This is a genomic window from Novipirellula aureliae (genome assembly GCF_007860185.1).
GTDB lineage: Bacteria > Planctomycetota > Planctomycetia > Pirellulales > Pirellulaceae > Novipirellula_A > Novipirellula_A aureliae.
The window spans coordinates 461,373-519,043 of record NZ_SJPY01000003.1; the positions used below are offsets into that span (position 1 = coordinate 461,373).

50 protein-coding genes and 2 tRNA genes (2 of these 52 cut by a window edge) are annotated in these 57,671 nt (G+C 52.4%); 30 read left to right on the forward strand and 22 right to left on the reverse strand.

The genetic code is table 11. The features are described 5' to 3' along the window. Together Q31b_RS11035 and Q31b_RS11040 are read right to left on the reverse strand one after the other, a co-directional pair. Positions 1-250, reverse strand: partial view of a TIGR00282 family metallophosphoesterase gene (locus Q31b_RS11035; protein ID WP_146599990.1) — the start only. Its footprint begins 536 nt before the window's first position; the window shows 250 of its 786 coding nt (coding positions 1-250); it begins with the start codon at positions 248-250; its stop codon lies off the left edge, out of view. 30 nt (positions 251-280) lie between these two features. Next, complete coding sequence (locus Q31b_RS11040; protein ID WP_146599734.1) at positions 281-772, reverse strand: low molecular weight protein-tyrosine-phosphatase; 492 nt, start codon at positions 770-772, stop codon at positions 281-283. A gap of 360 nt (positions 773-1,132) precedes the next feature. Between Q31b_RS11040 and Q31b_RS11045 the strand changes: the two genes are divergently transcribed. From Q31b_RS11045 to malQ, 3 genes are all read left to right on the forward strand, one after another. Next, positions 1,133-1,402 carry a response regulator gene (locus Q31b_RS11045; RefSeq protein ID WP_231617473.1) on the forward strand — a complete coding sequence of 90 codons (270 nt, stop codon included), beginning with the start codon at positions 1,133-1,135 and terminating at the stop codon, positions 1,400-1,402. A gap of 278 nt (positions 1,403-1,680) precedes the next feature. Further along, a complete protein-coding gene (locus Q31b_RS11050) occupies positions 1,681-4,167 on the forward strand; it encodes a glycogen/starch/alpha-glucan phosphorylase (RefSeq protein ID WP_146599735.1) in 2,487 nt (828 codons plus the stop codon). Further along, entirely contained in the window at positions 4,167-5,687 is a 1,521-nt protein-coding gene (malQ, locus tag Q31b_RS11055; protein WP_146599736.1) for a 4-alpha-glucanotransferase, read from the forward strand. The genes Q31b_RS11050 and malQ overlap by 1 nt, the downstream gene beginning before the upstream one ends. 108 nt (positions 5,688-5,795) lie before the next feature. Here the strand turns inward: malQ and Q31b_RS11060 are convergent, their stop codons facing one another. Beyond that, a complete protein-coding gene (locus tag Q31b_RS11060; protein WP_146599737.1) occupies positions 5,796-6,425 on the reverse strand; it encodes a DUF456 domain-containing protein in 630 nt (209 codons plus the stop codon). 254 nt (positions 6,426-6,679) lie between these two features. Between Q31b_RS11060 and Q31b_RS11065 the strand changes: the two genes are divergently transcribed. Continuing rightward, positions 6,680-7,234 carry an HNH endonuclease gene (locus Q31b_RS11065; RefSeq protein ID WP_146599992.1) on the forward strand — a complete coding sequence of 185 codons (555 nt, stop codon included), beginning with the start codon at positions 6,680-6,682 and terminating at the stop codon, positions 7,232-7,234. A gap of 142 nt (positions 7,235-7,376) precedes the next feature. Here the strand turns inward: Q31b_RS11065 and Q31b_RS11070 are convergent, their stop codons facing one another. Beyond that, the gene (locus Q31b_RS11070; RefSeq protein ID WP_146599738.1) at positions 7,377-8,309 is read right to left on the reverse strand and encodes a phosphoribosylaminoimidazolesuccinocarboxamide synthase; all 933 of its coding nucleotides are present in this window, start codon (positions 8,307-8,309) and stop codon (positions 7,377-7,379) included. 110 nt (positions 8,310-8,419) lie between these two features. On the opposite strand from Q31b_RS11070, the gene Q31b_RS11075 reads away from it, so the two are divergent. Next, entirely contained in the window at positions 8,420-9,955 is a 1,536-nt protein-coding gene (locus tag Q31b_RS11075; RefSeq protein ID WP_231617474.1) for a glycoside hydrolase family 10, read from the forward strand. A 340-nt stretch (positions 9,956-10,295) separates the two neighbouring features. Here Q31b_RS11075 and Q31b_RS11080 read toward each other — a convergent pair whose 3' ends face one another. Continuing rightward, on the reverse strand, positions 10,296-11,126 hold the full coding sequence (locus Q31b_RS11080; RefSeq protein ID WP_390622323.1) for a hypothetical protein: 831 nt from the start codon (positions 11,124-11,126) through the stop codon (positions 10,296-10,298). Between the two features lie 135 nt (positions 11,127-11,261). Here Q31b_RS11080 and Q31b_RS28140 point away from each other — a divergent pair, with 135 nt between their 5' ends. Beyond that, positions 11,262-13,541 (forward strand): hypothetical protein, encoded by a 2,280-nt coding sequence (locus Q31b_RS28140; RefSeq protein WP_197171342.1) that lies wholly within the window; start codon positions 11,262-11,264, stop codon positions 13,539-13,541. Between the two features lie 7 nt (positions 13,542-13,548). Here the strand turns inward: Q31b_RS28140 and Q31b_RS11090 are convergent, their stop codons facing one another. Beyond that, positions 13,549-14,238 (reverse strand): hypothetical protein, encoded by a 690-nt coding sequence (locus Q31b_RS11090; protein ID WP_197171344.1) that lies wholly within the window; start codon positions 14,236-14,238, stop codon positions 13,549-13,551. 194 nt (positions 14,239-14,432) lie between these two features. Between Q31b_RS11090 and flgK the strand changes: the two genes are divergently transcribed. After that, entirely contained in the window at positions 14,433-16,115 is a 1,683-nt protein-coding gene (gene flgK / locus Q31b_RS11095; protein ID WP_146599739.1) for a flagellar hook-associated protein FlgK, read from the forward strand. 71 nt (positions 16,116-16,186) lie between these two features. On the opposite strand, the gene Q31b_RS11100 is transcribed toward flgK, so the two are convergent. Together Q31b_RS11100 and Q31b_RS29625 are read right to left on the reverse strand one after the other, a co-directional pair. Beyond that, positions 16,187-17,230, reverse strand: coding sequence for a hypothetical protein (locus tag Q31b_RS11100; RefSeq protein WP_231617476.1), 1,044 nt, complete (start codon positions 17,228-17,230; stop codon positions 16,187-16,189). Between the two features lie 362 nt (positions 17,231-17,592). Beyond that, positions 17,593-18,282, reverse strand: coding sequence for a DUF1294 domain-containing protein (locus Q31b_RS29625; protein ID WP_390622324.1), 690 nt, complete (start codon positions 18,280-18,282; stop codon positions 17,593-17,595). Between Q31b_RS29625 and Q31b_RS11115 the strand changes: the two genes are divergently transcribed. Further along, complete coding sequence (locus Q31b_RS11115; RefSeq protein WP_146599742.1) at positions 18,281-18,574, forward strand: hypothetical protein; 294 nt, start codon at positions 18,281-18,283, stop codon at positions 18,572-18,574. The genes Q31b_RS29625 and Q31b_RS11115 overlap by 2 nt on opposite strands. A gap of 264 nt (positions 18,575-18,838) precedes the next feature. Here Q31b_RS11115 and Q31b_RS11120 read toward each other — a convergent pair whose 3' ends face one another. From Q31b_RS11120 to Q31b_RS28960, 8 genes are all read right to left on the reverse strand, one after another. Further along, complete coding sequence (locus tag Q31b_RS11120) at positions 18,839-19,024, reverse strand: hypothetical protein (protein ID WP_146599743.1); 186 nt, start codon at positions 19,022-19,024, stop codon at positions 18,839-18,841. Between the two features lie 147 nt (positions 19,025-19,171). After that, positions 19,172-19,354, reverse strand: a complete 183-nt coding sequence (locus Q31b_RS11125; protein ID WP_146599744.1) for a hypothetical protein — start codon at positions 19,352-19,354, stop codon at positions 19,172-19,174. A gap of 181 nt (positions 19,355-19,535) precedes the next feature. After that, the gene (locus Q31b_RS11130; RefSeq protein ID WP_146599745.1) at positions 19,536-21,920 is read right to left on the reverse strand and encodes an arylsulfatase; all 2,385 of its coding nucleotides are present in this window, start codon (positions 21,918-21,920) and stop codon (positions 19,536-19,538) included. Between the two features lie 172 nt (positions 21,921-22,092). After that, positions 22,093-23,112 carry an HAD family hydrolase gene (locus tag Q31b_RS11135; protein WP_231617477.1) on the reverse strand — a complete coding sequence of 340 codons (1,020 nt, stop codon included), beginning with the start codon at positions 23,110-23,112 and terminating at the stop codon, positions 22,093-22,095. A gap of 535 nt (positions 23,113-23,647) precedes the next feature. Continuing rightward, positions 23,648-26,410: a LuxR C-terminal-related transcriptional regulator gene (locus Q31b_RS11140; protein WP_231617478.1), complete on the reverse strand. Its 2,763-nt coding sequence runs from the start codon at positions 26,408-26,410 to the stop codon at positions 23,648-23,650. Positions 26,411-26,720: 310 nt separating this feature from the next. Beyond that, positions 26,721-26,891 (reverse strand): hypothetical protein, encoded by a 171-nt coding sequence (locus Q31b_RS28950; RefSeq protein ID WP_231617479.1) that lies wholly within the window; start codon positions 26,889-26,891, stop codon positions 26,721-26,723. 349 nt (positions 26,892-27,240) lie between these two features. Further along, positions 27,241-27,320, reverse strand: a tRNA-Arg gene (locus Q31b_RS28150). 261 nt (positions 27,321-27,581) lie between these two features. Beyond that, complete coding sequence (locus tag Q31b_RS28960; RefSeq protein ID WP_146599748.1) at positions 27,582-28,109, reverse strand: JAB domain-containing protein; 528 nt, start codon at positions 28,107-28,109, stop codon at positions 27,582-27,584. A gap of 369 nt (positions 28,110-28,478) precedes the next feature. Between Q31b_RS28960 and ssb the strand changes: the two genes are divergently transcribed. From ssb to Q31b_RS11175, 5 genes are all read left to right on the forward strand, one after another. Next, positions 28,479-28,865: a single-stranded DNA-binding protein gene (gene ssb / locus Q31b_RS11155; RefSeq protein ID WP_146599749.1), complete on the forward strand. Its 387-nt coding sequence runs from the start codon at positions 28,479-28,481 to the stop codon at positions 28,863-28,865. 337 nt (positions 28,866-29,202) lie between these two features. Beyond that, complete coding sequence (locus Q31b_RS11160) at positions 29,203-29,520, forward strand: hypothetical protein (protein ID WP_146599750.1); 318 nt, start codon at positions 29,203-29,205, stop codon at positions 29,518-29,520. Further along, complete coding sequence (locus tag Q31b_RS11165) at positions 29,517-29,810, forward strand: DUF7689 domain-containing protein (RefSeq protein ID WP_146599751.1); 294 nt, start codon at positions 29,517-29,519, stop codon at positions 29,808-29,810. The genes Q31b_RS11160 and Q31b_RS11165 overlap by 4 nt, the downstream gene beginning before the upstream one ends. An 86-nt stretch (positions 29,811-29,896) precedes the next feature. Further along, a complete protein-coding gene (locus tag Q31b_RS11170; RefSeq protein ID WP_197171348.1) occupies positions 29,897-30,916 on the forward strand; it encodes an AAA family ATPase in 1,020 nt (339 codons plus the stop codon). Next, complete coding sequence (locus tag Q31b_RS11175; RefSeq protein ID WP_146599752.1) at positions 30,909-33,329, forward strand: S8 family peptidase; 2,421 nt, start codon at positions 30,909-30,911, stop codon at positions 33,327-33,329. The genes Q31b_RS11170 and Q31b_RS11175 overlap by 8 nt, the downstream gene beginning before the upstream one ends. 232 nt (positions 33,330-33,561) lie before the next feature. Here the strand turns inward: Q31b_RS11175 and Q31b_RS11180 are convergent, their stop codons facing one another. After that, positions 33,562-34,731 (reverse strand): tetratricopeptide repeat protein, encoded by a 1,170-nt coding sequence (locus Q31b_RS11180; RefSeq protein WP_146599753.1) that lies wholly within the window; start codon positions 34,729-34,731, stop codon positions 33,562-33,564. 518 nt (positions 34,732-35,249) lie between these two features. On the opposite strand from Q31b_RS11180, the gene Q31b_RS11185 reads away from it, so the two are divergent. Further along, the gene (locus Q31b_RS11185; protein WP_146599754.1) at positions 35,250-36,014 is read left to right on the forward strand and encodes a PEP-CTERM sorting domain-containing protein; all 765 of its coding nucleotides are present in this window, start codon (positions 35,250-35,252) and stop codon (positions 36,012-36,014) included. 36 nt (positions 36,015-36,050) lie between these two features. Here Q31b_RS11185 and Q31b_RS11190 read toward each other — a convergent pair whose 3' ends face one another. Beyond that, entirely contained in the window at positions 36,051-37,388 is a 1,338-nt protein-coding gene (locus tag Q31b_RS11190) for a dockerin type I domain-containing protein (RefSeq protein ID WP_146599755.1), read from the reverse strand. Positions 37,389-37,654: 266 nt separating this feature from the next. Between Q31b_RS11190 and Q31b_RS11195 the strand changes: the two genes are divergently transcribed. The 8 genes from Q31b_RS11195 to Q31b_RS11230 all read left to right on the forward strand — a co-directional run bounded on the left by Q31b_RS11195 (position 37,655) and on the right by Q31b_RS11230 (position 47,853). Then, positions 37,655-42,358: a Calx-beta domain-containing protein gene (locus Q31b_RS11195; protein ID WP_146599756.1), complete on the forward strand. Its 4,704-nt coding sequence runs from the start codon at positions 37,655-37,657 to the stop codon at positions 42,356-42,358. 69 nt (positions 42,359-42,427) lie between these two features. After that, positions 42,428-42,913, forward strand: coding sequence for a hypothetical protein (locus tag Q31b_RS11200; RefSeq protein ID WP_146599757.1), 486 nt, complete (start codon positions 42,428-42,430; stop codon positions 42,911-42,913). 521 nt (positions 42,914-43,434) lie between these two features. Then, positions 43,435-44,334 carry a formylglycine-generating enzyme family protein gene (locus tag Q31b_RS11205; protein ID WP_231617480.1) on the forward strand — a complete coding sequence of 300 codons (900 nt, stop codon included), beginning with the start codon at positions 43,435-43,437 and terminating at the stop codon, positions 44,332-44,334. A 293-nt stretch (positions 44,335-44,627) separates the two neighbouring features. Further along, positions 44,628-44,870, forward strand: coding sequence for a hypothetical protein (locus tag Q31b_RS11210; RefSeq protein ID WP_146599759.1), 243 nt, complete (start codon positions 44,628-44,630; stop codon positions 44,868-44,870). 173 nt (positions 44,871-45,043) lie between these two features. Then, a complete protein-coding gene (locus tag Q31b_RS11215) occupies positions 45,044-45,229 on the forward strand; it encodes a hypothetical protein (protein WP_146599760.1) in 186 nt (61 codons plus the stop codon). A 234-nt stretch (positions 45,230-45,463) separates the two neighbouring features. Further along, a complete protein-coding gene (locus Q31b_RS11220; protein WP_197171361.1) occupies positions 45,464-45,697 on the forward strand; it encodes a hypothetical protein in 234 nt (77 codons plus the stop codon). Between the two features lie 882 nt (positions 45,698-46,579). Beyond that, positions 46,580-47,530 (forward strand): ParB/RepB/Spo0J family partition protein, encoded by a 951-nt coding sequence (locus Q31b_RS11225; RefSeq protein WP_197171364.1) that lies wholly within the window; start codon positions 46,580-46,582, stop codon positions 47,528-47,530. Further along, on the forward strand, positions 47,527-47,853 hold the full coding sequence (locus Q31b_RS11230; protein WP_146599763.1) for a hypothetical protein: 327 nt from the start codon (positions 47,527-47,529) through the stop codon (positions 47,851-47,853). Before Q31b_RS11225 ends, Q31b_RS11230 begins: the two co-directional genes overlap by 4 nt. Here the strand turns inward: Q31b_RS11230 and Q31b_RS11235 are convergent. Then, positions 47,850-48,557: a hypothetical protein gene (locus Q31b_RS11235; RefSeq protein ID WP_146599764.1), complete on the reverse strand. Its 708-nt coding sequence runs from the start codon at positions 48,555-48,557 to the stop codon at positions 47,850-47,852. The two genes, Q31b_RS11230 and Q31b_RS11235, sit on opposite strands and share 4 nt — an antisense overlap. A gap of 501 nt (positions 48,558-49,058) precedes the next feature. On the opposite strand from Q31b_RS11235, the gene Q31b_RS11240 reads away from it, so the two are divergent. After that, positions 49,059-49,316, forward strand: a complete 258-nt coding sequence (locus Q31b_RS11240) for a helix-turn-helix domain-containing protein (protein WP_146599765.1) — start codon at positions 49,059-49,061, stop codon at positions 49,314-49,316. Here Q31b_RS11240 and Q31b_RS11245 read toward each other — a convergent pair. The 3 genes from Q31b_RS11245 to Q31b_RS11255 all read right to left on the reverse strand — a co-directional run bounded on the left by Q31b_RS11245 (position 49,294) and on the right by Q31b_RS11255 (position 51,297). Then, complete coding sequence (locus Q31b_RS11245; RefSeq protein WP_146599766.1) at positions 49,294-50,475, reverse strand: tyrosine-type recombinase/integrase; 1,182 nt, start codon at positions 50,473-50,475, stop codon at positions 49,294-49,296. The genes Q31b_RS11240 and Q31b_RS11245 overlap by 23 nt on opposite strands. 176 nt (positions 50,476-50,651) lie before the next feature. Continuing rightward, positions 50,652-50,725, reverse strand: a tRNA-Arg gene (locus Q31b_RS11250). Positions 50,726-50,931: 206 nt separating this feature from the next. Next, the gene (locus Q31b_RS11255) at positions 50,932-51,297 is read right to left on the reverse strand and encodes a hypothetical protein (protein WP_146599767.1); all 366 of its coding nucleotides are present in this window, start codon (positions 51,295-51,297) and stop codon (positions 50,932-50,934) included. A 178-nt stretch (positions 51,298-51,475) separates the two neighbouring features. On the opposite strand from Q31b_RS11255, the gene Q31b_RS11260 reads away from it, so the two are divergent. From Q31b_RS11260 to Q31b_RS11290, 7 genes are all read left to right on the forward strand, one after another. Beyond that, positions 51,476-51,745 carry a flagellar FlbD family protein gene (locus Q31b_RS11260; protein WP_146599768.1) on the forward strand — a complete coding sequence of 90 codons (270 nt, stop codon included), beginning with the start codon at positions 51,476-51,478 and terminating at the stop codon, positions 51,743-51,745. Positions 51,746-51,770: 25 nt separating this feature from the next. Continuing rightward, positions 51,771-52,532, forward strand: a complete 762-nt coding sequence (locus Q31b_RS11265) for a motility protein A (RefSeq protein WP_146599769.1) — start codon at positions 51,771-51,773, stop codon at positions 52,530-52,532. Positions 52,533-52,535: 3 nt separating this feature from the next. Then, positions 52,536-53,312, forward strand: coding sequence for an OmpA/MotB family protein (locus Q31b_RS11270; RefSeq protein ID WP_146599770.1), 777 nt, complete (start codon positions 52,536-52,538; stop codon positions 53,310-53,312). After that, positions 53,309-53,878: a dihydrolipoamide acetyltransferase gene (locus Q31b_RS11275; protein WP_231617481.1), complete on the forward strand. Its 570-nt coding sequence runs from the start codon at positions 53,309-53,311 to the stop codon at positions 53,876-53,878. Before Q31b_RS11270 ends, Q31b_RS11275 begins: the two co-directional genes overlap by 4 nt. Positions 53,879-53,961: 83 nt before the next feature. Next, on the forward strand, positions 53,962-54,453 hold the full coding sequence (gene fliN / locus Q31b_RS11280) for a flagellar motor switch protein FliN (protein ID WP_146599771.1): 492 nt from the start codon (positions 53,962-53,964) through the stop codon (positions 54,451-54,453). After that, positions 54,446-55,180: a FliO/MopB family protein gene (locus Q31b_RS11285; protein WP_146599772.1), complete on the forward strand. Its 735-nt coding sequence runs from the start codon at positions 54,446-54,448 to the stop codon at positions 55,178-55,180. The genes fliN and Q31b_RS11285 overlap by 8 nt, the downstream gene beginning before the upstream one ends. A gap of 317 nt (positions 55,181-55,497) precedes the next feature. Further along, positions 55,498-57,671, forward strand: the 5' portion of a protein-coding gene (locus tag Q31b_RS11290) for an MGH1-like glycoside hydrolase domain-containing protein (RefSeq protein WP_146599773.1). 520 nt of this gene lie beyond the right edge of the window; 2,174 of the gene's 2,694 nt are visible here — the first part of the coding sequence; it begins with the start codon at positions 55,498-55,500; the stop codon falls past the right edge of the window.

Sequence of the window (57,671 nt, forward strand, 5' to 3'; positions counted from 1 at the left end):
GATCACTGGAACGAAGTGATTTCTCTATTTCCCAGTGCCGAAAGATATGGTCCCCCATTGTAATCGCATCGATTCCTGAATCGATCAAGCGACGAAATTGCCGGTTGGTCAAACCGGATCCGTCGGCCGCATTTTCGGCGTTGACGATTAACGCATCAAGACGCAATTCCTGGCGGAGTCGTGTGGCGTTTTGGTGGGCAGCCGTATAGCCGGGCTTGCCGACAAGATCCCCGAGGAAGAGCAATCGCATAAATTTATTTTGCAAGCGGATAATTCATCATTAATCGTCAAATTCGCCCTCGAAGATACCCTCGCCAACCAATGTTTGCAGGATGACGGGACAGCCTTCTTCGAGCATATCAAGAACTTCGGTAAACCCCTCTTCTTCACCATAATAGGGATCCGGCACATCCTTTGGCCAACGATCATCAAGGTAATCGCCGAACATTCGGATATGAGACTTTGTTCCCTTAGCCAGTGAGTGCAAATACGTATGGTTTTCGGTGTCCATTGCCAGCACCAGGTCGTACGCGCCTGGCTCCAAATCCTTCGGCTGAACTTGACGTGCATGGCTAAACATTTCGTAACCGCGAGCTTCTGCGGCCGCCCTCATCCGCGGATCGGGCCGCTTGCCGACATGGTAGCCATGCGTGCCCGCCGATTCGACGACCACGTCAGCCCCATACTCCTGAGCGAATCGTCTCATCACCGCCTCGCCGGCTGGTGAGCGGCAGATATTGCCCATGCACACAAACAGTACTCGTTTCGTCATTCTCCCATCCTCACTTGACCTCAATCTTTCCAAAACGGCTGATCCCTCTCGACGCCTCCGATGCTCTTGCGGCGAATGGACCGCCATGATCTTAATGGTTTGACATCAACTGCGAAACCGAGCCGCCCCCCGCTCGATTCCAAGCGAAATTTTCCTCCTTAAAAAAATACTTTTTTCAGTGCAATGCTGGCAAAGAAGGGGCACTGGTTTTCAGCGGAAAACCGACCGGTTTGGAGGCGATTAGGCAAAACCTGCCAAATCCCCCTCCCGCATTCACCAAGGAAAATACTTGCCTTGTTTGCCCGCAAGGGTTAGAATCTCAACTTCGACGACGGAAACGATCAGTTTACAAGGATTTTGATGATGACTTCTTCTCAACGCGTTCGCTTCACGCAATCGTGCCCAACCTGTGGTCGCCGAGTCGAAATTCGGGCTTCGCTTCTAGGGTGCACCGTCGCTTGTCAGCATTGCCACGCCGAGTTTACAGCATCGGCTCAGAACAATGACTGCGAGAAATTGCCGCAAACTGACGACCTGCTCGCCCGTGTCGAAATTGCCCTTCGCCGTGCGGAAGAGCAAGCTGCGCTTTCAAAATCCTTGGACGCAGCCCGTACGGAATCGATCGTCTAACCGGGATCAGTCCCCCCGCTGCAGAGTCAAAGCTTGGCTGATTTTGAAAAATTGCCAGAAAAAAAGTCATCCAACGTTGCCCTTAGATACGAATTCGGGTAATTGTCCTGCCCACTCGTCCGTGCAATTCGATTCGGCCTGACACTCGTTAGCCATCGTTGCGTAACAGCAATCGACAAATGCAACCTGTTTTGCAATACTGAATTTTACGCTCCCGTGCGACAATTCGCTGCGCGCGCAAATAGGCACCGACTCATCACTAAGGAACCTCGAAGAAGATGCTTGACCAAACCACATCGGGCCCGGAAGTCCCCACGTTTGATTCTTCTGCCAACCTGTTGTCGCCGCTGCCACTTGAGCTTCGACGGCATCTCTACTACACGCTAGGACTGCGTGATACCGAATCGGAACCAAGTTATCTGTATAGCGCGTTAGCCAATACGGTTCGCGATCACTTGGTTCCGAATTGGCGTGATACGCGTCAACGCTTTGGCCAAAGCACCGAACGTCGCGTTCATTATTTATCGCTCGAATTTCTTTTGGGGCGGTCGCTCAATAATGCGATCCAGAATTTGGATGTCGATGAACAAGCCCGCGAAGCACTTCATCAATACGGCGTGTCACTCGAGGAGATTGAAGAGGAAGAGCACGATGCAGGTCTCGGCAATGGTGGTCTTGGGCGTTTGGCGGCATGTTTTTTGGATAGCTGTGCCAATTTGCAATTACCCGTTGCTGGGTATGGGATTCGTTATGAATTTGGCATGTTCCACCAATTGATCGAACACGGGCGACAAGTCGAAGCACCCGATCACTGGCTCCGTGATGGTAACCTTTGGGAGATCGAACGTCCCGAAAGCACCAAGACGATTCGGTTATACGGACACACTCAACGAGTGATTGGCGATGACGGTAAAGCCTACAGTCGTTGGATTGGGACGAACGATTTGATGGCGGTGCCTTACGACATGCCGATTCCCGGCCACAAGAACGGCACCGTGAATACGCTTCGACTTTGGAAAGCGGAAGCTTCTGATATTTTCGACTTAGATGAGTTCAACTCGGGCAACTATCCCGAAGCGGTGGTCGAAAAAAACAATGCCGACCAGATTTCGATGGTTTTGTACCCTAACGATTCCAGCGAAAACGGCAAAGAGTTGCGACTCAAGCAGCAGTACTTCCTCGTATCGGCTAGCTTACAAGACGTTCTTGAGAAATGGGTCGATCAATACGGCGAAGATTTTAGCGATTTCGGTCGCTTGAATTGTTTCCAACTCAACGATACGCACCCGGCGTGTGCCGTCCCCGAGTTGATGCGATTGTTGATGGATGAGCACCACCTGGAATGGGACGCTGCTTGGCAAATCACAACTCGATGCATGGCCTACACCAATCATACACTCTTACCGGAAGCACTCGAGCGTTGGTCGGTCGCATTGTTCAGTCGGTTGCTGCCGCGATTGCTAGAAATCATCTACGAAATCAACGAGCGGTTCTTGACGCAAGTCGCCAAAAAACATCCGGGTGACATCGAACTACGGCGCCGGGTTTCCTTGATCGAAGAAGGCCACGAACCGCACATTCGTATGGCCTACCTTTCCATTGTCGGTAGCTTTTCGGTCAACGGTGTTGCCGCTCTGCATACCGAGCTACTCAAAGAAGGATTGTTCGCCGACTTTTACCATATCTGGCCTGAAAAGTTCAACAATAAGACCAATGGGGTCACCCAACGTCGATGGCTGGCATATTGCAATCCAAAGCTTCGCAAACTGCTCTGCGAGACGATCGGAAGCGGTTGGGAATCAGACATGGAGCAAATCAAACAGCTCGCTCCCTACGCCGACGATGCTTCGTTCCGCCAAAAATGGCGTGCAGTGAAACAGGCGAACAAGCAACGGCTGATGGACCATGTGAAAGAGCATACAGGCGTCGAATTTATGCCCAATGCCGTGTTCGATGTCCAAGTCAAGCGGATTCACGAATACAAACGACAACTGCTCAACGTCTTGCATGCGATCCATTTGTACGACCGCATTTTGCGCGGGGATACAAAGGGAATGGTTCCACGGTGTATTTTGATCGGTGGCAAAGCTGCCCCCGGTTACCACGTGGCAAAACTGATCGTTAAGTTGATCAACAACGTCGCTGCGGTGATCAACTCGGACCCGAGAACCGAAGGGTTACTTCGCATGGTGTTCTTTCCCAACTACCGTGTCTCCACGATGGAAATCATCTGCCCAGGAACCGAGTTGTCGGAGCAAATTTCGACGGCTGGGAAAGAAGCCTCGGGAACGGGGAACATGAAGTTCATGATGAATGGTGCTCTGACAATCGGAACGCTCGATGGAGCCAACATCGAAATCCGTGAACAAGCCGGTGCCGAGAACTTCTTTCTGTTTGGACTCGATGCCGCGGAGGTCGCTGAGACGAAAAGGGCGTACGATCCAAACGCCATTATCGCCGCTGATCCCGATATCTACCGAGCGATGGAATTATTGGAGAATGGAACCTTCAATGAAACCGAACCGGGGATCTTCGACCTGTTGACCAAGGGACTCCGGAACCCTCATGACCAATGGCTGACCATTGCCGATATGCGCAGCTTTATCGACGCCCAAGTCGAAGCCGGTAAAGCCTATTTGGATCCTGAAAAGTGGGACCGGATGAGCATTTTGAATACCGCCAGTAGCGGTTGGTTTTCGAGTGACCGAACGATCCAGCAATACGCCGATGAGATCTGGGGTGTGAAACCACTCCAGAATTCCTGATGCGTTTTCCTCGCTCCTCGGGAGTTCTTTGCCATATCACTTGTTTGCCGAATGAGTTCGGCATTGGTGATTTCGGCAGTGCGGCTTATCAATTCGTTGACTTTCTCGAAGCGGCTGGTCAAACGGCATGGCAAATCCTGCCGTTGAGTCCCCCTGCACGCGGTCATTCGCCTTACAGCTCCTACTCGGCTTTCGCTGGTAACACGCTGCTCATTAGCCCCGCCATGTTGGTCGAAGACGGGTTCTTGGCTCAAGCGGATTTGATTCAGGCCGATTCGAGACAAGGCGACGAACCGGCTGCGCCGGATTTGACGAGAGTGGATTTTGATTCCGTCGCTCGTTTTCGCCGCCCGTTACTGAGAAAAGCTTTCGATCACTTTCAAAAAGGCGGCAGCGAAGCCGATCGGTCTCGACTTGCCGAGTTCGTCACCCGTCATGCATGGTGGCTCGATGATTTTGCTCGCTATGAAGCGCTAATGGTCCATTTTGACGAGAGTGATTGGACGAGGTGGCCAAGCGACCTCGTCCACCGTGAAGCAGCAGCACTCGATGCTTGGGACGCTCAGCTTAGTCAAGAAATCGAGTTTTCAAAGTTCCAGCAATACATTTTCGATGATCAATGGGTGCGGCTCAAACGATACGCAAACGATCGTCATGTCCGCATGTATGGTGACATGCCCATTTTTGTCGCTCATGAAAGCGTCGATGTCTGGGCAAACCAAGAAATCTTCTGCCTCGATGCGTCCGGAAACCCAACGCTTGTCGCGGGCGTCCCTCCCGACTACTTCAGCAAGACCGGGCAATTGTGGGGGAACCCTCAATATCGCTGGGACGTGCTAGCCAAATGCGATTATGGATGGTGGACGAAACGGTTTGAGCACGCGTTTCATCAATTCGACTGGATGCGTATTGATCATTTCCGCGGCTTTGAATCGTACTGGGAAGTCCCCGCAGGCGAGAAGACGGCGATCAACGGTCGTTGGGTCAAAGGCCCAGGCGCTGAACCCTTTTTGGCCGCACAAAAACAGCTCGGCGACCTACCGCTGATTGCCGAAGACCTAGGGATGATAACCGAGGCAGTGCATGAACTTCGCGACGTTCTTGGACTCCCCGGTATGCGAGTCATGCAGTTCGGCTTTGAGCAGGAAGACGATGTTTATCATCGTCCTAGCCATTATCCACCGCAATGCGTTGCCTACACAGGCACCCATGATAACGACACGCTGATGGGATGGTACAAAAAACGGAAAGTCGATCCCGAACAAGTCGATTTGCTGGCGGAAATTGTTACGGAGAAGAAAGATATCCATCTTCAGCTCATTGCGTCGGTTATGAATTCAAAAGCCGATATCGCAATCATCCCCATTCAAGATTGGCTTGGCATGGGTAGCGAAGCACGCATGAACCAGCCCGGCAAAGCGACTGGCAGTTGGGTGTGGCGGCTAAAACCAAACCTCTTGACTGACGATTTAGCCGCAAAAATCCGGACATTGACGCAGCAGTCGAAGCGGTTGTCTTAGCGTAACGGAAGCCCAGGCAGGGCCACCCCCAGTCTGGAAGTCTAGCCCACGGCAAAGGTTCCTGGCGGCCGACACCTTTACGACTTCCGCTATGCTTTCAGGTCGAGCCTAGAGCAGCACAGCGACAATTGCTGTCAACACCACCAGAAAGCCAGCGGCAAATTTCCCGAGCGTTCCGAAGGTACGCCCCCAAAATGCAGCTTGACCAATGGACCAGGATTCTTTCCATGGTTTGCCATCGGTCCACTCGCCATAGATCGCCCCAGCGGTCGCCCCGATGCCCCCAAACAGGATCGCGGCCAGTATCGAGCCGACGACCGGTATCGGAATCCCCACAAACGCGCCGGTCAATGCACCCGCCATCGATCCGATCATGGCAAAGATCGTCGACCGACGACTCGCGCCCGCCCGTTTCGCACCGTAGGCGCCGGCGACAAATTCGACAATTTCTCCAAGTAGAGAGAAGAAAAACGCAATCAATAGCGTGGTCATTCCGATCGCCAACCGCCCTTCCGATGGCCCCAACCACGCGTACAAAGCCATCGCGGCAACCGAGATCCAATTTCCTGGCAACGTGATGAGATTGCTCGCCCAAGCCAACAAACAAACCAAGATTAACACCGTCGCAGCGAGGACGGAGCCCGTCGGGCCAAGCCAACCGAACCAGTAGTCGGTGTCGAAGCCTAGGTGGACAACACGGAGGCAATCGAACTTAAAATTTAATACTAACTGAAACATGTCTTCTTATTTTTGTCTAAAATGACAGTGAACCACCCGTCGGTTTCGACGTGTCGCAATTGGGTGGTTCCGCATGGATAATAATTCGGTTTGCCGGTAGTGGTCCCAGGCTGACAAACCACCATCGTTGCCGATTGCTTATACTTGTGTGACCGAAGAAGACTCCCGCAAAACGAGAGACGACGGAAGGAACAATCGTGGAAAGTTCGCAAAGTGTACTCGATACAAATGTTTTGGTATTAAATCGCTTCTACATGGCGATTCGAGTGATCAACGTTCGACGTACATTTACGCTTTTGTACCGGGAATGTGCGGAAGTGATAAGCCACGAAGACGACCAATATCTGAGCTACGATTTCGATTCATGGTGCGAACTGAGTCAATTGACTTCGCTGGAAAAGCAACCGGGCGAAGATTATATCCGTGCCGTTGGTTTTGAGCTTCGCGTACCACGAATCGTTCGCCTGACTCGGTTCGACCGGATGCCGGTGCAAACGGTTCGTTTTAACCGCAAAAACCTGTTTGCTCGCGACGAGCATACCTGCCAGTATTGCGGTCGCAGCGAACCGACAAACAAATTGAGCCTCGATCATGTGATTCCTCGTTCACATGGCGGCCCGACGACCTGGGAGAACATCGTCTGTTGCTGCCTCCGCTGCAACAGTCGCAAAGGGGGGCGGACGCCGCAGCAAGCGAGAATGCAATTGTTGACGCGGCCCACAAAGCCCCGCTTCAATCCACTACTTGCGCAGTCGATTGAAGACCCTCGCTACGAGTGCTGGAAGACATTTTTGCCCGCAGCAGGGTAGCCGAATCTGCCATTTGCCTCTCCCCAACTCCCAACTCCCAACTCCCAACTCCCAACTCCCAACTCCCAACTCCCAACTCCCAACTCCCAACTCCCAACTCCCAACTCCCAACTCCCAACTCCCAACTCCCAACTCCCAACTCCTACTCTCCGCTAATCCGGCGTAGGGCGATTTGGTACTTCGCGGCTGTTTGAGCGATCACGGCATCGGGTAGAGGTGGCGGGTCGCTCTGTTTATCCCAACCGCAACTCGAAAGGTATTCGCGAACGAATTGCTTATCGAACGATTGTTGTGCGATTCCCGGCGCATAGGTTGCCGCGTCCCAAAAACGTGAGCTATCAGGCGTCAACACCTCATCGACCAGGACAAGTTCATCACCAACGAGCCCAAATTCGAATTTGGTATCGGCAATTAGAATTCCTTTGCTCGCCGCATAGTCGGCGGCCTCGTTGTATATTCTCAGCGATTCGTCTCGTAGTTTAAACGCCAGCTCACTCCCAAGATCGGTGATCATTCGATCGAGCGACACATTTTCATCATGCTCTCCCTCTTCGGCTTTTGTGGCTGGCGTAAAAATGGGTTCCGGCAGCTTGTCACATTGACGTAGCCCTGTCGGTAGGTGATTCCCGCACACTTCGCCCGTCAACTCATACTCACGTAGCCCGCCGCCCTCGAGATAGCCACGGACGACGCATTCGAAAGGAATCACCTTTGCTTTTTCTACGATCATGATCCGACCTTCGAGCGGCGTGGTATCAAAATGATCCGATAAAGACTTGGGGATCTCAACCGATTTTAGATGATGGCGAACATTGAGTTTGGAAAACCAAAACTGACTCATTTTGGTCAACAAGCGGCCTTTTCCTGGTATTCCACTCGGTAGAATAAAGTCAAAGGCGCTAATCCGATCGCTGCTGACGATCATCACTTCGCTGCCGAGGTCGTAAACATCGCGGACTTTGCCGCTGCGACGTGGAAGTGGCAGGTTGGTTTTCAACAGTGCCGCTTGACCGGATGACTGCGGCGTGTCGAATTCGTACAAGGGTGCGTCGTCTTTGGGGGGTAAGTTGTTCATCTCCCTAATTTGGCAAACCGCGGATTAATCGGCAAGCGGTGGAACAGTCGTCTCGCGAACTGGCCAGGAACGAAGTACAATGTCGATCTTGGCTATTTGCCCTTTTCCTTTTGTCATCTTCCTTACTTCGCATTGGCTTGGTTTGCATTATGGGACAGTTCCGTTTCGATGTCCCGGAATCCGTTCATGGTTTAGTCGAACAATCATTGTGGAAAAAAGCCTATATCTGCGGCATCGAGGGCGTGCCGTGGCAATCGAGGAATGAATTGGTTGGGTCTCGATTGACGTTGACCCGCACGATTGATTCCTCTGGGAAATTATTTCTGACGCTGCCAGTCAAGCATGTCGGCTATTCGACCGTCAGTACATGCAGTTTACGTCCGAGTGACGAGCCACATTTATTGATGTTGGAACTTGCTCGTGGATGTTGCCACCGGGCGCGAATGCAATCGGATACCTGGGAACGATCCGGACTGATTTTGACAGACAAGTTCAAGGAGTTGTTGAAAACGGGGACGCAACGTTTTTTGGATGCGGCCCAACGGCGAGGGGATCCTGGATTGGCCTCGGAACTTTCGGTCGAAGCGATCTCCCTCTTGACGCAAGCGTTGGCGAACTTGGGGGATAGTTTCGCGCTTCAATCGATCGCATTTCGCAAACAACGCGAAATCACGATTGGCACCTTGTTGGCAGGATCCGTTTTGCCACCCAATCCCAGATCGACCACGCACAGTGAAGACTTCTGTACGGCCTTTAATTCGGCAGCGGTGCGAATCAGTTGGGCGGATATTGAGACGGATTCAGGACGATTCGACTATGACGCCGCCGAAGAATCGATTCGTTGGTGTGGAGAGCAAGGATTGCGAGTCATTGGTGGCCCCCTGCTCGATTTTCGCGAGCGGATGTTGCCGCATTGGCTGTATTTGCTCGAAGAGGATTTCGATTCACTGTTAGCAGCGGTTTGCCAATTTGTCGAACGAACCGTCTTGAAATTACGCGGTCAAGTTCAACTTTGGAATTGTGCATCGGGGCTCAATACACCCGGCCCACTTGAGCTAAATGATGAGCAGGTGATGCGGTTGGCGGTCGGCATTTTGCAAACCGTACGGCGCACCGATCCGAATACGCCCGCGATCATGAGTTTCGACCAACCATTCGGCGAGTATTTGGCTTGTCATCACGACGGCATCTCACCGATGCACTTTGCCGATGCACTTGCACGAAGCGGTTTGGGGATGGCGGGGATCGGATTGGATGTCCGAGTCAACTATGCTAACGGATCAACGTTACCAAGAACGGCAGTGGAATTCGGACAGATGATCGATCGCTGGGCTACGCTCGGAATGCCCTTAATGGTTCAACTTTGCGTTCCTGGCGACCGCGGCTTTGATGAACGTGCCGTGTATCCGATCGAGACATTAGCAGCGACTGCGGATGACTTTGAGCCACGGATCGAGCAGCTTCGTGTGGCCGGCCCCTTTATCCGTACGCTACTTGCCAAACACTGCGTCCACGCCATTGTATGGGAGGGTTGGTGTGACGCCGAGCCTCACATTATCAGCCACAGCGGCATGATTGATTCGAAAAACCAACCGCGACCGCTGCTAGAATACATCACCCGACTCCGCCGCGAGTTCTTAGCATAACCGTCTCGCCAACACGCAAACTTCCAGTAGAAGCGTCTCTCCGAGACGCTAACTCCCAGCACACCGTCTCGCCAACACGCTAACTCCCAGTAGAAGCGTCTCTCCGAGACGCTAACTCCCAGCACACCGTCTCGCCAACACGCTAACTTCCAGTAGAAGCGTCTCTCCGAGACGCTAACTCCCAGCACACCGTCTCGCCAACACGCTAACTTCCAGTAGAAGCGTCTCTCCGAGACGCTAACTCCCAGTACCACCGTCTCGCCAACACGCTAAGTTTCCCGAGTCTCGGAGAGACTCGGCTACGACCGTGCGATATCTTCCGCGTCTCGGAGAGACGCGGCTACGTTTGTTTTTTAGCGAGCCTTTCGAGGGGCACGTAATATCGGACATATCGCCCTCCATCACTGAACGGCTCGCCTTTGGGGTGTTCGACCAGCACGGTTGCGCGGCGGGTGATTCGGTTCACTCGGCCAACAAGAACGTGACCTTGGTGAGTGAATCGTACTTGATCGCCGACGCGGATATCAAACTTTCGGACCGCTCGTTCTCGCTGGGTAATCAGATCATGGCGGAAATCGCGATGGTCAAAATGCCGGCGAGCAATCGATTGAAATCTCGCTTCATTGCAATTCCCACTATTCCAAATCAGCATCTCGACCAGATGCGTGAACTCGTGTTCGGCAACTCGCTGCATCGCTTCGAGCCGATCACGACACAAACGGCCTGTCACTTCGACGGGACGATTGACGTCTTGTTCGAATGTCTGAAACAAGAGGGTGGACGAAAGCACCAGTTCGAACGTTCGTCTGCCCTGACTTTGGCCGTCGGAGTAGTGGGTGACAAGCTTTCCCGCGACTCGCGTCATTCGCGATGAGAACCCAAACGACAGTCCCTCTGCGGTCGCAGTCGGCAAAATCTTTCCGTCAAAGAAGTGCTGGTCAATCATCTGCACCATTCGAACCAGATCGTCGCGGCCAACTCGAGTGAAGTTGGGGCCGTCCATCGCCCGGCTTAGCATCAGCGTTTGTTGGTAGATCTCTTGTTGCCGCGAGGCGATTTGGGCAGCCGAGAACTGCCGCGATGCGACTTCCTTGGCGAGTCGATCAAGTGTTTCAGGGTCGCGAGGCTTGAGATGGTGGTTGGGTTTCACGGCAACGATGGATGAAACGATGAATGAGAGGTTGAGACGCTTTGGAGCCAATTCTACGGAAATCTGCGCCGCGGCGGCAGCGGTCGGTTGACTCACGGATTGCCGCCTTTCGTCCCCAAGAGGCCCCAAGAAGTCTCAAGAGGCCCCAACAGGATCATGAACGAGCCCGAGCGGATCGCGAACCAGAAGGACAGCGGTTTTTGCAGCGTGAAAGCGACTCTCGAAGAATGCCCTCTGGCAATTTTGGCCTGGAAACGGCATTTTCCGCCTATCTCCTCGATTTTGCTGAGATTATTGCGACCGCTCTCGGAGAAACATTTGACGATCGTGGTGTCCTTGGATGATAATAGATCCACCTATTGCTTCTCTTACGATCTAAGTGAAATAACCATGACGCAGTTTGCGGCAACCACAACGACAGCCAACACGACAGTCAACACGACCACGGGCCACACGAACCACCGTTTTGCGGAAACGAGTTCGCGACATCACCAATCGCTCTTTCTCTTGTTTCTGTTTTTGATTTTAGGATGTATGTGTGCCTTTTGCGTGAAATCCTCCGCACAGGCGGGTGGGGCAGGAAACGGCAAGATCGATGTCATTCCTCTGGTCGACGCTTTTAAGCAAGAAAACGTCATCAATCGGATGGATCGTGCCGCGAGGAGCTTTTCGCGTTTTCGTGAAGCCCCCGCTGGCTTTTCCGAAGGTCGCGTGGCCCAGGCATACTATAAAGACTATGTGCCAGCAATGATCACACAGCCGGATGCTTACGACAAAGCATCAAAGTTGACTCAGCAAGCTCTTGACTACTTATTCGCTGCCCAACGCAGCAATACCCCCAGCGCTCCCTACATTCTGCAGTGGATTTTTCAAGGCATGCAGCCTATCGCCGAAGGCAACTATTCGGAGATCGCTCGAATCAATGCCGTTGTTGCATTGGCGCGGCTTGACGAACGGCAAGCCGATCCATCGAACCAGCGGCCTCCGCTGCCACTGCGTCGCGCTCTGCCGATTTTGATTCGTCTCTATGAAAACGAGGCGAATAGTGAAGGGGTGCGAGCCGCAGCTTTGCAGGGCATTCGTCGCCATGTCGTTTACACGTTCCCGATCATCTCAGCGGATGACCGTACGAAATTAGCGACCCTGATGAACAACTTGCTTTCGGAACCGACGCCAGACGATCGGACTGAAAAGTCTCACGCTTTTCTGCAACGCTATGCCGTCGATATTTTGGAGTACCTTCGAACCGACAACGGGCCTGCGATTGCGAAGGAATTGGTCAGTATCAGCACCGATTTGGATCGCGACAATTTAATTGCCTTGCACTCGGCCGCCAGGTTTGGTGCGATGAAAAGCGAAGAGTTGGCTGGGCAAGTGCCCAACGCTGGCGAGGTCGTCGACAGCTGGACCGTGAGAGTTTGGCAAGCTTTCCGCGACGAAATCAACTACTTCGATTCGCTCGCACCACCAGCGCCGGCCGCCATGCAACCCTCCTCACCCGAGTCGGCAATCATCGAAGAGACGAAAACTCCCGTCCGTGGCACGGGCCGACCGACTGGTGGACGAATGGGCGGCGGGCGAATGGGTGGCGGAGAGATGTACGATTATGGGGATGAAATGGATATGGGCGGGGGTAGTATGCGAGGTGGCGGAGCAAGGCCAACTCGGGGTGGACGCTCCGACATGGGCATGGGAATGACAGAGGATTATGATTTTGACATGGAAGGAGCTGGAGGCATGAGAGGCCGAAGGGGCGCTATCACCACCCCTGAATACGATCCACAAACCCTCGAAATCGTCGCTTCAAGAAAACGTTTGAACCATTTGTTTCAACAACTCTATCTCGGAGCGAGCGGTCGCCCCAACGTGGGAGAAAACGTTGGCACAGGGGGACTGTTTAGTGCAGTGCCTGAGGATCAAAAAAGGGTCGTCCAACAGTGGTTGATTGAAAAGATGGAGCCGGTTCTGACACTCGTCAACGATCGATACATCCTCTCGAATTCCGAGTTTTACAACGTGCTTTTGGACCAGGAAGAGATTCTCCGCGAACTGGCCGGCGAGGAGGCCAAGCGGATCATTAAAGAAGATCTGGAAAAGCAAGGCGTGAAAATGGACCGCGAGGAACGCGAAGCCAGAGACAGCCTGGGAAGCCCTGTACCCGAGGATGCCCGACCCGAGGATGCCCGACCCGAGGATGCCCGACCCGAGGATGCCCGACCCGAGGATGCCCGACCCGAGGATGCCCGACCCGAGAATGCCCGACCCGAGAATGCAGAAGCGGAGAATGCTGCTCCCGGCAACGCAATCCCAGCGAATGCCGGAGCGATTCCACCGGTAGATGAAAACCAAGTTCCCAATGCTGGCCAACCGGCCGCAATGCCAGCCGGCGATGGAGCTCCTTCCATCGACGCGATCGAAGGATTCGAGCTACCGTAGGCCTGGCCTACTGACTGGCAATGGTTCCATCGATGGCGATCGTGTCACTAAAGTCGTAGGGATGGAACGAACGCCCGATCTGTTTCGCCAGCATTCCAAGATACAACTTTCGGAATCTTGTTTCATTCGTTTCGCTGGTGTATTGGCCCGTCGTTACCGGATAGGTGAACTGATCTAAATCGGTGCGATAAAGAACGTCTCCCGAAGCCACATCGATCACTGCCAAACTGACGTCGCTACGCCCTCGGTACAACGTCGGTCCGTCGCGAAGGGTTAGATTGCGGAGCTCGATACCGATCACTTTGTCCGCCTTGACGCCTTTGCCAATTTCAGCAAAGTCGACAGTGTCCCATCCATGACTGTCTCGCCAATCGGCTATCTCATCTTCGCGAACAAGCCTCACATCGTCGAGTTCTTTTATTAGAATATCGCCAACGTATCGACTCAATAAACGTGCTGAAATATTATCGGAATACTCACTGTTGTCGGCCAAGGTGACAATCGCCAAGCGACAATCCTCGAGCTCCTTGGAATCCTTGTAGTCGGCGGGAATTTTGTCAGCCCCACTGGCGTGGATCAGATTGGACACGATACCCAGGCAACCGGGTTGGGTTAGCATCAGTGTAGCGAGCAACATACCCGCAAGAATTGCCGTTAGGCCTCGGGAGCCCTTTTTCAAAAAAAACATTGTCTTCATCGCGAATCCTTTCGCACTGCGGTCATTCTCAAGTTCGTTGCATCTGCAGAACCTCACCAATAGCCATTTTTCGTCGGCAAAGGCAAGTCTAATTGACGAACAAAGTCCAACGGTGCCGATTAGGTAAACTTTTCGCCCTGATTTGCCGATCCATATAACGATGTAGACGATTCTTCAGTCGTTAAGGAAACGGTATGGGCCTTCTGGGAACAATTCAACAGGCGAAAAGCGGACTCGATGTCGCACAGCTTGGGCTACAAGTGGTCGGCAATAATGTCGCCAATACCAACACTCCTGGATATATCCGCCAACAGTTAGAGCAGGCGGCATCGGTGTCGACCCGTGAAGGCAACCTGATCAAGGGGCACGGAGTACTGCCGACCGGGATCGTTCAAATCGTCGACAAGGCCTTAGCCGAGCGGATGATGAACGCGAAAACGGCCGTCGTCGGTGCCGAAACGCTCGAAAAAGCTTTCAACCAACTCGAAAACCTGTCTTCTGATCTGGACAACACGGGGCTTAGCCAGCAATTTACTCAGTTCAACAACTCTGTTCACGAATTGTCGGCTCAACCGGGCGACGCTTCGCTGCGAGAATTTGTGGTTTTGCAAGGTGAAACGCTGGCAAGCAACATCCGCCAGACCCGCCAAAACGCGATCGATCAACAAGGGTCGTGGGACGGTGAAATGAAGCAAATGGCGAGTGAAATCAATAGCCTTACCGAACGCATTGCCAAACTGAACCTCGAAATCGCCACGATTGAGGGAGGCGGGGACAGTGATGCGACCGGACTACGCGACCAACGCTATCTCGATCTCGAATCGCTTTCCGAGTACGTGCAGATCAACTATCAAGAACAAGAAAGCGGTGCGATCAACGTCTTCGTCGGCGGTGACTACTTGGTAAGTAACAGCAACCATCGTGATGTCTACAGCGAATACAACCAGGAACTCGGTGGACAAGAGGTTCGTATCGTCGAAACCGACTCCCCGCTGCAAGTCACCGGTGGAAAACTGTCTGCGTCGATGCAAGCGCGCGACGGAGTTTTCGGCGACTATGTCGATCGACTCGACACGATGGCCGCAGCCCTAATCCGTAGCGTCAACGAAGTCCATTCGCAAGGACAAGGCCGCCAAGCATTCCAAGCGGTTACCTCTAGCTCCAAAGGAGAAGCGGGGGTGCCACTCAATGTCGCTGGATTACCCTTTATTCCCGACAATGGGACGTTCGATATGAACGTTGTCGACGATCAGGGGAATGTCGTTTCGACGCACCAGATCAAAGTCCGGCGTCTGGGCCAAGTCACCGACTCAACCATCAACTCAATCGTATCGGACATCGATGCCATCGAAGGGATCTCGGCAAGTGTCAGTCGCGATGGAAATATCGAAATCCTTTCGGACTCACCCACGGCCGGATTTACGTTTGGGGATGACACCAGCGGCTTCTTGGCCGCGGCAGGGATCAACACCTTCTTTTCAGGTAGGAACGCTGTCGACATCGATGTCAACCAAGCACTCAAAGAGGACAGCGACCTGCTAGCAATCAGCCAAGGTGGAATCGGCGAAGATACTGACGTTTTGACCAATCTACTCGATCTGGTCGACAAGCCTCTCGATGACCTTGAAGGACGTAGTGTCAGAGGCCTCTACGAAGGAACGCTTTCGATCCTCGGCCAACGTGTGGGATTGCAAGCGAGTGAAGCAGAGGGTTTAAGGAACTACTATTCATCGCTGCAGAGCCAACACTTGGCGATCACTGGCGTCAATATCGACGAGGAATCGATCAAGATGATCGCGTACCAACGAGCATTCCAAGCGTCATCGCGAGTGATCTCGACGGCGGCCGAAATGTTGGACATTCTGGTCAACCTGTAAGCCCGTCCGGTTGCAGCGTAGCCTACAGACGCAGTCATCGGTGTAGTGATTGTTGGCTAACGTTTTGACATCTAGCGAGCGATTACATCTACATCTTCCTCTTTCGAATCGGCACGGGGAAGCCATTTAGCGATCATCGCCGATTCGGTTACTTTTACATGCCCTTCACAACGCATTTCGTCCGCTTCACTTCTTAGTCGGATGTGAACGATCACCTCTTCGCCAAGCGGTTCTTCTTGCTGCCATTCGATTGGAATGTGAAGCCCGCTAACAGGTCTCGATTTTGTCAGCCCTTTCACCTCTTCAGGTGAAAATTCCCAACGGCCGATTTTCGCTTCCGATGCTTCTCGCTGTGGGTCCAAAACAACAACGGTTAATTCGGCATCAATCTCAAAATCTTGCAAATTGACAGCTGCCCCCAAGCGATCAACGGCACGGACCACCAAGTACAACCCGTCGGGTGTGTCCGAGTTGGTTGCTGTGTCAGGCAACTTCGCTCCTGACAAACCGAGATGCAATTCCAACCGTTCGGGGGTTGATCGTTTGGGTTCGGTTGCCTTCACGGCATCCGGTAGACGAATCTGTCCCGGTGGTGCCGGCAACTCTTCGCCGCCAGGGTTCGGTGGCGGCAGCAATTCCCCCGGTTCAATCGGCGAAAACTCCGTGTCTGATTTACCCGGCGGTTCGGGACCACCGATTGGTGGCGGCAACGGTAATTGTGAACGGTCGGTTTCCCAAGACGGTTCGTCCTCGAAGGGACTTTCGAATCGATCGCTGGGAACCAATGCATCGGGATCTGCGATTCCTGGATCGATCATCGTTTCATCAAACTCGCCCTCGAGATCAAATGAATCGCTGGGTGGCGTCGAAGCCGATGGTGGGACAGCATTCAATTTGGGGCCGTCCGATTGCGGATCGAGCGGGCCAGCTGGTTCCACCGTTTGTCGCTTCGCCCGTTCTAATTTTTCTCGCAAAACGCGATTTTGATAATCCGCGTCATACAATTGGTCTTCAAGAACGCGTATTTCGCTAGCCATCCGTTGCCGATACAAATCGTTGTGAGCACGACTTTGGCAACCCGACGCCGCCAGCAACCATGCAACAGAAAACGTCATCGGCACTAGAAAACCAATGGATTTTGTCGTTATTCGTTCGTTGGTGTTGCGAGGCTTTGCCACGAGGATACTTGTACGGCCACGGAAAGGGATTGTCGAAACCGACAATTGATGAAAACATCAAAAGGCAAAAAAATCGCCCTGAACCGCTCCGATAACGCGCGGCCCCCTCCCAGGTCAACGCCGATTTGCGGCAAGAAAAGTCAGGCACACGAGGCTTATGCTCTGTCCCTCATCGTTCTTTGTCCCTCATCGTTACCTGTCCCTCATCGTTACCTGTCCCTCATCGTTCTTGTCCCTCATCGTTCTTGTCCCTCATCGTTACCTGTCCCTCATCGTTACCGTTCATTGCCCCTTACCGTTCATTGCAGGGGAGATAGAAGCAACGCCACGAAAGCAACATTAAGGACGACCGTTGCCCAGAAAAGAACCAGGAATGATTGTTTCCGCGTTTTGTGTCGGAAGATCGCTTGCGCAATGAGCGCACCTGGCCAACCGCCAGTCAGAGCCATCATATGAAGTGTGAATTCCTGAGTTCGCCACTTGCTCTTTTGGGCAGCACGTTTGTCCGAATAGTAGACCACGAACGTTGCGGCACTCATGCCCAAGTACACCCATAGCACGTATTCTGGAATGTATTGTGTGCGTGTCAGAACCGCAACGAACACCACAAATGCTGCCGCGGTTGCGACTCGAATCGATCCAATTTTCTGAACGGTATCGGCTGCCTTAGCTTTGCGAGGCCGCGTGCCTTTGATAGCAACGTCGACAGCGCATACCCTGCCGTTTCGATCGGTCGAGAGTAGAAAGTCAACGGAATCACCGACGACCGGCCGACGATGGTGGCGTGAGAATGAAGAGACATGAGCGAAGACCCGCGTTCCACCATTTAGTGGAGCAATAAAGCCAAAGCCACGCTCATCATTCCATTCGGTAAGTTTCCCCTTCAGTATGGGGACAGAGCTTGAATCCGGTGGATTTGCCTTTTCCCTAACCGAGGTATACGATTCCTGGTGATTCTGCTGATGCTTTTCTCTCGGGAGGTGTGTGATGGTTCGGTTGGCACGTAGCGAGGTGTTTGATCCGCATGAGGTCGTTGTCGGCCATCTCTACAATCGGACCTGCCGACGCTGTTTCCTGATGGGAAATGACCAAGTGTCCGGCAAAAACTTCGACCACCGGAAAATTTGGATCGAAAAATATCTGCAACAGTTTGCGGAATTTTTTTCTTTAGATTTGCTGACCGAGAAGTGCCGGCGGCAAACAATTCACTGGACTTTGAGTTCCAAAAAAACTACCCTATGGGTAGTGCCGCTATCGTTATGCGCGCACCTCGTTTATTGAGTTTGACCATGACAGTGCTTAAACTTATTCGGGTGGTGTATAGGTGAACTTTGCTTGCCCATAAAATATACCGTAGTGGAATAGGGAAGCAAACGCCGTGGATGGGGAGACAGGGAGGGAGCGGGGGAAATTGAAAAAGTTAAATTGTAAATTTGAAAATGCAAAATGGTTAGGGTGATGGTGGAAAAGCACTGGTTACTTCCGAGTCTTCGCCTCGACGATCCGTTGATCTTGGTCCTTTCCTGCCCCACAAATTTGCAATTGTCAATTTTGCTTTTTCAATTTCCCCTTACAACCAGCTTCGCCACAGCCTTTCGCATCCCCCGCCGCTTCCTCCTCCGAAGCTTCTACTGTTTCCTCGTAGACCGACACCGGAACACGGCGTAGATTCAAGACCGAATAGGGTAGTGGTTCGCATCGGGTCACATGACGTTCGATGATCACATTCACTTATACCCCATCAGGAAGATTCGGCGACTGCGTAAGCACTACGGTCGAGCCATGCACAACTCCTCTGTAAGTTTCACTCGTGCTCACTGGGAATACTCCTAGAAAACTGGCGGTCTCGAAATCGGATGGTCTGAACTGGAATTCAGTTTACTCCGTGGAAGTGACACCGGAAAGTAGCAACGGATCTTGTTTGGTATCATTGTTTTCATTTTGGTTTTCATCTTCACTTGTTTGATTGTTGTTTGAAGGATGAATCAACTCGGTCGTGTCTGTGGCTTCCAGTCGCAGTGTTTGTCCAGCCATCAAACTGCGGCTGGAAGCCACAGACACGTTAATGGAGTGCGTACCTCGCTGTGTGTAAAACAAACGCATTCGAACTCAAACCGGCTTTTGCAGGATTGGCTCCGATATACTCTTGAATTCGGTTCCACTCCTAGCCGTCACGGGCGATATGGTCATGAGACTCACACAAGGGGCATGCTCCATGCCCCTCATGCATCGTTCAAGCTTTCTACTTCTTCTTCGCCGGGATGCTAATCGTGACGTCGTTCACACGTCCGGTGAACTCCGAGTCCTCAGCATTTTTGAAGACCTTGTCAGCCACGGGCGTAGCCTCATCGATGCCGACATCGGCTGTTTCATCGGCTGAGTAAACCGCGGGTTGCGTCTTCTCGACTCGACCATCGGCGACTTTCTCGCCATCCACAAAGAGAGTGGCCTGGCCTCCTTTGCCGTTGCCGCCTCCGTCATAGTCAAAGACCAATTGGATCTCGGCGCTCTTTTTATCAATCGCTTTCGGGGACGTGATGGTGTAACTCTTCAGGCCGAACCAGTTGTAGGTGTAAGCGGGTTTGCCATTGTCCATGTACAAAGCCCAGCCGCCGAACTTGCCGCCCTGGCAAAGAATCACACCTCGGTCACTCCCTTTTAGATCCACATTGGCAACGATCGTTTTCGACGTGTTCTTCTCGTTGATAAAGGTGTTCTCCAGGATCCCCGTCATACCGTGGCCGAGGGTCAGGCTGGTTCTGTCACCCATCAGGTCAGGTCGACCAGCGATGGCTGCGTTGAAGCGTTCGTAAGACCGGTCATCCAGCGGGTAGACACTGTTGGCAATGGCCTCCTTCTTGAACCGTTCCTGCATCTCTTTCAGTTTGTCAGGATGCTTGTCAGCCAGATTGTTCGTCAGGCTGAAGTCTTCTTCCGCATTGAAGAGTTCCCACACGTCGTTTTGCAAAGTGTGAATGGGATCATTTTCCCATGGCACACGGTGTACGACACGCGCCAGCCAGCCTTCGTGATAGATCGCGCGGTTGGCAAAAATCTCGAAGTACTGGGTCGTGTGTCGATCTTTGGCGTTTGCATTGTCCGTTGCATACAACATGCTCACTCCAGAGAGTGGCTTCTGCTTGACGCCGTTGACCATCGTTGGCTGTGGCAGGTTCGCTGCTTCCAGGACAGTCGCTGCAACATCGTTGACGTGGTGCCACTGCGAACGAATTTCACCTTTTGCTTTGATTCCTTTCGGCCAGTGCATGACCATCCCGTTGCGAGTGCCACCATAGTCGGCGGCCATTTGCTTGGTCCAGGTAAACGGTGCGTCCGTAGCTACGGCCCACGCCGCTGAAAAGTGCGGGAACGAATTCGGGCCACCCCAGTCGTCGGCGCGAGCCAACATGCTTTCGGTGGTTTCCGCATCAAAAATGCCGTTCAGGTGAACCAGTTCGTTGTAGGTTCCTTCCAGGCCGCCTTCGCCACTGGAGCCGTTGTCACCCATGATGTAGATGAACAGCGTGTTGTCCAACGCGCCCATGTCGTCGATCGCATCGGCCAGCCGCCCGACTTCATTGTCGGTGTGCTCGGCGAAGCCGGCAAACGCCTCCATTTGCAGGGCGAACAATTCGCGTTCCTTGTCACTTAGCTTTTCCCAATCCTTGATGTCCGTTGGCATGGGAGCCAGCTTGGTGCTTTCTGGAATGATGCCCATGGCTTTTTGACGAGCAAACGTCTCTTCGCGGTACTTGAGCCAGCCAGAATCGAATTTCCCATCGTACTTTTCGATCCACTCTTTGGGAGCGTGGTGCGGAGCGTGTGTGGCTCCCGGCGCGTAGTAAATGAAGAACGGTTTTTCGGGAGTCATGACTTGTTGGAATTTCATCCAGTTGATGGCTTCGTTAGTCATGTCCGTCGTAAAGTGATAATCGGGATCGTCCTTCTTTGCGACTTTCGTGACGCCGTCAAAAATCACGGGGTCCCACTGGTTGGTTTCGCCGCCAATAAAGCCATAGAACTTGTCAAATCCGGAGTGCGTTGGCCAGCGGAAATACGGTCCGGAAACTGATACCTCCCAGGTGGGCGTTTCATGCCATTTGCCAAATGCGGCTGTGCTATAGCCGTTGTGACGCAGAGTCTCTGCAAAGTATTTCGCGTCGTTCGATCGTTCGCCCTGGTTGCCAGGAAATCCGGTGGCAATTTCCATCACACAACCGACGTTGACCTCGTGATGATTCCTGCCTGACAACAAGGCGGCTCTTGTGGGGGAGCACAAAGCGGTGGTATGAAAATGGTTGAAGCGCAAACCGCCATTTGCCAAACGATCAAAGGTCGGTGTTTCAATGGCTCCACCAAAAGTGCTTGTCGCACCGAAGCCAATGTCATCAATCAAAACAATAACGACGTTGGGAGCGCCTGCGGGTGGCTTGATCTGAAACATCGGAGGCTTGGTGGCATCTCGAGCGTCCAGCACCTCAATCGGTGCGTATGTCGGTGGCTGTATAGGCAGAACCGTTCTGTCCATTTTGTACTGGGCTCCGTCTTGCGCCGTGGCAGTCTGGTTGTTGCAAACCAGCAGCGCCGCGACCATCGCGAAAAGGATGAATTGAATTGGTTTCACCATGTTGTTTCTCCTATTTGAAGTGTCATTTTGCATTGTTGTGCCTTGCGTAAAGAATGTTTGTCAATTCCTACTCCATCAGATGTGGCTGTGGCTTCCAGCCACAGTGTTTTTTCTGAACTGGGGCTGGAAGCCCCAGTCACGACTCCTTCACAGTTCGATCTCACCCGGTTGGTTAATCGTTTGAAAATATGGTCTTCCAGTCGGACTTCATGTTGACGACGTTCCAACCTTGTGCCTTCGCCTGCTTGAGCGAAGCGTTGTCTTTTTCCGCGTAGGCGAATTCACGTTTGTCATCATCGTGATTAACGAGCAATTGGAATGAAGGCAGAGTGTTGCTGTGGCAATACGTCAACATGCCGATGTCGCCACCGCTGCGAACGTTTCCGCCTGCAAAGATCGGTTTGCGACCAATGTGCAAATCAATTCCCGTGGGCTTGGTCGCCTTGTCATTGAAGAACAGGTGGTCCGCCGTCTTGAACAATTGCCACTTGCCATCGACCTGTTTGAACTCATTTCGGCCGTTAGTCCCGATCACGTTTTCCGGAACAATCCCATAGGTTTCTTCCGAGATGGCTCGCATGAAATCGATTCCGCCGCCGGAACAGATATAGGTTTTGAACCCATTGGCACGGAGGTAAGCCAGCAACTCAACCATCGGTGCGTAGGCGAGATGTGTGTAAGCCACTTTGAGCTTCGGGTGTTTGGCGGTCGCAAAGAAATCCCTGACGTGGCGATCAAACTCTTCCACCGACATACCGGCATGGGATGTTTCGATCACTTTCAGAATTTCATGTCCGCCGCTGAGCAGATCGTCAACGAGACGTTGCACGTCGCCGGCAAGCACAGATTTATACGGTTCCTGTTCCTTCCATCCGGGATGATCGCCTGCCATCGCCTTAATGCGATAGACAGCGAATTCAAACTGCACTACCGGTTGTTCGCACCATAAAGTTCCATCTTGATCGAAGGTCGCGATCCGCTGTTCAGGCAGCACAAACTTCGGGCCACCCTCTTTGGTGACATCCTGCACGAACTGGAGGATCGCCGCTTTGGTCGGTCCGTCATTCCATGATCCCAGCGGATCCGCTTGCCGCGTACTACTGACGCTTGTGGCCAGCGGCTGCTCCTGGGCCATTGTTGATACCGCCAGCATTAGAGTCAGGCCGATACCCATCATTACATGTTGAATCATCTTCATCTCGCTTTCATTGTTTGTAGTTTCGTGCCATATATGGCTGTCGCTTCTAGCCGCAGCGCTCGGTCAAGTGAATGATGTTCGAATACATGATGTGGGTATCGTGCTTCACTCTTCCAATTGTCCGCTGTACTAGAAGAAGGGCATCACTAACGATTAGGGATAAGTTAGTGATGCCCGGCGGGAAGGGATGCGGATTATGCCGCGGGAGGCTCGCTGTGGAGAACGAAATCAATCCGAAAGTCGAGTGGGCCCCTTAAATGACAGTGTTACAACACGATTTCTAGAAAAGTGCCAAACCACCCTGCCGGCAGATGCAGCCAGTCAGCACTGGTGAGGGTGTGATTCGTTGCCTCCGATAGGTGGCCCGCTGGTGCATCAGGGGGTTTGCGAAAATAAACGATTCCGCAACATTCGGCTTTCCGCTTCGGTTTCGAGTTTCCGTGGGGCGAGACCGCCTACGGGTCGCCTACCCGGGAGTTTTGCGTGACAACCAAGACGCAGGATTCCAATCTCAGTTTCAGCCGTCCTTCTAACCCACTTTCAACAGCCCAAGTTCCTCGGCCTTGAGCACGGCCTGACGTCGGCCCGTGACATGAAGCTTCTCGAAGAGGTGCTTCACGTGCGTCCGAACGGTCCAGACCGAGATGGAGAGGGCTTTCGCGATTTCCTTGTCGTAGAGCCGCTCGGCCAGCAATTGCAGGGTTTCGAGTTCTCGATTGGTCAACGGCTCAACATAGGGCTCTGTGCGTGACGTCCCCTCGGCGTCGGAAGGACCCGATTCAGCGACGGGAACGCTCGTCTTCGTCTGCCCCGATGACTCGTGCTCTTTTGCACTCGGGATCTCCGCAAAGGTCTCCAGTAGGCGATCGACAAAATCAATCGAGACATTTTCTAATGGTGCTCGTTGGAGCAGGCTGGCCATCGGTTGGCCCAACTCCAAAAATGGCCGGACCCATCCCCCTGACTCGGCGAGTGCCAGCGCCTCGTCAAGTGAGTTGAACGCATCATCGGTAGAGCCTTGCCTGTCCAGTGCGACGGATTGTAGGACGGCAGCTTCAATCGTTTGGCAAGTGAATCGACAAGACTCACTCACCGAGCGAATCGATTTCAGGAGTTTGGTCGCGGTTGCCAAATCTCGCTTTGAACCAGCTGTGATCAAAACTCTCGCCTGAGTGATCGCTGGGGCTTGTAGCCAGAGGAACAAAGTTGAGGGTATTGCCTGTTCGTTCACAGAGCGAGCCCATTGCAAGGCTTGCGCCGTGTCACCCCGCAATAAAGCGAGTCGCGCCTGCAACGAATCGGCCAAATCCAGGTATTGACGTTCGTTTATGTTCTGGGCGAATTCCCGCAATTGCTTATTTGTCTCGTCGGCTTCAGTCTCCAGGCCTCGGAGTTGATGCGAGAGCGCTAAGCCAGCCATCGCATCAACAGCCGCCCTGGATTCCAAAACGTACCTCAGCTCCACGGCAGCAGCAAAATGCTTCGAAGCAGCCTCAAGTTCGCCGCCATGCAAGTGGCTACAAGCGTGGAAGTACGAAGCCCAGGCCTCCGTATTGCGGATGCGGAGTTTACTGGCCACAAGCTTTAGACGTTGTGCGTTGAGGCGAGAGCGATGCAGATCACCCGAGATCGTGTGTACAAAGGCCAAGCCGGCCAGAAGTCTCGAGAAAATCTGATTTTCGGAAGCGCCGAAACGAGCGATCCGGTCTTCTAATCCTCGAACAGCACGCTCCTCTTGCCCGCCCATGCAAAACGCTAGTGCGAGCAGCAATTCAGCCTCGCCCTCGTACGGAGTCTTTTCGCCCGCAAGCTTCGACAACGACTCTTCGAAATGCTGCTGACTGCTCTGAGCATTGCCTTCCCAGTATTCCAGGAATCCCCGAAAGTAGGCAAGTTCTCCCCAAACGGTCGGCTCTACCGTCTGCTCACGTAACAAGTTTTCCACCTGTTCGACGATCGTCGGGATTCGCGCGACTTGAAATCGGCAGAGCGCAATCGAGGCCTCGGTCAACAGCAACCTTGGCCGCTGCTGTTTGACGTCGTCGGGAAGCATCGACAGCCAACGCTCAACCACATACCAGCGATCCGCGGCGAACTCGTCGAGGCGACACCTCTCGATGATTTCGGCTGCTCGCACCACGTCTTCCGCTGCCAGGGCATGTTCGATCGATTCCGTGATCAACCCCTGGGTCTCATACCAAACACTGCCCCGAGAGTGCACGCCGGCAACGTCCTTGGGCGAATAGCACTGTTGCAGTTGCCTTCTTAGCAGGTCTTGGAACAGATGATGGTAGCGAAACCACTGGCCACCCGAATCCAACGGAACAACGAACAGATTGGCAAGCTGGGCGTCTTCAATGAAGTTCTCGCCGCTCGTGATCTTGTCAGTGGAATCGTTTGGCGAGACGTAAACCGCTTCGACAAGCGAGGGGCAAAAACGACTCAATACAGAGGTCTGCAGTAAGCAATCACGCGTCGCCGCCGGTTGCCCGGTCAGAACTTGTTCAGATAGGTAGTCGTACACTTGTTGAAAGCCACCCTTCAACCCAGACAAGAACGCTTCTGGGTCAGACTGGTTGCGAAGGACAAGACCGACCAGGTGCAGGCCAACCATCCACCCCTCTATCTGCTGCTCGAGGTGATCGAGTGTCGCTTGACTGACGGACACTTCCGCCATCTCGCCAAGCACTGCGTTGACTTCCGCATTCGTGAAGCGGAGATCGTCCTGGCGAATTTCTGTCAACCAGCCCCGTGCCCGAAGTGATGCCATTGAGATCGGCGGATCGTGCCGCGTCACCAATACCAGATGCAGCGGACGTGGTGGATGAAGCAACAGTTTGTCGAGTAATTCGTGGATACCGGAATTCGAAATCAGATGGTAATCATCCAACACGACAATCAGAGGCTCGGCAATGGAATCCAAATCGTTACTCAAGGTTTCTGCGAGCAGTAACGAAGGTGGCAACTGTGCCGCCTTAAGCAGAACAGCAGTGTCCGAACATGCTGTTGGAAAGCGGACTTGAACTGCGGCGACCAGATAGCTCAAGAAGATCCTGAGTTCACTATTCTCCTCGCCTAATTGCACCCAGGCAGGTTTGACTTCGGCATCCTGTAACCACTGCGAAACCAACGTCGTCTTGCCATAGCCCGCCGGCGCCGACACGACCGTCAACGGTCGGCGAGGATTCCGCTGCAGCAATTCGAGTAATCGCGGACGAGAGACGAGACGCTGCACCGCCACGGGCGGTCGCACCTTGGTCCGCAGAATCGTCGTCGCAGAGGGTTGGCCCATCCCTGTAGTGGCGTTCGGATCGTTAGTTCCTGACTTTCGCAACTTTTCCTGCCTGTTCTGAGTACAAATTGCATTCGTGGTCGGACCGCATAAGATCATACACGAATCGTACTACGGAGATAGGAAACGCGAGGCGAATCTTTCACGGCCAAGACCGAATTGGCAAAGCTCCGATCCGAGTGATCGTCATGAATGAAAGGTACGTGACTGGTTCAAGATACGTGTTCCAACGCATGATCGTTTTCTATTTCCACTCACGAAAGAGACCTGCGGTATCGACCGCCGAACTTCGAAGATGATGAACCATGATCTAAAGATTGCGAGAGCAACTTGGATTGCTGAAGCTGGCGATGCCGATGCCGATGCCGATGCCGAGAAGGAAATTCGAGAAGCGAGCGACTATCTGAAATACGAAAATGCTGCGGGGCTTTTTGCGGATTTTCACGCAAACCGCCACACCTTCATCACCAATCTGGCGCACGGTGGTGTACTACCCAAGGTTGCTCAGACTCTCGCCCGCCACAGTGACATCCGTCTGACGATGAATACTTACACCCACACCGATCTTAATGAGCAAGTGGCAGCCATTGCGAAATTGCCTAGTTTTACCGCCACGCCAAATCCCGCTACAGTTGATAAGGCGACAGGCGATCCTGAAGCCGTGCAGCGCCACAGCAGCACTTCGGTGGCGGGTGACGGCGAAGATAGGCAGTTCATGGCAGAGGCCGGAATAATTCCCGAGTGCAATTGCCAAGATAGTGATTGCCGTAAGTCCTTTGAGAATCGGGACTTGTCGGGCCATGACAACGCATGTCATAGAAAAGAAGAAGTACACCCGGAGGGATTCGAACCCCCAACCCTCGGTTCCGAAGACCAAGGAGATCAAGATTCAAGAACTTGTTTCGAGTGTCGTAAAGTCTTTGAATTTCAGGGCTTACGTCGTTTCGCTGCCTTCAGTCATCGTGCGTGTTCATTACACAAATTACGTCTAATGGCACATTATACCATGAATTCTGTCCCGGATTCTGTCCCCAAAATCGAGACCGAGGGTTGGACGAAAAGGGCCATCGCCTGACTTTACACTACGGGTTGAACAGCAAGCTGATCGTCCAAAGTGAAGCTTACGAACTTCGGCTCGATGAGCTGAGTGTTACCTGCGTCAATAGTATGGCTAGTGCTCTCGGATCGAGAGCACGTCACCCGTTCCGTCACCGTGGATGATGTGGTCGAGAACGGTGATGCCAAGCAGCTTCCCTGCTTCCGTGAGCTGGTCGGTTACTTGGATGTCTTCACGGCTTGGCTCCGTGTTGCCTGAAGGATGATTGTGCGAGAGCAAGATGGCCGATGATCCTTCTATCATCGCTGGCTTGAATACTTCGCGAGGATGCACAAGCGAGGCATCGAGCGTTCCGACTGTCACCTTTACAACGCACTGTACCCGGTGCTTTGTATCGAGGCACGCTACTATGAATTGCTCCTGGTCGTTGGCAGGATGCCGCTTCCAATAACCGGCAAAAAACGTTTTCGCTGCCTCCGTACTGGTGATGCACGGTCGGTCTTGTAGCGATCCTTCGAAGACGAGGGATACGCGTTTTACTGAGGCGTATCGTGCATCTTCAGCAAGCGTCGGCAACGTCGCTTCCGCCAATACGTGCTGCTGAGTATCTGCTCTTTCAAAATCAAATTGGTATTGCCTCATGGCCCTCTGTGAGAAATCGGCGAGCAGATCGAGAAAACCACGTCACCTACACGGCTGAATTGTGGCAGAAACGCAACACTACTCAATGATCTGGGCATAAGTTGGCTGCAATCGTGACCGATTCGACTAGAACAAAACACAAACCGACGACAATAGGGGAAGAAATGTGTCGCTCTTGAATCGGGAAAATATCGACAGTGATCCGATTGTCGCGGTCCTATTTGCCCTACTTGAACAAACGCAGCAAAAGCGAGCTTAGTGATCTGGATCGTGATAGCCTCCAACTACCCGGCGGTGTAGCAACTGGACGAGGGTATTTTGAACATGATATCGCGAGAGGTTTTCGCGGTGAAACGAAAGGAGACTTGTATGAGCTCTTACAATCGCGTGATTCTGATCGGCAATCTCACCCGAGACGTCGAACTGAAACACACAACTGGCGGCACTGCCGTCACCGAAATCGGGCTTGCCGTCAATGATCGACGCAAGCAGGACAATGAATGGATCGAGGAAACAACCTTTGTCGACGTCACTCTTTGGGGACGTACGGCCGAGGTTGCCAACGAGTATCTCGGCAAAGGCGAGCCCGTCCTGATCGAGGGTCGCTTGAAACTCGATTCATGGGAATCGGACGGAGCCAAACGATCAAAACTTCGCGTCGTTGGCGAACGAATGCGAATGCTAGGTCAGAAGAAACCTGGTCAGGCGTCAGCCAAACCGGAACAAGCTACAGAGGAATCTGCGGCTACTTTCTAAACCGCAACTTTACAATGGTCCCCGCCGTCACGCTCGATAGCATGACACCGCTACGCCGCTCGGGCCATTTTATCAATTATCACTCAATGTGATGTTATTTTGGCGTAATACTAGCGACCAACAGGAGTGGGTCTACACAATTCGGGCGGCAGCTCGCTTCGCCCCGCGGCCGTGCCGCACTATGACAGTTGAAACAGTTGGCGGACGAGCAATGGCTTTCTTCCGGCTAGACACGCTGCTTTGAAGTCTGGTATGACGCACGTTACCAGGCGTCAAGGAACCAGATCGACGGATCCGTTCAATTTGAGATAGTTCGTGCGTTTATAGAGATCAAATCATGCCAACCACAGCAATCTCGGAGCCAATCCTCGAGCGTTTTCAAAAACTCAAGGATGATTGGAAGTCCAGAACGCGGCATTTGTCAAACACAGCTCAAATCTCACTCGTCTTTTCCTATCAGCAAATCATTGGCATGGGGCCCGCTATCGTTCCACTAATTTTGGCGGAGTTGGAGAAGGAACCCGACCATTGGTTCTGGGCATTGGAAGCGATCACTGGCGAGAATCCGGTACGTGACACAGACGCTGGTGATGTCGAAGCCTCAGCCCAAGCATGGCTGCAATGGGGTAAGCAAAACGACTGGATCAAGAAATGAAGTTGATCGATCTATTCCCTAATTTGACCGACGACAATCACGAAATCACCAGCCCGAAAACAATCAAGTACAATTGCATCGCCTGGGCTGCGAGAAACACCGAGCGGTGGTGGCAGCCGGGTGTTCATTGGCCAATTGACTCCGTGCGTGAAGATGTTGGTATCGGGATGGTCGCACACAATCCAACCAAGTTCACCCAAACGACCACATTTCCGGCCATCGGCCCAAGACTGGGCCAGACGCCGTTAAAAAGCGTGAATGCCAGGTCGTTTTCAATGTGGTATCATTGATCTAGGTGTCGCGTGAAGCGGCAAAAGTCGATAGATAACTCATTGGCAGGGAGCCTTTTGCACACGATATGGAATCCAGTTTCACGATGTCTCATGAACAAATGACCGAGGTCCACGCACTTCTGCGGTTGTTTCGTGCCTATCGCGATCAAAACGATGCTGCATTTCGTAAGATTGCAGAATCGATCATCGCCGAACAGCTTGCAGGAAATCACCACGCGGTTGCCAAAGAACTCCGATCGGCACTCGGCTCGGGATCCGATAGGCGTGCGCAAAGCGGCAAGCTGGCAACGCTCCCGCGAGACCGACGGTCTGGCGAAGAGCTGCTGACGATCTTTCATGAGCCAGCTAGTACCGAACACTTGGTCCTGGATGACGCGACACGCGAGCGAATCGATCGCGTTATCGACGAACGACGCAACGCCAAGAAACTGGCTCGCCATGGCTATTCGCCCAAGTCGAAGCTGCTGTTTTGGGGGCCGCCCGGTTGCGGAAAGACGCTGACGGCTCATTACTTGGCAAACCAATTCAACCTAAAAGTTGGCGTTGTCCGCCTCAGTGCGTTGATCTCCAGCTACATGGGCGATACCGCGTCTCATCTGCAACGAGTGTTTGACATCGCTCAAACGACTCCGATGGTGCTGCTGTTTGACGAGATCGATTCGATCGCAAAAAACCGCGACGACGTCAACGATGTGGGCGAACTGAAGCGGATCGTCAACAGTCTGCTTCAAGCAATGGATTCGTTTGCCGCCAAGGAGAGCATTCTCATCGGTGCCAGTAACCATCAGTACCTGATGGACCCGGCCATTTGGCGACGCTTTGACGATGTGGTTGTTTTCCCGAAGCCAACGCCTCCCCTTCGCAAGGCATTCATCCAGCATCACCTTAATGGCATCACCTTCAAAGGGACGATTGATTCGCTAGTCAAGAAGACCGCCGGGATGTCATTCGCTCAACTCGAACACGTCCTGATCGAGTCCATCAAGTCGATGATCTTGGAAGACTGCAAGCAACTAACCACCGAACATGTGACACGACAGTTGAAGTACCAGCGAAAGATGGTTTCGGCAATGAAACAGGGGCAAGAAGGAACGGATGAATAGCGAGTTCCCACCTAAATACTTGCCAGAACCGACGTATCTGAATCGCCGACCCGAAAAGCCGCGTCGTCAACCGCTCGCACCAGAAGTGCTCGCCCGTCGTGGCGAGATCGCCCGCGTCTTGGGCATCAAAGTTGACTCGCTGAATCGTCTGCTCAACGGACTGACCAACGAGCAACGCAAAGCGATCTTCTTCAAAGTCACTCACGACGGCCCGATCGATCTTGCGGGAACAGGACTCAAGCCGCTTGTGGACCGGTCCGAGAATGTCACGCTCGTCGTACCCCGAAATGATGACCTGAGTGCATTCACGGCCAAGCTCGATCGATTCGCCAATAACGAACCCACTGGCCCCGGCTATGTAACCGGTCAGGACTTCGCTCGCATTGAAGACCTTGAACGCGGCGACCCAAAAGATCGGTTGAGCGACGAGTTGTTGGCCGACTACGACTCGATCATCAAGATCAAGCAACCGACATTCATTTGCGAAATCGAAATTCTGTCACTCGCACAAGGGCCGAAACAGCGTGTAAACGAGATCGCCGAAATCCTTCAGGACCTTAACAACGCCTTTGCCAGCGGTGTTCACGGGACGCTGTTTGAACACGAACGAAGTTCAGGCGTTTGCCGTGCAGTGATTCGTTGTTCGGGAGCGATGTTCAAGCGATTGGTCGAAGAAGATCGTTGGCAGAGGCGGATTGCTTGGTTTGAACCCAAGCCGAAATTTGAGACTTTCCACACGACGTGGCACCGCTTTCAGTTTGACAAGCTTGATGAAATTGCTCCGCCGCCGGAAGATGCTCCGATCATCTGTGTGGTCGATTCAGGTGTGTCACCGGGCAATCCGTTTCTGAAACCCGTTGCGAAAGACGATCTGATCGTCTCCTTCCTGAAATCTGCGCCCGACTCTCCTTACGACGAAGTTGGACACGGCTCCGGTGTCGCTTCGCTTGCCGCCTACTACGTCCTCAATCTTGCCGAAGGTGCATCCAACCAAGCAACCGCTTGGATTGCTAGCGCCAGAATCCTCGACGACACCAATCAAATCGAAGAGAGCCGGCTGTTTTCGCGAGTTCTGGAGGACGTTGTTAAACACTTTGCTCCGCTGGGCGTGAGGATCTTTAATTTGTCAGTCGCCGATTTGGCCAAAAAGTGGAACCAAGACAGCAAGCGGACACAATCCCGCACGTCGTGGACCGCGAGGACCATTGATCGGTTGAGCCGCGAATACGACGTAGTCTTCGTCGTCGCGACGGGCAATATTTCGCCGCCGGTCATTCTGGATTCTCTCAAGGCGGGAAATGACTACCCTGTTTACCTCTGCGACGAGGATTCAAGAATTCTCGATCCCGGACAAGCTGCTCTGGCGGTCAGCGTGGGGTCGGTCAGTAGTGGAACTTTGGTTGCCCATTCACCGGACACTACCCTTGCACTGCAATACGAACCGTCGCCCTTCACGCGATCCGGGCCAGGTATCAAACGCGAAACCAAGCCCGAACTCGTCGAGATCGGTGGCAATTTGGTGAGCGATGTCGAACGTACATCCGTTCGCGCGAATCTGGCAACGAATGTTGTGATGGCCAGTCACCAACTTTCCCCGGCAGCGGCGCACAACTACGGAACCAGCTTCGCTGCGCCGCGAATTGCCAACAAGTTAGCGGCGATCCTTCAAGATTTGCAGCTGATGGGGATAGAGCCTATCAGAGCCCCGCTCTTAAAAGCGTTCTTGGTGAATTCGGCAACGTATCGCGGCGAGTTGGACCGAGTCATCGAGAGCTTGGACGCGGTCGAGAAGAAAAAGTGGCTTGACGTCCTTGGCTACGGGTTTCCGGACGCTTCTCAAGCGACCGATTGCGACGACTTCTCGATCCTACTGTTCCATCAGGGAACGATTGAGCCCGACAAAGTGGCGTTCTTCGACATCCCGATACCGGCTAGCCTGTCACAATCAACTGGCAAGAAACGAATCACGGTGACACTGGCTCATTTCCCCGAGGTGCAGAAATGGGGTTTGGAAAGCTACTTTGGCGCTGATCTGAAATGGCGAATGTTTCGCGGAAATGTGGATCGCGAAGCAGTTGTCGAAGCCATGTCGGCATCAAGCACCGACGACGACATTGAGAGCGAGGCATCGGATATCGAGTTACCTAACGAAGTTCCGTTCGAGCACAAGATCACGCGTCGTTCACGCGGCTCCATCCAGCATGATTGGCACGAATGGTCGCAGCATCGTGACGCGTACAGCGACAATCACTACACGCTCGCCATTGCCAGTCACAAGCGTTGGGCCCGAGCGGTTGAGCCAATACCGTTCGCAGTCGTCATCCGGATTGAGGATATCGGGGCGACGGTCCCCATTTACACCGAGATCGCAAACGCTGTTGACATAATGGTGCAAACGCGAACGCGGGGCTGAATGTTTGTTTTCTGTCGCCGTCAATCCCGAATCCCGAGCCTGACCCTATGCCGTTGCGCGGAATGCAGACGTCACCAGTGAATTGGCTTCATCGCGAGTCGTGAATCCAGCGGGGAAATCTGGCTTGGCAGGTGGCGGCTTGCTCATGACAAGACGCTATCACGAGGCTCACGCCGAAGGCAATTCATCCCTAATCAAATGCCGACCACCAACGGAAGCGGCCAGCGACTCCTTAAATTGCCTTGCTGCATTCCTCCAGAATCTTTGGGATGTCCTGGTCGGTAAAGATTCCATAAAGCTCGTTGGCCGTGGCGGATCGCAGTTCACCGGGCGGCAGCTCGTCGCGTGAATCGAGTGCCACCTTCAGCTCAAGAGCACGCTCAAGCCGCCAAGCGAAGGTTTCGACCGCCAGTAACCGGCGCAGGAATTCTTGCGTTTCCTCGCGGTGCCAGCCTTCGGTTTCCTGCACGTACTCAATGGCTTCGTCTCTGCTACCGATGACCACACCATACCGTTGACTCTCGCTCGTTTCTTCTGTTCGTAAAAGTACGATCTCGGGAACATACAGATTGTACGACAGTCCACGACACAGCCAGCGGACAGCTTCTCGTCGGCGACCGTCCAAGATTTCGATCAGGCAGCGTGTGTAGAGATTGGTTCCATCCGCGCCGTGTTTTTCCAAGCTCGCTCTCGCTTTTTGTGGGCTTTTGGCTTCTAGGTACAGACTGGGAAGCAAGTAGCGAATCCCTTGATTGTCGTTGGGATTGAACGCCAGAATCTGTTCATAAACATCGACCGCTTCCAAATGGCGACGTTCCCGTTCCAAGGCCAACCCATAGCCATGTGCAGCCCGCAAGAACGGGCGATTGCGAAGGAAACCCCAGGGAAGCTGACCCGAGAAAGCCTTTGGGATTGACAGTATTCCAATGCGATAACCCATCTCAAAATACTTCAAAGCCCGAGCATCATGACCGAGATTGGTTTCGATAATGCCCAGATGATGGTACGCGTCGATGTGGTAGGGGAACCGCTTGATGAACTTGCGCAAAATGCGCCTCGCCTTTTTATAGTCTCCCATGTCGAGATCCTCCAGCGCTCCGTCAAACGCCACTCTGTCTTCGTAGCTCACATACTCCATGAACTCGTGCTCGTTTTCGTAGCTCACCGCCGCGACTTCCGGGGCTCTGCCGCCGATAAACGATGGATCGATGCGTGTGGCGATCACCTTCCATCGCTGTTGGTCCTTGCCAGGCTCAGCAGAGTGTGGTTCCACAATGATGACTTCATTCTCAACATATTTGGACGTGCCCGCGATCTTCAACGCTTCGGGTTTGATACCATCAAGTGGCTGGGCTAAAACGTGGTCGCGGCGAACCTCTAGTATTCGATGCTCGGTTTGCATAGTGAATTCGTGTCAGGGCTTGGTGAAATAACCAAATTGGGAATGGGGAGTGGAGCCTAGTGTCCTACAATTCTCCAGTGGAATGCCTCGCTTTTCAAGGTCCCCGCCCCCGTTTCAGGCATTCGGCTTGGCCAGCATGGACCGATCTCGAAACAAAGTGATGGTTACCACTTACCAAAAGTGATCGCACTTTTTTGCTGCGTTAGCGACTCACCATTTGGCAGCGGATGCAGCGGGCGTCGATTCGACCAGCACCGTCGTACCAGACAGCGAGAATGATCTCCAAAATTCTCAGCAAGTCGGCCACCATCGCGCAATCACGCATCGACCGAATAACCACCACTCGGAAGGGCTCTCCAGAATTCGCACCAACTCGGCCGCGCACCCCTCAGCGGAACTAATAATCCCTACAGTCACAATTCGGCCAAAACTACGACATCAAAAAAGCCGGTAACATTTTGGCCGAAAACCGAAGATCAAACCTGACCCCCGCGAAGCGATTCCTTTCATCGAATAGTATGAACACCAGTCCGACACTGCGCAGCGATGTCCTCAATGGACGCTCCGTGCTCGAGTTTGACGGCAATGATCTGATGGTCTCGTCGGCCAGTGGCAGTCTGATGGATCCTGGCGCTGGCTTGACGATGTTCTACGTCGCGACCGGAGATCAGTCGGGGGACGTTGCGGCACGCTTGTTCCAATTCGGCAGTTCAACGAACAATTCAGGCGAGATCGTCGCGGCGGATCTTTCCACCACCGATGGCGAGCAGAGCGGATTTCGATTTAACAACGGGGCGGCTCTCTACGATGCGCCGATCGATCCGGATGCGTTTCCTATTGGCATCCTGCGAGTCATCCCTGGTGAGGGTCACAACGAAGCCCAGTTTTTCGTCAATGGCTTGATGGATGAAAATCGCTTTACCGGAAACGGCAACAATCCGAACAACACGATCATGCTAACCGATAACGATCTGGAGTTGATTCTCGGAACCGGTCGAGGCGACGATGGTGGTATCTTTAGCGGCGACTTTTTCGTTGGCCAGTTAGCAGAGTTAGCGATCTACGACCGGGCACTCACGACGCTGGAAATGAATCTGGTAGGAAACTATTTTTCAAACGAATATGACTTAGCGTTCCAATACAACTTGGATGCTTTCGTCGTCGCGATCCCCGAGCCATCCTCGGTCCTGTGGATTGCCATGTTTGGCGGTTGGATTGTGATGCGTCGAAGAAAAACGATGTATCACTTTCCCCCTCTTCGTTCGAAGCCAATCATCGTCTGAATGAGGCCGAACGCGTCGACATGTCGAACCCATCTGCTAAAAAAGTCCATGTCGTTCGCCTTCATACTCTTTGCCTGTTCCAAGTACATTGAAATAGCTGTCACGCTGGCTATGGAAGACTTGCTGTTGTACGCCCACTGAAACTAATGCGATTGGCTGATGAACAATTGACTGCTGGTTTGGTAAGACGGAATTCAATGGATCGACTCTTTGTACGCTTAGGTGGTTGATCACCTGCAACGCATCGAGTGCCGTATGCTGCATATCTCCATTAACATCTAGAAATGGTTTTGCCGCTTGCGAGTCAAGACCCAGCGTGCGAGCTTTCAAATCTTCGAGATAATTGATGCCCACCAGCGCGTCCAACGCAGTCACCTCACCATCCGCGTTCACATCAAAACGATCGCGAGTGTTGGTAAAGGGTGTCGAATCGACCGAGTAAAAGAGGTAAGTGACGATTTGCTCGTCATGCGTGATCGCTTGGCCGCCAATGTAAAGCTCGGTCAATCCGTCGGACGCTACTTTCGATGCAGTCAGCAAATCGCTCAATCCAAAATCGGAAAGGTTGACGTCATTTTGTTGAAGCAACATCTCAAAATCTCCGAACTCACCGACGTTTGCATTGAGAAGACTTGCAGCGTGGAAAGAATCAAAGAACAAATCGGCTCCGTCCGCTGATCCTGCGATCGTGACACCTGTTGATGAAGCGATGTCGAAACCATCCGCAACCCCAAGCTCGCGGCGAAAATCGCGTGTGGAAAGAGACCAGTTCCCGAGCAGCGAGTCGTCGCCTTGCGAGTAGAGAACAGTCAAAACGACTTCGCCACTGCCGTCACCCGCCAGACGATGAGCGACGATCTCGCCAAAGAACGGTTCGTTATCGACCGAATGATCGGGTGGCTTGAGAAGCTGCACCTCGCCAACTTGATAGTTGGCGGAATCAACCTCAACGAATGCGGGGCGACCTTCCGTATTCATTCCATAGACAAGTGATATCGATGTTGCTTCTGAAGGGCGTATGAAATTGTTTGCGGTAGTAAGCGGTATTGGGATTGATGTTTCGCCGATCCAAAGTTTGGGTTTTCCCTCGTCATCACCGAGTTTTAGCTGCTCATCTTCGGATGGAACGCCTTCGGTAAACGGGCCAACAGGTCCAAGGGCGTTGTCGATAGAAACACGAACCGTCTTCGGGAGGTCCGTGACATCACTTCCAACAACTTGTAGCGATCCTTTAGCAGCCGGCTCTGCGAAATGAGCATCAAGCGTTTCGATCGAGGCGATTTCGTCGACCAACAGAAGCCCCATCGTGACTGCCAGCGGGATCCGGCTTTCAAGTATTTGGATTCCCCGTCGTTTTCTACGTGATCTTGACATCGTGATTCCAGCAAGTGGAGTAAGTACATTGGATTGGAAAATGATAAATCAACCTGATTCCTCTACGTCCTCATGACAAGCCAATTTAATCATTCAACCGTATCAGCAGCATCTTGGAAATGCGACGAATAGTCGCACTCTTATTTCGCCGTTGTCAGCATCTTAATGGTTGCAGTAGCGAGTATTGGGCCATAGCATAATAATTGTGGTGGAAAGGAATCACTGCTGAGTTTTCCAGAACGATCTTACCGGGGAAGAGAGCAAACATGCGTTTTACAAGAAAGCGCAAATGGGATCGCCGACGCAAAACCAATAATCTGGCCCGCCGAAGAAGGCTGGCGGAGACGCTAGAGCCTCGGATGATGTTGGCGGCCAACGCACTGGAAGGCGTATTCGCCCAACTCACCGGTCAAGTTGATCCAACTGTAGATCATGGAATCAAATCCGTCGAGGTCGACGTCCGTAGCGACCAGCTCTCAATCAGCCGGGGCAAGGCGATTTTAGGCTTTGTCGTTCAAAGCGGCGATGACGCATGGCAGCCAAGCTCGATGCAGTTCTTTGATACGCAAGGTAATTTCGTTGATCCGCTATTAAGTCGTCAGCCCCACGCCAACTCCAGATTGGTCCTACTGGAACTGGCGGACGGCCAATATCGCATCGACATTGGGCTTGACGGCTTATCTACGGCATCCACCTTCATGCTCTCTTCTTACTTGGTCGGCGATATCGATGGAGATGCGGACACCGATGCCGACGACATGAACCAACTCCGTTCGCTTTACGGCCAATTTGAGACGGAGATGCCACTTGCCGTCGATGCAAATCAAGATGGTCGCGTCACGCTGTTCGATATGAACTTGGCTCGGCGTAACGAACGACGCAGTGCGTCCCATACCGCAGCCGGATTCGTTCCAATCGCAAGCGGCGGAGTTGAGAGAGCCACGGGGGCTGTCACTCCAGTCGGACAATACGACGAGACGCTGCCTGGGCAATTTATCGAATTAGACGATGGAACGTGGCAACAAGTGGCCGCAGAGCCTTCCACCGGACTATCGATTAGCAACGTGACGATCACGGAAGGTGACGATGGTCAATCGATGGCTGTTTTTCACGTACGACTATCGGAACCTGTTGCCCACACGGTCACCGTTGATTATCAAACCAACCCCGTGACTGCTAACGCTGGCGAAGATTTCAGCCCGCGATCCGGTACGCTGTCGTTCGCTCCAGGATCGATTCGACAAGCGATCGAAGTTCCAATCTTGGCCGACGAGTTCAGCGAACAAACCGAACTCTTCCACGTCGAGTTATTTGCTGCAAGCGGTGCGAGGGTCGTTGACTCAGTAGGCGAGGCATGGATCTTCGACGACGATGAAAACCAAAATGACGTACTCGACATTAGCAAGTATCCAATTCCCTCAATCCATGTCGATGACATCGCCATCGATCCACGATCGGACGCCGCCTACTTTACTATCACGATGGCCAAAGCGGTCTCGTACCCAGTGTCGCTTAACTACCAAACGTTGGGCGGAACCGCCAGAGCGGGTCAGGATTACCAACAAGTCAATGATCGCGTCACCATTCGCGCTGGTCAAACGTCTGCAAAAGTAGGTGTGCCCATTTTGACCGACGAGTGGGAACGGACGAGTGAGTGGTTCACGCTGCGGTTGTATGATCTACAACACGGAAACCCTGTTGCCCAAACCGCTTGGGGCACCATCGAAGCCGACGATTTGTTCGTCACCGACGAGCCCCGAAAGGTATCAGAATTTGTCGGAATCTTGAACCGTTCCTCGGAAGTCGATCAACTTGATATTCGCGTGACTCGAAAAGATGGCATGGGCGGCGACGTAGCCGACGAACCGTCACGACTCGCATTCCATCTGTTCGATCGCGATGGAAACCATGGACTCGATCCCGCGCAGGTACGGCTGATCGCCGAGTCGGGTGAAGAGGTCGATGTTGTCTTTGCCGAAAACGATTGGCTAGGCAATGAAGACAGTCTACTTGTAGCCGACGTGCTGCCTGGCAACTACCGGATGGAAATTAGGGGACAAACCGTAAGCCGCCAGCAATATCAAATCGACGTTTATGGTCTCGATTCCCGTTCAGTAAACATTCAATTAGGCGAAAGCATTTCCGATGCAATCGTTGTTCCATCAACAGGCTATTCAGAAAACCTTCCAATGCGATTCTTTGAATCCGCAGCAGGTGCGTTAATTCAAGACGGCGGCGGAACGGCCGAGGCGGGAGGAAGTGACGGCCTAGTTTGGCCTGGTAACCGTACGTATGCGTTTACATGGACATACCGGGAGGCGAGCTATACGAATTCCTTGAGCGTGTTCCGTGTCGATGACGCCTCGGGCCAACTACTGCGAAACGGCCAGTGGATCCATCCCGACGCCTCCGAGCAATACATCAACTCAATTTCGGACACTTCTCTCGTCTTCGATGGGACGGAATTGAAAAATCCTTATCTTTCCGGCGATGGTCATACTCAAATGGTGACCATTCCAGCCGATTGGCCGTACTTCTCGGTTCGGTTGGGCAGCCCCGACGGAACGTGGTATCCGTATAGTTCGTTGAACTCAGACGACTACGGACATTTTGAAGGGTTGGGAATTGAAGACCTCGATGTTAGTAAGCACAATCGCGATGGCGAACCTGACCACGACGATATGGTTTTTCATGCCGAAGCCGCCTTTGTGGACGTCGATGTCGACAGCAATAACGACGGAGTCGTTACGGAAGCCGACGACATTCTCATCGACGACGGCCAATCAGAAAAGGTTCAACTCGAAGAGCAGGCTCCCGGTAAAATCCTGGCGGTTGGTCAAGATCAACGCAAAGAGGTGAAATTGAACGCCACCATTCCATCGGCGATCAATAGTGGCTACACCGTCTCGTTGTCGTTCGGGTCTCACATCAAGCTATTCAAGAGCGGTCCGTCGGCTGCCGGAAGTCCACCGAGCGAAGATGAGATTCTAGCGGGAGAACTAACGGATTCGACACAGTTGACGATCGACGAAGTCTTAGCAGGCGTAACCGTCTACATGGACGGCGTCAGTCTGGGAGCCGATTCGATCACGTTGGAAGTCAATGGAACGATCAACATACTGGTTGACAACGAGGAAGAAGAGCAAGTAGCGGCAACCGAGGACGTCACGCTCACCGACTTTGCCGTCGTAAATGTTGCTCTCGATCTAGATATCGACAGCGACAATAACGATGGATTCAGTACTCCGGAAAGAAGCGATCTTGAAGAACAGTTAGAAACTCAAGCAGGAGCAACCGGGAAGTTGGTTCGAGTCAATCTCAATGATTCGGACGGTGATGCTATCCCCGATTTTGCCGATCCGATCGTCGACGGTGAACATTTTGTCCCTGTCGTTATTGACTTTGGCTCAGTCATCGATCCGTCGATTGCAACCGTTAGATTTGAATATTCGGATTCAGATCCAAGCGACATCACGACACTTCCCTCTGGCGAATACTCTCGCCCCGTTGGCGCTTCGAGGATTTGGGGGAAAGACAGCTATGAAAATCGCAATTTTGAAAACTTGGCGGATGGAGGAGACTTTATTGCCGCGACGACAACGTACGCCGTTTCATCCTTGGCAATGAGCGACGGCGTTGCCACGGTATTCCTTGAAGGTATCGCCGCAAGCGACGATCTTGGAGACCAAGAGATCATCGTTCATGTCGATCCAGACGGCCCAACGGGACCGTTAGGATTTGAAATCTCAGACTCGATTCGAACAACGAATTTCGACTTCCAATTTGTTCGCGTATTCGATGAAAAAAGGTTGCCCAACCGATCGACAAGAGCAGTTGATTGGCCAGACGCCAATAGACAATTTGAAGACAACCCGCGATCAGACTACGACAAAACAAGTGTTCCAGGAATCGTGATCGCTGGTTGGGGTGAAGACATGTCTCGAGTCGACATTACGATCGAAGCTTCGTTTACTCCTTCCGGAATTGGGGATTCGATACTATGGAATGCAGCCTCAAGTAATGGAGTGATGTTGTTAGGACCAACACAAGGCACTTTTGACTCTGGATCATTTGCGACCGTTGGTGCCACGCCATCGACATCAATCCGCGCCGTGCATGAGCATCGTGACGACATCGTTGTTTCCGTAGGATTTGATGATAATGGCGACGGAGTACTTCAAGATAGTGAAAAAGATGTACCCGATTTCGGAAATCGGGTAATAGGCAAGGCAGAGTACGATTACTGCCTGGCTAGTCTCGACGCTTGGTGGATCTCTGCTGGTGGAATTTGGTATGGGGATGTGAAAGAACTTCTAGATATCTTCATGGGCACAAACAACCTCCCGGATTACGACAGCATGCACACTGTAACCCAAACGTTTGGTGGTACGCATCAGCAGTCCAACGCAAGCGGTTTTGATGAAACCGTCAACCTTAGCTCAGGCAACATAAAGGAATACGTCTGGGATTCGGACAGCGACTTCAGTAGTGAGGTCCTTGAGAATGACGATTTTTTTGAGACAGTTGTTCGTCCTGCTGTCGAAGGATTATCGATCGGGCAAGTCTACGCCAATAATCCTGCCCTTTTAGAAAACCTTTTCGTGGTCAATATAAGTAGGGTTGTGGAGTTTTCAGAGGCCAATGATCCTAATCTGCATTTTTCGTTAAAGCACGCGCACGTCACGTTTCAGTTGTTTGTTTACACGGAGCGAGGAACAACAATTCCTGAGATTACTGGCGTCTCAGCCGCTGGTAGTGCGACCGATCTGTATGACTTCCGCACATATGGAGAGGATTCCACTCAGGGTTGGGCGTCCCGGATTCAAGCAGCGCACCAAGAAAATTACCGGGACGCAGGGGAAGTATTTTCCATCCACATTGACCTTGATGTTCCGGAGACTCATTTTTGGCTAGACGTTTTCTACGATGACATGGAGGCCTTGAAGTCAAAATGGCAAGGGCTATTTTAGAGTTTTGCCTTTAGTAGTTAAAATAGTTGGTCGAATACAGATGCCATCAGCACTTCCGAATAGACTGAAATGACCCCGATAGCTAAGAAAAAGATTGCCATCGTTGTTGCGTTGTGCGCCGTTGCGTTTTGCACCGTAGTCTTACTCGTTCGAGCGGAAGTAAAGAACACGTTCCAGCATATAGCAACCGTTTCAAATCTCGGGGACGTTAGAGAGGCTTTCGATGCGTTTCAAGAGATCCACGGACGTTGGCCCATCTCAATGGACGAGGTTTACGGCGATAAATACTTGCTAGAGGGCACGCTCACTCCCGAGCATTGCAGAGATGCATTCGCAAGGGCACCATTCAGATGTGTCACTGGTGAAAATGTGTATCGTCAGATTGAAAGCGAATACCTACGTCAAGTGCTTGTTATGTCACCAAAATCTTTCAATGATGCGTCATGGCCAAAATCAAAATTAAGAATTTATGTCCTCGATTCGCTGGGTGGAATCAGCAAAATCTCTCCATCTGAACTACAGTACGAGCCATTGCACATTAACAAGGCACATTAACGGGAATCCGAGTCAGAACTAAGGTGTCAGGAGTCCTTGATTCACAGCCTGAGATGCCCCCGATACCCAATCAGGAACGCTTCGCGGGGGTCTGACCCTATGCCATTGTCTGAACGCCGGGACGGCAACCGGACCGAAGGGGATTTCAGATGAGGGAATCGTTGATATTGAAACGACATTTCAAGGGATCACACACGATTTTGCGGACGAAGGACTGAACACGCTGCTTTCTGGCGTTATTTATCGCGGAAATTATTTGAAGATGAACGACTTTTCGATGGGTATTGATGGTCAGCCAGACTCAACAGATTTCATTCGAACGCTGCAGGCTAACGCATCCCGGCAAACCGGTCTGAACCGAATGACAATCGCATTTATTGGGTCAGGTATTATCGTAATGGTAAACGATGAAGTCACCTATTCACATGATCTGTTTTTCGGTTCCCTAGGTTCTTTCTTAGTTCAAAGCCATTGGGGCAGTGGAGTCACATTCTCGAATATGTCGGTTAATGTATAGCTACATGTCTTTAGTAAACAAACATATACACTTCGTTCGTCGGGTTGGTCTATCCGGCGGGTTAAAACCGGCAATCGCTCTCTGTGCGTCGATCCTTTTTCTGATGGGATGTCGAGGAAAGCAAGAAGAGGTGGTAGCACCTCGGCAAATGATTGAGCACGCTAAGACTGAGTATATCGAGAACAAATTCGGTATGAAGTTCATAACAATACCTGCCGGGAAATTTTTGATGGGATCGGATCGGGGAGACGGTTCCGAGCTGCCCCATGTTGTGAGAATCTCGAAACCATTTGCACTCTCCATAACGCCATTAACCGGTCGCCAATTGTCCCAAATACGAGCGACTAAACAACCAAGCTTACGAGCACTGCCTGATTATGATCGCATGCGAAAAGAGAGCAATCAACTGAGGGCGGCTCGCGGTCTGCCTATGTTGGAAGGAGAGTCTGCTGTAATTATTGATAGCTGGAACGAGGCATATCAACTTGGTAGAGAATTAAGCAATCTCGATGATGAGTTTAATTATCGCTTACCAACCGAAGCGGAGTGGGAGTACGCCTGCCGTAGTGGGGATACTCGGGAGGGTCCACCCGTCAGAGACCCATCCAATTTAAGTGCATGGAAAGTCTCGGCAAACGACCCGAATGCCTTCGGGCTGTATGACATGAAACGCGGACTTGGTGAATATTGTCAGGACTGGTATTCAGTGCATACCTACGATGCGAAACCGAGCATCGATCCACAAGGGCCTGCTATTAGTACCCATAGCCGAGTCGTTCGGGGAAAGCCGGATTCAGAAGGCTGCTACAGTTGCTGGAAGCGATTTTCCGCTCAGCCACAGGGAGATGAAGAAATGATGACCACCGTTCGATTTGTCCTAGAAAAGAAAGTGGATCCGCAATAATATACCGAGTTGGTGGATGGTGCAAACCATGTTTGGATCAATAATTGGTTGGCGTATTCGGATGATTCATTTACGATACCCCTTGGCCGGTTTTTTGTTCAAGCTCATTGGGGCAGCGGAGTTAAGTTCTCGAACATGAAGGTCAGCTAATTATGGTCATGAGGGAAAACAATGGACTCATTGCGGCCAGTAGAAGTTTAATTGCGGGCATGGCAATCATGCTTCTTTCACAGCAGTGCGCTTGGTCGCAACTCAGTCCAAAAGACTTTCGATTTATTCAGAATCGATGGGGAATGACGTTCGTTGAGATACCGGTCGAAGCTGGCCAACGTTCAGGTGAAGTTATGTTGTGGCAAATGACTGAGTTGACCGAACAACAGTATTTTAACATTCGTTGTTCGCTAGAGCCAGGACACTTTACGAAAGCTTGGATGCCGACAGAATCCCTGCTTGCACACAGTGACTTGACTTGGAAGGAAGCCAATGAAATCGCAGCTAAAATTAGCAGCGGAGGACTTCGTCGGGGTCAGTCTTGATCTTCGGTTTTCAATGAACGAAAACCGAAAATCAAGACTGACCCCCGCGAAGCGAACCCCCACACGATCAGTGGGAAAAAAATGGCATTGACTTTGATGAAAACGGAATAGTTGATCATACATTGGCGGATGCGAAGTTTGACCAACGCGACGTTTACGTGGAAGTGGACTCGATGAATGATCCAGCCTTGCAATATGATCCCGCTGACTTTGTCGCAGTTGAATCTGCGTTCCTAAACTCCGGGCAATTGGTTTTGCATATTGAGCCAGATGAAGATAATTTAGTGAAAGCAAGCTGGACACCAGCATTGTGGGGTGATTTCGATCAGTTGGAAGGTGTTCTGTCTAGCGACAATTAGTTTTCCCTCTCCGCGACAATTAGAATTCCCCTGTTGAGCTGATTTTGCGGCGTGTTTCACGACGGAATGTTTCCCGGATCAGCGACAATTAGAATTCCCCTGTTGGGGACTACTTATGCATCATCACGACTCCCCTTTTAGGAGATCGCGATGACCACGGATGGACAAGTTCTTGAACTCAGGCGTTGGCTGGCCCTTGGCAAGCCTCTCGCCGCTTCTGCCAGGATGGCTTCGATGGATAAAAAAACAGCACGATCGTACCGGGACTCTCAACGACTCCCTTCCGAACGCAGGGCCATTCGCAACTACCGAACCCGAACCGATCCCTTTGCCGAGGTATGGACCGGCATCGAACGATTGCTCGAAGCAGAACCACGGCTCAAAGCCAAGACACTCTTTGACGATCTACAGCGGAAGTATCCCGGCCAGTTTCCCGATTCCACTCGTCGAATGTCGACAGCGGTTTGAAATTGTACCAGTTTAGCGGTTTGGCTGAGGGTGGCTGCTAAACGCTGATGGCGGTTTTCTGGCGGGCTCGGATTATAATGGGAGGTCGTTTGCGACTGCTGCCGAGGCGGTGGTCGTTTTTAGAATCGCCTCACCGTGGAGTTGACGCTCCAGCGGTGAGACTTGACCTGCAGGGAGTATACGCTCCCCTTGGCCCTGTTAAAGAATCCCTTCTCGTCGATCCGCTGGCAAGGCGGATCATCCCGACTTTCGCCCCGGAAGTGTCTTCTCAAGGGTTGCGATCGCTATTTCCCTCCTAATCATCCCCTCGATCGCTATTGCTCTGCCGACTGCAAAGCTGCTGCGAGACGCTGGCGGCTCGCGCGGGCGAATCTGGAATATCGTCAGTCCGAGCAGGGAAGAGAACACCGCCGGGCTCAAGCGGTTCGCTATCGGATCCGACTTAAAGAACAAAAAGTCGAAGCAGCTCGGGAGCATGCGGCCGACCAACCAGCACAATCCGATGCCTCCGAGACGCCGCGCGAGGGCTATCACAAAGAGGATTCTCAAGAAAAATCTTGCTGTGATCGGCCTGGCTGTTACGAACGTTTCACCCCGCATCCAAGATCACCTCTGCAAAAGTTCTGTTCGTTCAGTTGCCGTAAGGCTTTGCGCTGCGTCCTGTTACGCGAGCGACGCTGGATCTTGAAGTTCGCGACCAAGCCATATCGAGCACGCGACGGGCCTCTTTGAACCTCTCCAAAGCGGCTTTTCGTGTGACGCATATCGATTCCTCGCCAAGTCCACTTACGCTTACGAACCTGTCACTACAAACCTTCCGTACCGACTCCATCCGGTTCGATGCAAAAGTACGGGTTCCAAAAGCGTGAGAAGCCATCGGCGATGCCAAACTCTCAACCAATACCTCCCGAAATTACAGTCATCGGGGATGGTATCCAAGATCCTATGCTTGCCCTGGAAATACTTGACGAGCGTTTACAACGCTACCGTCTGGTGCAACCAAAGCTTGAGCGGCAGATGATGCAGTCGCTCAAGGACTACGGCCAAGTATCGCCAATCATCGTCTTTCAACTCGAAGGGCAGATGGTACTCGTCGATGGTTTCAAGCGTTTACGTGCGGCTCGGTCGCTCAAAGGGTTTACGCACTTGCAAGCGAGGTTGTTGGAAGTGGATGAGCAAGCAGCCAAGGCAGCCTTGTTCAATCTGAACCGCATCGTCGGACGACCCGTGGAACTGGAGGAAGCTTGGGTCATCTTTGCACTCGTTCGCGAGGATGGACTCCAGCAAGCCGAAGTTGCCCAGATGCTTGGTCGCCACAAGAGCTGGGTGAATCGACGACTAGCATTGATCGAGCGACTTTGTGACGAAGCTCGCGAGTCATTGCGGCTTGGACTGTTAACACCAACTCAAGCGAGACATCTGATCCGGTTGCCGCGCGGCAACCAGAAAGCGGCCATGTTAGCGGCTACCGATGCCGCGTTGACTTCGCGTGAACTATCGGATGTTGTGGATCTACTCTCTGCAAGTAGCACTGCCGAGCAGGCTCACTTGGTGCTCTCCAATCCACGTGAAGCTCTGCGTCAATCACAAGCGGACTACGTCTACCAATGGGATCCGCGAATGAGTGCTTCAGGTAACCGAGCGGCCAAACGCCTGGCGTTACTCTTAGACTGCTTGGCCAAGATGAACAGTTGGCTCCGATACAAAGGGCGTTCGGAATTACAAGCGATCGATCGAGAGCCGTTAACCGATGGCTTCGTCAAGCTTGAGCAAGAAACGAAGGTGGTCGCCGAAGCAACCGAGGACTTTTTGAAAGAGATGAAGCAACCATGAACCGCGAACAAGAAAACGAAGTGATCCACCGTTGGCAGAACCATCAATCGCTGCGCAGCATCGCGTTGGAGCTGAACCTCAGTCGCTATCAAGTCTCAAGCGTTATCAAATCGCACGTACAATCCCGCGATGCGGATGTGCAGGCTCAAGCCGATGCCAATGCCGACGCGCCGCCAGCGAGTCTGGGGCCAGTGCCAACGCGGCGGGCCAGTAAACTGGATCCGTTTAACGAAGAAATCACGCGATTACTGGAGCGTTATCCTCGTATCACGGTGACGCGAGTCTTCGAGGAACTGACGCGCAGTGGCTACCGAGGCGGCTAGGCGATCAATCGTTGACGATTGATCAGCCGTTGAACTGTTTCGGACTTCATCTTTGCTTCTGCATCTTGAACCCGGTTTGCCGCATCCAAAACCGCTTCATCGAAAGCCGCAAATGCTGGACCAACCAAGGGAAGTTTGGCGAGTGTCTTTCGGAAGGCACTGGCGATGAACTTGCCGTAGTGAATCGACATCACAACGGCGGTGAATGAACCGTGGCGACTACGCTTCAACATTGCTTTTAATCGTTCCAACGCTTCTTGCACAACACGACTATCGATCACGTCCAACGCGATGATTGCTTCTATCTTTGAAACGAGATTGTCAAAGGCATCAGCCACACCCGCTTCATCACGAATCGAATCGAACCGGGAATCAAAATCAAACTCGGCTTGCTCACCGAACAGAAGAGGTGCGCTGATCTGCGGTAGGTTCTTAACGACAAACGCGGTCAACTTCTCAAATTCTGGATCGCCTGCGTGCGGGTCAAGTTCTGCTGTAGCAAAACCAACGTCCAATTCCGTCAGCCACGGCGGATGAAATTCCGGTGGTAGCAACCTGCTGAGTTCATGTGCGTAGAACACAACTTGTCCAATCGCTTGCGGGTTGGTCCCACCGTGACCAAGCGAACCCACAAAACGATCGGCAGCGGCGACTAAATTCCCGTGGGTCTGCTCCACGGCTTTATGGTGTAGTTCAACGTCCAAACTGAAGGTCCGCTTCTGAAAGGGTGTGGTTACTAGTTTCGCGGTGGATGATTGTCGCAGACCGGACTACAAACGACTACCGGCGACAGTTCTGCAAAATTATGTCCGAGTAAACACTCGCCGACTGAGCCAGAACCGAACATCCCACAGGAGGGGATGGGGCGACGTCTTTTGCTCGGCGGCAAGAGCATCGTCCCAACTCTAGAGGTGGGCCTTGACACGACATCGCTCCTCGGATTCGGCTAGCGAAAAGCAAGGGCCCCTCTTTATCTCCCAGTTTACGACCCTCTCTACCAGCAATTGGGTAGAAGCAGATAAGTCAATTCGAACTTCCCAATTGCGTCCAGGATTGCCTCGACGAATTTTCAACCGCGAACCGGGTGTGTTTGCGCAATGCGCTATCAATCACGATAAGTTCAAGAGCGAGGAACTTTGCTGTTTCGATGGATCGATCTCCGTCAGTGTCAGGCGGAAGTCCACTTACCCGAATCTGAATCAGCTATGAAATCGAGCATGTTGACCGTCAACGAAGTCGCCGACCGATTGAATGTCGCCCCGTCGACGGTCTATGGCTTGCTTTCTCAAGGTCGCCTGAAATGCTACCGCATTGGGCTTGGGCGAGGCACGATTCGGGTATCGGAAGATGAGTTGGCTCGCTTTCTTGCGGCCACGGTCTCGGATCCCTCTGAACACGAGACTGAACAGCCGCAAGAACCACGTCAAAGCCTCAAACACATCAAGATGCCGCGGCACGCTTGAGTTGATCTGCCATGTAAGCGGGGTTCTGCTCGACATGACTATAAACGCGGCTCAGCATGGTTGTGTCAGAATGGCCCATTAGCTTGGCCAACGTCACTGAGTCGACGCCCCGTTCGAGAGCGAGCGTCGCGAACGAGTGGCGAAGGCTGTAAAGCGAGCAACGCGGAGCATGCAATTTCGCTTCTTGTTTTGTCAGCTTGTCTTTGGCTTCGCAGCGAATTTCGGCCGGTGTCTTGGCACGCACGACGCCTTTGGCTGTTTTTGTTTGCTTCAGCTTTTTGATCAACTTCTTGATCTTGTCATCTTTGATCTTCAAGCCGCGTTTCTTCATTTCCGCTTTCCCCATCCGAATTCGGATGCGATCGACTTGGCAGTTCACGGCATCGGTCGTCCAAGGGGTGCCCCGATTGTTGCGGAAGATCTCTCCGCTTGGTTTTTTGGCCATCCACGATTTGGTGATCTCGAAGGCTTTATCGGTCAGATACACGACTCGCTGTTCGCGTTTTCCTTTCGATTCGTGCTTGGGGAACACCCAGCGTTGCTGTTTGACGTCGACGTGGCGAGCCTCAACTCGCAACAATTCTTGCGGACGGCACCCGGTTTCGCGAGTCACGATCAACAGATCGCGAAACGCGGGATCAAGGGCCGCGTCCAGTACGGCGGAAAATTGGTCGTCGCGGATGACGACCTCTTTCCGATCAGCACCAGGGATCTCCAGTAATTCCAAAGGGTTGCTGTCGATGTAGCCCTGCTGTCTTGCCCACTTCAAGCAACGCTTAATCGAGCGGAAATAGTTACGTCGGGAAGTACGCGAGAGATCCGGGTAGCTATCGACCCACTGTTCAGCGTGATATGGCTTGAGTGCCGTGACCGAGATATCGGGGTAGAAGTCGACGAAGCGTTGCAAGCGGTAGCGATACCATTCGTAGGTATCGGGGGCACGATGCTTGGAATTCCACTCCAAGAACGCATCAATGATAGCTGGCAGCGACTTAGTTGGCGCCTTCACTTTCTTCCGTTTGACCGGCGTGCTCATCAAGCGGTAGAACTCATCGAAGGCAGCCTTTTTATTACTGCCGAGATTGTGCCGCTTACCGGCGATGGTGACTTTCCAGCAGTCACGGGACTTGTCGAACCAAGGCTTGGGAGTACGAGCCATGAGAAAACCCTCCAATCGGATCTAGGGGAAACCTAGAACACACATCGCAGAGCGAAGGGTTTTGCGCAGATATCGACGGGTAGCCCGTCGAGGCCAATTTGCTTTTCAGCGAGAAAATTCTGTCCCGAATTCTGTCCCCGACAAGTTTTGAAAATCAAAAAGTGTCGAAAACGCAGTACACCCGGAGGGATTCGAACCCCCAACCCTCGGTTCCGAAGACCGATGCTCTATCCAGTTGAGCTACGGGTGCGTCGTGGTAAAAGTATATCTCTTGACGCGGTTTTTTACAAACACGGTTCCAACACACGATTATGGGAAGGCGGGATGCAATTCGGCAACCCAACTCGCCCCACAGGTCAGACCTTGTAGACAAAGTATGCCGGATCTTTTGACGCTTTGCAAGCGGTATAAATAACGGATATTTCTCGCTCTCGAATGAAAACCGTCACTGCCACGCTAATGCGGCTTTGTTACACGAAATCGACTTCGAATAAAATCGATTAGCATCCATTCGGCGACCAGTAAAATCACCGGTATCAAGAAGAGCAAAAACTGAGTCGCGCCGGCTGTTCGCGCCCAAATGGGCAAAACCGGCTCGAGCAACTTGATCAGTGCCATCACAAAGGATGCGTTAAAAAACAGTAAAACACAGGTGATCGCGACCGAAAGGATCGTTGCAGCACAACCGAGTGCCACATCGGCACGCGGATCGGTTGGAGAGATCGCTTTGACGCTCGCTTCGTTTAACGTGGCCGCTCCCGAGGCATCCTCAGGGGCATCCTCAGGGGCATCCTCGGAGTTTGGGCTGCGTGAATTTGACATGATTATGCCTATTGTACTGATTGTGTAACGTCGTTGCATCGATACTTCATCGGAAGTCTGCGTTTCTTTTTTGCAACATCCCGCCGGTTCCTTTTGTGTGTCCTACGCTTTGTTGAAAGCCAAGCATGCGTTGCGTTTTCAATTAACGGTAGAGCTAAATTTCAATGAGGACAAATCGATGATTAAGCTATCGCGACTCGATGGCGAGCCGTTTGTGCTCAATGCTGACCTGATTCGGTATGTCGAAAGGCGTCCCGATACGTTCATCACGTTGACATCGGGTGAACGTATTGTGGTCCGCGAAAGTCTGGATGAGGTCGTCGACCGCGCGGTTCGGTATCAGCAACACAAGCATTGGATGCCAAATCCACAGATCATGCTTCGTCCTGAAATTGGTTTACCTGCAACCGACATGACGTCCAATCCCTCCGCCTGTCCAACCTCCTAACCACCAACCCTAAACTGCATTCATTATGGACATCGCTAGCCTGATCGGTTTGATCTTAGCGATCGGATTGATCATCGGTTCGATCGCGATGGGCAACGCGCCCTTCTCTGCGTTCATCGACATTCCATCCTTTTTGGTGGTGGTCGGTGGTGCCGGCGCCGCAGCACTGATCTGTTTCCCGCTTGGTAGTATTTTGAAGTCGCCGATCGTTGCCATCAAGGTGTTCTTGAATAAGAACGAAGATCGCTTGGCGTTGGTCAAGCAGATCGTCGAGCTGGCGGAAACCGCTCGCCGCGACGGTTTGTTAGCACTGGAATCCAAAGTAGGTGATATCGAAAATCCGCTCGTCCGCACGGGTATCCAAATGGCTGTCGACGGCAGCACACCCGAAGTGGTCGAAGAGGTACTTCGTACCGAGGTCAACGCAATCGCTGTGCGTCACCGTGAAGGCAAGAGCATTATGGATCAACTCGGCCGTTTTGCTCCCGCCTACGGAATGATTGGCACGTTGATGGGTTTGATCATGATGCTTCAAGACATGAGCGATCCTTCGGGCATTGGTGCGGGGATGGCAGTCGCACTGATCACGACCCTTTATGGGGCGATTGTTGCAAATGTTTTCTTCAGTCCGTTTGCGGAAAAGCTTGGGCTATTGAGCCGCAACGAAATGGTCAGCATGGAAATTGCGATTCGTGGTGTGATGGCGATTCAACAAGGGGAAAGCCCGCGTGCAATCGACCAAAAACTACGCACGTTTTTGCCACCGAAACAACGAGAGGCAGAATAACCAATGGACGATGAACCCGATGAAATAGGCATCCCCGAATGGGTTGTTACCTTTGGTGATATGATGAGCCTTCTGTTGACATTCTTTATCATGCTGGTTTCGCTGAGCGAGATCAAGGATGAGGAAAAGTATCAATCGTTGGTCGATTCGATGCAGCAACAATTCGGCTACACGAAGACATCGAATGTGTTATCGCCTGGCGATTCCCGACCACGGCCGGCTGAATTCAGTGTTTTATCAACCACAGGACGAGCCAAGAAAAAGGATACTGCGAAAGGTGGCGTGCCTGATAAAGCACCATCTGGCGAGGACCCATTGGTACGAATCATCCGGCCAGGCCAAATGACTGCGGTCGGTTCGGTAATCTCCTTCGAACTGGGATTCGATCAATTGACGGAGGCCAACCGCAGCGCCCTCGAAAGTGTCGCCGCACAATTGCGGGGCAAACCACAAAAAATTGAAGTTCGCGGACACGTATCGGCCGAATACGCAGCCCGGACCGCCGGGACCGACGAATCGATCCAGCTCGGATTTCGCCGAGCCATGGTGGTGCGAAATGCATTGATCGAAGCACATGGACTGAACCCCTCGCGGTTTCGCATCTCTTCGGCAGGCGATAGCGAACCGATGCACCGCGCGGGTGGCTCGATCGCGATCGCTCGTAACCCACGCGTGGAAGTGTTCTTGCTCGACGAAACGGTCGACGATTTACACGGAACGGCTGCAGAAAGAGCTGCTCAAACGATAGAAAATTTTGACTCGAAACCGGAGGCGACATGATGGCTGACGAAGCAGAAAAAACAGAAAATGAAAACGAGGTTGCTGAAAACACTGTTGAGGTCAAAAGCGGATCGGGGCGAGGGCTGGTCATCGCTTTTGTCGCAACCATTGTCTTACTCGAATCGGCCATGTTTTTCTTCATGGTCCCGAGCGCCGAGCAAGTCAGTGCAATGGCCGAAGCGAAGTTGATCGAATCGGTCCAGGAGGACGAGCGAGAAGCCGAGGAAATGCAATCAAACGAGAACAAAGTGGTTGAGATCCAAATCGGCCAATTCGGTGAAACGTTTAGCCCCATCGATACCGAACGAGAATTTCGTCTCGAGTTGAGCTTGTACGGCTTAATTCGTGAAAAAAACAAGGAGGTGATCGATAAGGAAATCGAAGAAAAACAAGGGCGTTTACGGCACGCTATTCGGATGAAAATACGTACAAGCGCCTTAACCGAGCTTCAAGAAAACCAATTGGGGTTGCTTGAAAGACGAATTTTGACGACATGTAATCATCTACTCGAAAAAGACTATTTTCTAGGTGTTGGATTCAACAATTACCAACTGATCCCAGATTAGTCTGCGGCGGATCCGCGCCGAGTGATTGATGTGAGTGTGAAACTTTGCTGTGAAACAACGCTGTCCATGGAAGGACGTGTGCTATGCCAGACCCAAACGAACTTGATGAGAAAACCGACGATGCAGCGGCAGCGGTAGAGTCAGATCCCAAATCGAAATCTATCAAATCGCCGAAATCCAAGGACCAGGAAGAACATCTTGGGATGGATGATATCGAAAAACTGTTGGCGGAAGCCTCCGGTTCGATGGATCAAAATGAATCCGCAACGGGTGGAAACAACCAGAGTCCCGAACCGTATCACCTGGGCAATCTAGACGCTGACGACTCGGTCGGCGAGCGGCAATCGATTGAGATGCTTGATGAGGTTGAACTCGACCTTCGCATTGAACTCGGTCGTACCCAGATGCGACTGGAAGAAGTGTTACAGCTTCGCGGTGGCTCGGTCGTCGCGCTCGACAAACTCGCGGGCGACCCCGTGGATATTATCGTCAACGGCAAACTCATTGCACGTGGAGAAGTCTTGGTGATGAACGATAACTTTTGTATTCGTGTAACGGAGCTTGTCAGTGCTTAGTCGATTTTTCGTCCGCTGTGTCGTGCTGGTTGGCCTGTTTTCAAATGCCCTCACCAGCATCGCAGACGAGGCGACCTTCGCACCGACATCCGCCTACGCTCGGGCTGGTGAAAACGCTCGGGCTGGTGAAAATGCTCGGGCTGACGAAAACGGTGGGATGCTTTGGAATCGTGATGCCGGTTCGGATATCGATCCCGCCCCCACCTCCCCGCGAGTCCTGGCGTCTGGCTTTCCCGCATTAGCCCCCCGTTCTGCTGACAGGACGACTGATGGCGAGCAACCGATCACACGTGAGAAAGGGATGATGACGCCGACCATAACGGTTTGTTCAAGTTTGGCCGTCGTACTCGGTTTGTTCGCAGGTTTTGTCTGGTTAACCCGTCGGTTCGGCGGAGGCAGTAAGCGATCGTCCGGAATCCCCAGCGAGATCGTGGAAACGCTGGGCAGCACATCGCTCGACGCCCGCACCACGATCACACTGATTCGAATTGGTAGACGAGTCATCGTCGCCGCACAAACCGCTCAAGGGATGCATCCGTTGTCCGAGATTACGGATCCCGAAGAGGTTCGCGAACTGGTCGCTACATGCAATGGCCATTCAAAAAACTCATTCGCATCAACGTTGAAAGCACTTGAGCACGACCCGGTCGAACGTGGTTTCGTCGCCGATGACACTCCAACCAAAGCCACCGCTCGCAGTCGCGGCCGTCTGTTCGAAACGGCATGAGCGGAGAGAAGGCATTGTCTCGTGTTTTAGCCGTTTTGGCGTGGTTGCCAGAAATCTTGATTTCCGTCCGGTTTTCTGTCGTGATGGGCCAGTCGCAAGGCGTCGATAGGTTTACCACCGTTATCCATCAACAAGGGTCGTAGGAACGGCGACAGGACGCCGCCGGTACGATGAGAGCGACAGGATCTTTAACAGGATCCACTACGAATGGCCAAGATTTTTGACAAGATCCACTACGAATGGCGACCAGGCCGCTTAGAATAACAACTGAGCTGAATCGACAATCGGTTCTTTGCACCTCCAAGGAAACATCACGGATGCCGACACCCGAACACGCTCGACTGCGACAAGATGAGGCACGAGAGAAAAACTGGAAACGTTGGGGTCCTTACTTGTCCGAAAGGCAATGGGGAACGGTTCGTGAAGACTACTCAGCCAACGGTCATTCTTGGACGGACTTCCCGCACGATCATGCGCGGTCGCGGGTCTACCGATGGGGCGAAGATGGACTGCTCGGTTTTACGGATCGGCAATGCCGTCTATGTTTTTCGGTCGCTCTTTGGAATGGCAACGATACCATTTTGAAAGAACGCTTGTTTGGACTGACGGGTCCCGAAGGCAACCATGGCGAAGACGTCAAGGAGATCTATTACTACCTCGACTCCACTCCGACGCATTCGTTTGCCAAAGCAATGTATCGGTATCCTCATGCCCGCTACCCCTATCGAGAATTGTCGAAGGTCAATTCCGAACGGGGATTGAACGACCCCGAATACGAAGTTGTCGACACAGGATTGTTCGATAAAAATTGTTTTTTCGATGTGACGGCGACTTACGCCAAAGCGGATGAAAACGATCTTTTGATCGAAATTGCCGTGACCAATCACGGAAGAGATGCTCACGAAATAACGCTACTGCCCACCCTTTGGTTTCGCAATACTTGGGTATGGGGTTGTCGCCATGAAGGCTGCACGACCAAACCGTTGATTCAACAATTGGGTTCAGGTCGTGAACATGTCGTTCGCACGAAGCATGATACACTGCCACCGATGGTGTGCCAATTCGAATCAATCGATGACAGCGAACTCATCTTTACGGAGAACGAAACGAATGCGGAACGATTGTTTAAGGACGAGAATTTTTCACCTTACACCAAAGATGCGTTTCACCGGTACGTGGTAAGCAATGAGACGGATGCGGTCAATCCAAAACATCACGGTACAAAAGTCGCTTCGGTCTATCGATGGGATTTGGAACCGGATGAAACGCGGCGGGTTCGAGTTCGATTGGCGGATCCGAACCATTCGGATGATTCCGACCGTTTGGATCTTGGCGATGGTTTTTCAAGTGTGATGCAATTACGAAGGAAGGAAGCGGATTCGTTCTACGATGCGATCATTCCAGCCAACGAAACGACAGAACAACGGCATGTGTCGCGAGCCGCATATGCGGGGCTAATGTGGACAAAGCAGTTTTACCACTACATTGTGGACGATTGGCTCGAGGGCGATGCTGACGTGATGACACCGCCGCCGGCGCGGAAGAGCGGGCGCAATCGTGATTGGCGGCATTTCTATGCTCGTGACATTCTGTCGATGCCTGACAAATGGGAATACCCTTGGTTTGCCGCATGGGATTTAGCATTTCACATGATTCCCGCGGCACGGATTGATCCCGCGTTTGCGAAACGCCAATTGATGCTACTGCTTCGAGAATGGTACATGCACCCCAACGGTCAATTGCCTGCCTACGAATTTTATTTCGATGACGTCAATCCTCCCGTTCATGCTTGGGCGTGTTTCCGAGTTTTTCAAATGGAAGCGGAAGCAGGCCGCCGTGATACGATGTTTTTGAAGCAGACGTTTCAGCGTTTGCTGTTGAATTTCACTTGGTGGGTGAACCGAGTCGACAGCAACGGTGACAATGTATTCGCAGGTGGTTTTCTCGGACTCGACAATATAGGCGTCTTTGATCGCAGCAAAGGTTTGCCGGAAGGAGCCCATCTTGAACAAGCGGACGGGACCGCTTGGATGGCTTTTTACTGCGGGACAATGATGTCGATGGCTCTCGAATTAGCCAGGGATGACAAGTCGTATTCGGACATGGCGTCAAAATTCCTCGATCATTTCATCCGCATTATCGATGCCATGAACCACAGCGAAAGTGGTGGGTTATGGGATGAACAGGATGGGTTCTATTACGACCAATTGAAAATTGATGACGAAACGGTACCGATGCGAGTCCGCTCATTGGTTGGTCTCCTGCCATTGATTGCGATCGAAATTCTCGATGAGGAACTGCTTGACGAACTACCTGGATTCCGTCAAAGACTCGATTGGTTTCTGCAAAACCGACGTGATTTGGCAAAGCATATCGAGTTCGCTGAAACATCCGGACACCATCGCCGTATGCTGATTTCGATCGCACCGCGTCATCGACTGCGCCGAGTCCTGAGCGTTCTACTCGATGAAAACGAGTTCTTGTCGAAGTA

Coding starts and splice junctions, on each gene's coding strand:
- Q31b_RS11200 (WP_146599757.1), top strand. CDS start 42,428: ATGACCCCGATAGCTAAGAAAAAGATTGCCATCGTTGTTGCGTTGTGC.
- fliN (WP_146599771.1), top strand. CDS start 53,962: ATGCCAGACCCAAACGAACTTGATGAGAAAACCGACGATGCAGCGGCA.
- Q31b_RS11090 (WP_197171344.1), bottom strand. CDS start 14,238: ATGAAGACAATGTTTTTTTTGAAAAAGGGCTCCCGAGGCCTAACGGCA.
- Q31b_RS11205 (WP_231617480.1), top strand. CDS start 43,435: ATGTCTTTAGTAAACAAACATATACACTTCGTTCGTCGGGTTGGTCTA.
- Q31b_RS11275 (WP_231617481.1), top strand. CDS start 53,309: ATGATGGCTGACGAAGCAGAAAAAACAGAAAATGAAAACGAGGTTGCT.
- Q31b_RS11240 (WP_146599765.1), top strand. CDS start 49,059: ATGAAATCGAGCATGTTGACCGTCAACGAAGTCGCCGACCGATTGAAT.
- Q31b_RS11130 (WP_146599745.1), bottom strand. CDS start 21,920: ATGGTGAAACCAATTCAATTCATCCTTTTCGCGATGGTCGCGGCGCTG.
- Q31b_RS11050 (WP_146599735.1), top strand. CDS start 1,681: ATGCTTGACCAAACCACATCGGGCCCGGAAGTCCCCACGTTTGATTCT.
- Q31b_RS11115 (WP_146599742.1), top strand. CDS start 18,281: ATGGTTCGGTTGGCACGTAGCGAGGTGTTTGATCCGCATGAGGTCGTT.
- Q31b_RS11255 (WP_146599767.1), bottom strand. CDS start 51,297: ATGTCAAATTCACGCAGCCCAAACTCCGAGGATGCCCCTGAGGATGCC.
- Q31b_RS11140 (WP_231617478.1), bottom strand. CDS start 26,410: ATGGGCCAACCCTCTGCGACGACGATTCTGCGGACCAAGGTGCGACCG.
- Q31b_RS28140 (WP_197171342.1), top strand. CDS start 11,262: ATGAACGAGCCCGAGCGGATCGCGAACCAGAAGGACAGCGGTTTTTGC.
- Q31b_RS11170 (WP_197171348.1), top strand. CDS start 29,897: ATGTCTCATGAACAAATGACCGAGGTCCACGCACTTCTGCGGTTGTTT.
- Q31b_RS11135 (WP_231617477.1), bottom strand. CDS start 23,112: ATGATTCAACATGTAATGATGGGTATCGGCCTGACTCTAATGCTGGCG.
- flgK (WP_146599739.1), top strand. CDS start 14,433: ATGGGCCTTCTGGGAACAATTCAACAGGCGAAAAGCGGACTCGATGTC.
- Q31b_RS11065 (WP_146599992.1), top strand. CDS start 6,680: ATGGCGATTCGAGTGATCAACGTTCGACGTACATTTACGCTTTTGTAC.
- Q31b_RS11270 (WP_146599770.1), top strand. CDS start 52,536: ATGGACGATGAACCCGATGAAATAGGCATCCCCGAATGGGTTGTTACC.
- ssb (WP_146599749.1), top strand. CDS start 28,479: ATGAGCTCTTACAATCGCGTGATTCTGATCGGCAATCTCACCCGAGAC.
- Q31b_RS11190 (WP_146599755.1), bottom strand. CDS start 37,388: ATGTCAAGATCACGTAGAAAACGACGGGGAATCCAAATACTTGAAAGC.
- Q31b_RS11265 (WP_146599769.1), top strand. CDS start 51,771: ATGGACATCGCTAGCCTGATCGGTTTGATCTTAGCGATCGGATTGATC.
- Q31b_RS11040 (WP_146599734.1), bottom strand. CDS start 772: ATGACGAAACGAGTACTGTTTGTGTGCATGGGCAATATCTGCCGCTCA.
- Q31b_RS11180 (WP_146599753.1), bottom strand. CDS start 34,731: ATGCAAACCGAGCATCGAATACTAGAGGTTCGCCGCGACCACGTTTTA.
- Q31b_RS11160 (WP_146599750.1), top strand. CDS start 29,203: ATGCCAACCACAGCAATCTCGGAGCCAATCCTCGAGCGTTTTCAAAAA.
- malQ (WP_146599736.1), top strand. CDS start 4,167: ATGCGTTTTCCTCGCTCCTCGGGAGTTCTTTGCCATATCACTTGTTTG.
- Q31b_RS11165 (WP_146599751.1), top strand. CDS start 29,517: ATGAAGTTGATCGATCTATTCCCTAATTTGACCGACGACAATCACGAA.
- Q31b_RS11100 (WP_231617476.1), bottom strand. CDS start 17,230: ATGACGTTTTCTGTTGCATGGTTGCTGGCGGCGTCGGGTTGCCAAAGT.
- Q31b_RS11175 (WP_146599752.1), top strand. CDS start 30,909: ATGAATAGCGAGTTCCCACCTAAATACTTGCCAGAACCGACGTATCTG.
- Q31b_RS11230 (WP_146599763.1), top strand. CDS start 47,527: ATGAACCGCGAACAAGAAAACGAAGTGATCCACCGTTGGCAGAACCAT.
- Q31b_RS11060 (WP_146599737.1), bottom strand. CDS start 6,425: ATGTTTCAGTTAGTATTAAATTTTAAGTTCGATTGCCTCCGTGTTGTC.
- Q31b_RS11215 (WP_146599760.1), top strand. CDS start 45,044: ATGAATGATCCAGCCTTGCAATATGATCCCGCTGACTTTGTCGCAGTT.
- Q31b_RS11045 (WP_231617473.1), top strand. CDS start 1,133: ATGATGACTTCTTCTCAACGCGTTCGCTTCACGCAATCGTGCCCAACC.
- Q31b_RS11220 (WP_197171361.1), top strand. CDS start 45,464: ATGGATAAAAAAACAGCACGATCGTACCGGGACTCTCAACGACTCCCT.
- Q31b_RS11185 (WP_146599754.1), top strand. CDS start 35,250: ATGAACACCAGTCCGACACTGCGCAGCGATGTCCTCAATGGACGCTCC.
- Q31b_RS11260 (WP_146599768.1), top strand. CDS start 51,476: ATGATTAAGCTATCGCGACTCGATGGCGAGCCGTTTGTGCTCAATGCT.
- Q31b_RS11245 (WP_146599766.1), bottom strand. CDS start 50,475: ATGGCTCGTACTCCCAAGCCTTGGTTCGACAAGTCCCGTGACTGCTGG.
- Q31b_RS11195 (WP_146599756.1), top strand. CDS start 37,655: ATGCGTTTTACAAGAAAGCGCAAATGGGATCGCCGACGCAAAACCAAT.
- Q31b_RS11225 (WP_197171364.1), top strand. CDS start 46,580: ATGCCAAACTCTCAACCAATACCTCCCGAAATTACAGTCATCGGGGAT.
- Q31b_RS11210 (WP_146599759.1), top strand. CDS start 44,628: ATGACGTTCGTTGAGATACCGGTCGAAGCTGGCCAACGTTCAGGTGAA.
- Q31b_RS28960 (WP_146599748.1), bottom strand. CDS start 28,109: ATGAGGCAATACCAATTTGATTTTGAAAGAGCAGATACTCAGCAGCAC.
- Q31b_RS11070 (WP_146599738.1), bottom strand. CDS start 8,309: ATGAACAACTTACCCCCCAAAGACGACGCACCCTTGTACGAATTCGAC.